Origin of the sequence: Amphritea pacifica (assembly GCF_016924145.1) — a bacterium.
GTDB lineage: Bacteria > Pseudomonadota > Gammaproteobacteria > Pseudomonadales > Balneatricaceae > Amphritea > Amphritea pacifica.
The window spans coordinates 1-48454 of sequence record NZ_JAFFZO010000038.1; the positions used below are offsets into that span (position 1 = coordinate 1).

The 48454-nt window shown below is 53.2% G+C and carries 40 protein-coding genes; 19 read left to right on the forward strand and 21 right to left on the reverse strand.

Annotation, left to right across the window (positions count from 1 at the left end; all coding sequences use genetic code 11):
* Positions 1–224: 224 nt before the first annotated feature.
* From JW499_RS18390 to JW499_RS18410, 5 genes are all read right to left on the reverse strand, one after another.
* Complete coding sequence (locus JW499_RS18390; protein WP_205211958.1) at positions 225–410, reverse strand: hypothetical protein; 186 nt, start codon at positions 408–410, stop codon at positions 225–227.
* A gap of 45 nt (positions 411–455) precedes the next feature.
* A complete protein-coding gene (locus JW499_RS18395) occupies positions 456–734 on the reverse strand; it encodes a peptidylprolyl isomerase (protein ID WP_205211959.1) in 279 nt (92 codons plus the stop codon).
* 34 nt (positions 735–768) lie between these two features.
* A complete protein-coding gene (dbpA, locus tag JW499_RS18400) occupies positions 769–2151 on the reverse strand; it encodes an ATP-dependent RNA helicase DbpA (RefSeq protein ID WP_332873958.1) in 1383 nt (460 codons plus the stop codon).
* A gap of 119 nt (positions 2152–2270) precedes the next feature.
* The gene (locus tag JW499_RS18405) at positions 2271–3095 is read right to left on the reverse strand and encodes an NAD-dependent protein deacetylase (protein WP_232846513.1); all 825 of its coding nucleotides are present in this window, start codon (positions 3093–3095) and stop codon (positions 2271–2273) included.
* A 59-nt stretch (positions 3096–3154) separates the two neighbouring features.
* Complete coding sequence (locus JW499_RS18410) at positions 3155–4489, reverse strand: aminotransferase-like domain-containing protein (protein ID WP_205211962.1); 1335 nt, start codon at positions 4487–4489, stop codon at positions 3155–3157.
* Positions 4490–4582: 93 nt separating this feature from the next.
* Between JW499_RS18410 and JW499_RS18415 the strand changes: the two genes are divergently transcribed.
* A complete protein-coding gene (locus tag JW499_RS18415; protein ID WP_205211963.1) occupies positions 4583–5185 on the forward strand; it encodes a DJ-1/PfpI family protein in 603 nt (200 codons plus the stop codon).
* Between the two features lie 427 nt (positions 5186–5612).
* Here JW499_RS18415 and JW499_RS18420 read toward each other — a convergent pair whose 3' ends face one another.
* From JW499_RS18420 to JW499_RS18435, 4 genes are all read right to left on the reverse strand, one after another.
* The gene (locus tag JW499_RS18420) at positions 5613–7790 is read right to left on the reverse strand and encodes a malate synthase G (RefSeq protein WP_205211964.1); all 2178 of its coding nucleotides are present in this window, start codon (positions 7788–7790) and stop codon (positions 5613–5615) included.
* A 309-nt stretch (positions 7791–8099) separates the two neighbouring features.
* On the reverse strand, positions 8100–8450 hold the full coding sequence (locus JW499_RS18425) for a DUF4870 family protein (RefSeq protein WP_205211965.1): 351 nt from the start codon (positions 8448–8450) through the stop codon (positions 8100–8102).
* A gap of 24 nt (positions 8451–8474) precedes the next feature.
* Entirely contained in the window at positions 8475–8888 is a 414-nt protein-coding gene (locus tag JW499_RS18430; protein WP_205211966.1) for an acyl-CoA thioesterase, read from the reverse strand.
* Positions 8889–8926: 38 nt separating this feature from the next.
* Complete coding sequence (locus JW499_RS18435) at positions 8927–12115, reverse strand: mechanosensitive ion channel domain-containing protein (protein ID WP_205211967.1); 3189 nt, start codon at positions 12113–12115, stop codon at positions 8927–8929.
* A gap of 145 nt (positions 12116–12260) precedes the next feature.
* Here JW499_RS18435 and JW499_RS18440 point away from each other — a divergent pair, with 145 nt between their 5' ends.
* Positions 12261–13214, forward strand: a complete 954-nt coding sequence (locus tag JW499_RS18440) for an alpha/beta hydrolase (protein WP_205211968.1) — start codon at positions 12261–12263, stop codon at positions 13212–13214.
* Positions 13215–13273: 59 nt separating this feature from the next.
* Here JW499_RS18440 and serA read toward each other — a convergent pair whose 3' ends face one another.
* The 3 genes from serA to JW499_RS18455 all read right to left on the reverse strand — a co-directional run bounded on the left by serA (position 13274) and on the right by JW499_RS18455 (position 15962).
* On the reverse strand, positions 13274–14506 hold the full coding sequence (serA, locus tag JW499_RS18445) for a phosphoglycerate dehydrogenase (protein WP_205211969.1): 1233 nt from the start codon (positions 14504–14506) through the stop codon (positions 13274–13276).
* Positions 14507–14728: 222 nt separating this feature from the next.
* Entirely contained in the window at positions 14729–15010 is a 282-nt protein-coding gene (gene ppnP / locus JW499_RS18450; protein ID WP_205211970.1) for a pyrimidine/purine nucleoside phosphorylase, read from the reverse strand.
* A 52-nt stretch (positions 15011–15062) separates the two neighbouring features.
* Positions 15063–15962 (reverse strand): LysR family transcriptional regulator, encoded by a 900-nt coding sequence (locus JW499_RS18455; RefSeq protein WP_205211971.1) that lies wholly within the window; start codon positions 15960–15962, stop codon positions 15063–15065.
* Between the two features lie 164 nt (positions 15963–16126).
* Between JW499_RS18455 and JW499_RS18460 the strand changes: the two genes are divergently transcribed.
* The 3 genes from JW499_RS18460 to JW499_RS18470 all read left to right on the forward strand — a co-directional run bounded on the left by JW499_RS18460 (position 16127) and on the right by JW499_RS18470 (position 18481).
* Entirely contained in the window at positions 16127–17323 is a 1197-nt protein-coding gene (locus JW499_RS18460) for an MFS transporter (protein ID WP_205211972.1), read from the forward strand.
* Positions 17324–17385: 62 nt separating this feature from the next.
* Positions 17386–18048 carry a fumarylacetoacetate hydrolase family protein gene (locus JW499_RS18465; protein ID WP_205211973.1) on the forward strand — a complete coding sequence of 221 codons (663 nt, stop codon included), beginning with the start codon at positions 17386–17388 and terminating at the stop codon, positions 18046–18048.
* Between the two features lie 19 nt (positions 18049–18067).
* The gene (locus JW499_RS18470; protein ID WP_205211974.1) at positions 18068–18481 is read left to right on the forward strand and encodes a CopD family protein; all 414 of its coding nucleotides are present in this window, start codon (positions 18068–18070) and stop codon (positions 18479–18481) included.
* 41 nt (positions 18482–18522) lie between these two features.
* Here the strand turns inward: JW499_RS18470 and JW499_RS18475 are convergent, their stop codons facing one another.
* From JW499_RS18475 to JW499_RS18510, 8 genes are all read right to left on the reverse strand, one after another.
* Positions 18523–19149 (reverse strand): ubiquinone biosynthesis accessory factor UbiJ, encoded by a 627-nt coding sequence (locus tag JW499_RS18475; RefSeq protein WP_205211975.1) that lies wholly within the window; start codon positions 19147–19149, stop codon positions 18523–18525.
* 2 nt (positions 19150–19151) lie between these two features.
* On the reverse strand, positions 19152–19913 hold the full coding sequence (gene ubiE / locus JW499_RS18480) for a bifunctional demethylmenaquinone methyltransferase/2-methoxy-6-polyprenyl-1,4-benzoquinol methylase UbiE (protein WP_091354885.1): 762 nt from the start codon (positions 19911–19913) through the stop codon (positions 19152–19154).
* Positions 19914–20044: 131 nt separating this feature from the next.
* Positions 20045–20422 (reverse strand): gamma-butyrobetaine hydroxylase family protein, encoded by a 378-nt coding sequence (locus tag JW499_RS18485; protein ID WP_205211976.1) that lies wholly within the window; start codon positions 20420–20422, stop codon positions 20045–20047.
* A 46-nt stretch (positions 20423–20468) separates the two neighbouring features.
* Positions 20469–21803: an ATP-dependent protease ATPase subunit HslU gene (gene hslU / locus JW499_RS18490; protein WP_205211977.1), complete on the reverse strand. Its 1335-nt coding sequence runs from the start codon at positions 21801–21803 to the stop codon at positions 20469–20471.
* Positions 21804–21832: 29 nt separating this feature from the next.
* Positions 21833–22366, reverse strand: coding sequence for an ATP-dependent protease subunit HslV (gene hslV, locus JW499_RS18495; RefSeq protein ID WP_091354894.1), 534 nt, complete (start codon positions 22364–22366; stop codon positions 21833–21835).
* A 100-nt stretch (positions 22367–22466) separates the two neighbouring features.
* Positions 22467–23165: an SPOR domain-containing protein gene (locus tag JW499_RS18500; RefSeq protein ID WP_205211978.1), complete on the reverse strand. Its 699-nt coding sequence runs from the start codon at positions 23163–23165 to the stop codon at positions 22467–22469.
* Between the two features lie 13 nt (positions 23166–23178).
* Complete coding sequence (argS, locus tag JW499_RS18505) at positions 23179–24864, reverse strand: arginine--tRNA ligase (RefSeq protein WP_205211979.1); 1686 nt, start codon at positions 24862–24864, stop codon at positions 23179–23181.
* Between the two features lie 175 nt (positions 24865–25039).
* The gene (locus tag JW499_RS18510) at positions 25040–27241 is read right to left on the reverse strand and encodes a primosomal protein N' (RefSeq protein WP_205211980.1); all 2202 of its coding nucleotides are present in this window, start codon (positions 27239–27241) and stop codon (positions 25040–25042) included.
* A 216-nt stretch (positions 27242–27457) separates the two neighbouring features.
* Here JW499_RS18510 and rpmE point away from each other — a divergent pair, with 216 nt between their 5' ends.
* Both rpmE and JW499_RS18520 read left to right on the forward strand, forming a co-directional pair.
* A complete protein-coding gene (rpmE, locus tag JW499_RS18515) occupies positions 27458–27673 on the forward strand; it encodes a 50S ribosomal protein L31 (RefSeq protein WP_091354906.1) in 216 nt (71 codons plus the stop codon).
* Between the two features lie 279 nt (positions 27674–27952).
* A complete protein-coding gene (locus JW499_RS18520; RefSeq protein WP_205211981.1) occupies positions 27953–29224 on the forward strand; it encodes a malic enzyme-like NAD(P)-binding protein in 1272 nt (423 codons plus the stop codon).
* Between the two features lie 130 nt (positions 29225–29354).
* Here JW499_RS18520 and JW499_RS18525 read toward each other — a convergent pair whose 3' ends face one another.
* Positions 29355–31874, reverse strand: a complete 2520-nt coding sequence (locus tag JW499_RS18525; protein ID WP_205211982.1) for a penicillin-binding protein 1A — start codon at positions 31872–31874, stop codon at positions 29355–29357.
* Between the two features lie 153 nt (positions 31875–32027).
* Between JW499_RS18525 and pilM the strand changes: the two genes are divergently transcribed.
* The 12 genes from pilM to can all read left to right on the forward strand — a co-directional run bounded on the left by pilM (position 32028) and on the right by can (position 48269).
* Entirely contained in the window at positions 32028–33089 is a 1062-nt protein-coding gene (pilM, locus tag JW499_RS18530; protein ID WP_205211983.1) for a type IV pilus assembly protein PilM, read from the forward strand.
* A 5-nt stretch (positions 33090–33094) separates the two neighbouring features.
* Entirely contained in the window at positions 33095–33643 is a 549-nt protein-coding gene (locus JW499_RS18535; protein ID WP_205211984.1) for a PilN domain-containing protein, read from the forward strand.
* A gap of 1 nt (position 33644) precedes the next feature.
* The gene (locus JW499_RS18540) at positions 33645–34247 is read left to right on the forward strand and encodes a type IV pilus inner membrane component PilO (RefSeq protein WP_091354919.1); all 603 of its coding nucleotides are present in this window, start codon (positions 33645–33647) and stop codon (positions 34245–34247) included.
* Entirely contained in the window at positions 34231–34779 is a 549-nt protein-coding gene (locus JW499_RS18545; RefSeq protein ID WP_205211985.1) for a pilus assembly protein PilP, read from the forward strand. The genes JW499_RS18540 and JW499_RS18545 overlap by 17 nt, the downstream gene beginning before the upstream one ends.
* A gap of 5 nt (positions 34780–34784) precedes the next feature.
* Complete coding sequence (locus JW499_RS18550) at positions 34785–36890, forward strand: type IV pilus secretin PilQ (protein ID WP_205211986.1); 2106 nt, start codon at positions 34785–34787, stop codon at positions 36888–36890.
* A gap of 10 nt (positions 36891–36900) precedes the next feature.
* Positions 36901–37419 carry a shikimate kinase AroK gene (gene aroK / locus JW499_RS18555; protein ID WP_269814590.1) on the forward strand — a complete coding sequence of 173 codons (519 nt, stop codon included), beginning with the start codon at positions 36901–36903 and terminating at the stop codon, positions 37417–37419.
* Positions 37420–37432: 13 nt separating this feature from the next.
* Entirely contained in the window at positions 37433–38509 is a 1077-nt protein-coding gene (aroB, locus tag JW499_RS18560; RefSeq protein ID WP_205211987.1) for a 3-dehydroquinate synthase, read from the forward strand.
* Between the two features lie 12 nt (positions 38510–38521).
* A complete protein-coding gene (locus JW499_RS18565; RefSeq protein ID WP_205211988.1) occupies positions 38522–40153 on the forward strand; it encodes an SPOR domain-containing protein in 1632 nt (543 codons plus the stop codon).
* A 174-nt stretch (positions 40154–40327) separates the two neighbouring features.
* Positions 40328–44782, forward strand: coding sequence for a glutamate synthase large subunit (gene gltB / locus JW499_RS18570; protein ID WP_205211989.1), 4455 nt, complete (start codon positions 40328–40330; stop codon positions 44780–44782).
* Between the two features lie 72 nt (positions 44783–44854).
* A complete protein-coding gene (locus JW499_RS18575) occupies positions 44855–46276 on the forward strand; it encodes an FAD-dependent oxidoreductase (RefSeq protein WP_205211990.1) in 1422 nt (473 codons plus the stop codon).
* 144 nt (positions 46277–46420) lie between these two features.
* Positions 46421–47485, forward strand: coding sequence for a uroporphyrinogen decarboxylase (gene hemE / locus JW499_RS18580; protein WP_205211991.1), 1065 nt, complete (start codon positions 46421–46423; stop codon positions 47483–47485).
* A gap of 58 nt (positions 47486–47543) precedes the next feature.
* Positions 47544–48269: a carbonate dehydratase gene (gene can, locus JW499_RS18585; protein WP_205211992.1), complete on the forward strand. Its 726-nt coding sequence runs from the start codon at positions 47544–47546 to the stop codon at positions 48267–48269.
* Positions 48270–48454 lie beyond the last annotated feature (185 nt).

Consider the following 48454-nt stretch of genomic DNA (forward strand, 5'->3'; position numbering starts at 1 on the left):
GGTCTTGAGGAACAAGTTCATCGATGCAAACAAACTCAAGGGCGGACTGGGTTGGGGGGCGTTCTCTTAGCATGAGCCTATTATAAAAAATCCTCGTCATTTGACGAGGACTTTATCAACAGCCTGAGAGAGCCCTTCGGCTCTCTTTAATCTTTTGATCTTAAGCTTTTTCTAGCGACTAACCACTAGCAAGGGCGAAGCCCGTTCTAGCCACGTCTCAGCTCTTAATGCAATTCATCATACTTCCGTTGAATAGCCATCAACGCCGGTTGCGCTTCCAGCGGCGCGTAGGCGATGGCCTGATCAAACAGTTCTTTGTTCTCGTCGGAGAGGCGTTCATCTTCATTCATAGCAGAGAGTTTCTGCATCGCTTCAATAAACTTGGGGTGTTGTTTCTTGGCCGGTTTCATAGGAACCACCTCCTTAAGTTGGCGACTTTTATCGCGGCACTGGGCCTAGGTGCGATAGAGGGTCTGAATAAGATGAAAACCAAACTTCGTTTTCACCGGTCCGTGGATCTCCAGCACTTTCTTGCGGAAAACCACATCGTCGAACGCTTTCACCATAGTGCCGGGTCGGAACTCACCCAGATCACCACCCCGTTTGGCAGAGTTACACAGAGAGTGTTTTTTTGCCAGACGGGCAAAGTCCTCCCCTTTCTCCAGTTGTTGCTTCAGCTTGTCGGCCTCCGCTTTGGTTTTAACCAGAATATGCCGGGCCGATGCTACAGCCATATTAAAATACCTTTGCTCACACAGTAAAACTTTTTTATAACATTCTGACTTTAAAACGGCGCCCTTTGATCTTGCCGTCAACCAGTCTGCTGTGGGCTTTACGGGCTTCTTCCCGCTTTACCGCCACATAGGCGGCATAGTCATAGATATCGATCTTACCCACGGCACTGCCATCAATGCCCGCTTCACCGGTCAGGGCACCGAGGATATCGCCCGGGCGGATCTTATCTTTTCGACCACCGGCGATGCAGAGCGTTCGCATCACCGGTTTAACGGGCTCCCCTGAACTGGTTTTTTTCAGGCTGCTGAGGGATTTTGTTTCCAGCGTCTGCGACAGATATTCACTGATGGTTTCCAGTTTATACTCTTCGGAGTCGCGGTAGAGACTGATCGCCATGCCCTCTTTTCCTGCGCGGCCGGTACGCCCGATACGGTGGACGTAGATCTCCGGATCACGGGGCAGGTCGTAATTGATCACCATCGACAGATCGCTGATATCCAGACCGCGGGCGGCGACATCGGTGGCGATGAGGATGGTGTTGCTGCGGTTGGCAAACTGCACCAGCACCTGATCCCGGTCGCGCTGTTCCAGATCACCGTGCAGGGCGGCGGCAAAATAGCCCAGGTTGCGCAGGTAGTCTGACACTTCGCGGCACTGATCTTTGGTGTTGCAGAAGATTACCGTGGATTCAGGGCAGAAGTGACTCAGTATCCGTGCCAGTGCTTCCGGTTTTTTGGTTTGTTCCAGGGCATAGAACGATTGCTCGATCTGACTGGTGCTGTGCACCGCCTCTACGGTCACTTCAACCGGATCCTGTTGCAGGTCGGCGCTGAGTTTTTTAATGCCATCGGGATAGGTGGCGGAAAACAGCAGGGTCTGGCGCTGTTTTGGTGTGTTGCTGATCACCCCTTCGATCTGCTCATAAAAGCCCATATCCAGCATCCGGTCGGCTTCATCCAGCACCACGGTGCTGCAGCGGGACAGATCCAGTTTGCCTTTGCGGATCAGATCCTGAATCCGGCCGGGAGTGCCCACGACAATGTGTGCGCCGTGTTCCAGCGAACCGATCTGCGGCCCGACGGATTGTCCGCCGCAGAGAATCACCAGTTTGATATTGTCTTTAAAGCGCGCCAGACGGCGGATCTCCTGAGCCACCTGAGTGCTGAGTTCCCGGGTGGGGCAGAGTACCAGTGCCTGAGTACCAAAATCCCGCTGATTGATCTGTAACAGCAGGCCGATAGCAAAGGCAGCGGTTTTGCCGCTACCGGTTTTCGCCTTGGCGATCAGATCTTTACCGGCCAGTGCATGGGGCAGACTGCCCGCCTGGATCGGGGTCATCTCGTTGTAGCCAAGATCAGCCAGGTTGCTGAGCATCGCTGGAGGGAGATTCAGGGAGGAGAAAGAGGTATCAGACACGGTGTACTCGGGATAAGAATTGAATTGGCCGCCAGTATACCCGATCCGGGACATTATCGCTGCCCCGAAAGGCTGTTCTATGGCCAGAGACGCCTCCGTCTGTCTTTATATCAGTTTCGTTAAGCTAGAGGGGTGAGTGCAGCAGCAGCGGGGATAAGAAACGCGCTGATATCGCCATCCAGTTTAAGGGTCAGCAGATCGTCGGCGCGGGTCCTGCCGTGGGTGATCGCTACAATCGGGATATTTTGCTTAACCGCTTGTTTACAAAACCGGAATCCTGAATAGACCATCAGTGATGAACCGACCACCAGCAGGGCATCCGCTTGCTGCAGGCTCTCCAGTGCACTGAATACCCGCTCTTTGGGGACATTATCGCCGAAGAACACCACATTGGGCTTGAGCATGCCCCCACAGGCGGGACAGTTGGAGACCCTGAATTGGCTGAAGTCGATCCCTTCCAGGTCGGCATCGCCATCGGGAGCTGCGTTGGCGGTGTAGTGGGCGTACTCCGGGTTCTCAGCGGTCATCTGCTGGTGGATAGTGTTGCGCTCATGGAGTCTGTTGCACGTCATACAGATCACCTGATCCGAGCGGCCATGCAGATCGATCACCTGCTGCTGTCCCGCTAACTGATGCAGCCGGTCAACATTCTGGGTGACCAACTGGCGACAGTAGCCCTTCTCTTCTAACAGCTTAAGGCTGTTATGCACGCCGTTGGGGCGGGCATTGGCCATCAGTGGCCAGCCCACCAGACTGCGCGCCCAGAACCGCTGCCGGGTGGCGTGGCTGGTGAGAAAATCACGGTGCTGCACCGGTGGCTGGCGTTTCCACTGGCCGTTATGGTCGCGGTAATCGGGTATCCCGGACTGGGTGCTGCAGCCTGCGCCGGTGAGGATAAACAGCCGGGGGTGCTGTTGGATAAAATCAGTGAGTTGCTGTGTCATGGCGTTTGGCGTCATAGCTATAGTGTAATCGGTGAATACGCTGTGACCAACGAAAAGGTTCAGTAAAGATAGCGACCGATTATCTCCCGCACCTGCTGCAGGGCGGTTGTCAGGGTATCTGTATCGACCGAGCCCAGTGCCAGCCGGATCGCGTGAGGGGGATTATCTGTGACTGCAAAGGGTTCGGCGCCGGACAGCGAAATGCGGGCGTTGATCAGAGCCATGACGATCAGGTCGGTGCGGGCGTCTTCTGGCAGGCGCAGCCAGATAAAGTAGGATGCCGGGTGGGACACGTAATCCAGCCCCGCTAACGCCATGCGGGCTATTGCTTGCCGGGCGGAGGCATCTCGGCGTTTTTCTGACTCAAGCTGGGCAACGGTGCCATCTGCGATCCAGCCGCAGGCGATGGCGGTCATCAGCGCCGGGGTGTTCCAGGTAGTGGCACGAATGGTGCGCTCAAGCAGGGGGATGTAATGCACCGGTGCAACGATACAACCGATGCGCAAACCTGTGGCAACACTTTTGGATAGCCCGGAGATATAGACGGTCCGTTCGGGGGCCAGGGTGAACAGGGGCGGCGGAGGTGTCTCAGCGAGAAACGCGTAGGCGGCATCTTCGATGATCAGCAGGTTATGCTGGCGGGCAATGGCGATCAGTTGCTGTCGCTGCCCGCTATTCATCACCCAGCCTAACGGGTTGTGCAGTGTGGGCATGCTGTACACCGCCTTTACTCGCCGTTGCTGGCACCGTTGTGCCAATGACTGCAGATCGGGACCGTCGTCGCTGACGGGTATTGGCAGCAGCTCCAGCCGTTGCACTTCGGCCAGCACCTTGAAACCGGGATAGGTCAGTGCATCCACCGCCACGACATCTCCGGGTTGCAGCAGCGACATGGCAGTGGCCGCCAGGCCCTGCTGTGCGCCACTAACGATCAGCAACTGATCGGCATCGATGTTCAGCCCCCGGGCCTCAAGATGGCGGGCCAGCAGCGCGCGTTCATGCCGGCGTCCGCCGTGGGGCTGATAGTGCAGCAGGGACTCCAGATCTCCGGAGATCGATAGTTGTCGCAGCGCCTGACGCAGCAGGTTGCTCTGACCGGGTATCGATGGCGAGTTGAAGTTGAGATCGACCATCCCCTCCGTTGCCGGGGGCTGATCGATACCGTGACCGGGCGGCAGGGCGGTCTCCCTGACAAAGGTTCCCCGGCCGGTTTCGCCACTGACCAGTCCCATCTGTTCCAGCTCAGAATAGACCCGGGTGGCGGTGACCAGTGCAATCCGCTGTTCGGCTGCCAGTTGTCGGTGGGTGGGTAGCTGCGTACCGGGCGGCAGTTGGCCTGAACGGATCTCGTCGGCAAACCGGTCGACCAGCTGTTTATAGCGTGCGCGGGGCATAACTGATATGTATCCATGACAATTATTTTATTGTCATGAATTTAGGTCATAAAATGGGTTATATCAAACTCTGACTGCACGGGGACGCGTACTATGCATATCGCCATACTGACCTTTGATGGTTTCAATGAACTGGATTCGCTGATCGCGCTGGGCATTCTTAACCGGGTGAAACGACCCGGCTGGCGGGTGTCCATTGCCAGCCCGACACCGCGGGTTGCGTCGATGAATGGCGTGGTGATTGATCGGCATATTCCGCTCCGTGAGGCTAATAATGTGGATGCGGTGTTACTTGGCAGTGGCATGAAAACCCGCGACATCGTGGCGGACAGGTCGATTATGTCTCAGCTTAGCCTGAATCCTGAACGACAGTTGATCGGCGCGCAGTGCTCGGGGGCGTTGATGCTGGCTGAGCTGGGGCTGCTGAGGGGTCTGCCGGTGTGCACCGATCTGACCACTAAACCCTGGGTGCAGGAGGCCGGTGCCGAGGTACTGAATCAGGCCTTTTTTGCCCGGGGAGATGTCGCCAGTGCGGGTGGTTGTCTGGCTTCACAGTATCTGGCTGCCTGGGTATTGGCGCGACTGGAGGGTATTGAAGTGGCTGAAGCGGCGATCCACTATGTTGCTCCGGTGGGGGAGAAAGATGCGTACGTTGAGCGGATGATGGCGACGATTGCTCCCTATCTGGTCGCTTAGCCGGGTCCTGTTTGAAGCACAAAAAAAGGTTCTTCGCGTGTTATGGGGAAGGATATAGAAACATCGATATCTTCATGGTTAAGCACCTGTTGGCGCGCTCTCCAGGCGGAGCGATCTTTCATTGGGGATGCCCTCTCGTTGCAGGATGCCGTGCCAAAACCAACTGGCGGAGGTCTGAATGCTTGACGCTAAAAAGCGCTTTACCACAGTACCCAAAGGGCATGCTAAGTGCACAGAGGGCACGGAGAAACACTATTAATCAGGTTTTCTCTGTGCTCTCTGTGTCCTCTGTGGTGAGTCTGTTCAGGCTTTAAGGGCCCCTGCAATATATAGCTCCGCTACTATCTACCACGATGGAATCCTTACCCGGTAAAAAGCGATGAATCAAAAAAAACCGCGCAGTGCGCGGTTTTTTTTCGGTTAAAGCTTAACCTGCAAATCTGGCTTTGGCTTCAAGGCGACGACGGTGCAGCACCGGTTCGGTATAGCCGTTTGGCTGGATACGGCCCTGAATCACCAGTTCCAGTGCCGCCTGGAAGGCAACGCTGTCATCAAAGTTGGGGGCCATCGGATGGTACAGGCGATCGCCGGCATTTTGCTGGTCGACCACCGCCGCCATCCGCTGCATGGTTTCCATCACCTGGGCTTCAGAGCAGATACCGTGGTGCAGCCAGTTGGCGATATGCTGGCTGGAGATCCGCAGGGTGGCGCGGTCTTCCATCAGGCCAACATTGTTGATGTCAGGCACTTTAGAGCACCCCACACCCTGATCGATCCAGCGCACCACATAGCCCAGAATGCCCTGGGCATTGTTGTCCAGTTCGTTCTGAATCTCTTCAGCCGACCAGTTGGGATCGCTCGCCACCGGAATCGTGAGAATGTCATCCAGATTCGCGCGTGTTCGGCTCTTCAGCTCATCCTGACGGGCGAAGACATCAACCTTGTGATAGTGCAGTGCGTGCAGTGCTGCCGCGGTAGGGGATGGCACCCATGCGGTGTTCGCGCCCGACAGTGGGTGACCGATCTTGGCGTCCAGCATGTTAGCCATCTGATCCGGGATCGCCCACATACCTTTACCGATCTGTGCCCGACCCTGCAGCCCGCAAGCGAGACCGTTATCCACGTTCCAGTCTTCATAGGCAGCGATCCAGGCAGCGGCTTTCATCTCACCTTTGCGGATCATCGGGCCGGCTTCCATGGAGGTGTGGATCTCGTCGCCGGTGCGGTCCAGGAAGCCTGTGTTGATAAAGACCACCCGGTCTTTCGCCGCGCGGATACACTCTTTCAGGTTGACCGTGGTGCGCCGCTCTTCATCCATAATACCCATCTTCAGGGTAAAACGGTCCAGACCCAGGGCATCTTCGATGCGACCAAAAAGTTCGTTGGCGAAAGCCACTTCTTCAGGGCCGTGCATCTTCGGTTTAACGATATACATAGAGCCGGTGGTGGTGTTGCTGAACTGACCGTTGCCTTTGACATCGTGGATAGAGATCAGGCTGGTGACCATGCCATCGAGGATGCCCTCAGGGATCTCGTTACCCTCTTTATCGAGAATCGCGTTGTTGGTCATGAGATGGCCCACGTTACGCACAAACATCAGGCTGCGGCCTTTCAGGCGGACTTCAGAGCCATCAACGCCGGTATACTGTCGATCTGGGTTCATGCGGCGGGTAAAGGTCTTACCGCCTTTGGTCACCTCTTCGGTGAGGTCGCCCTTCATCAACCCCAGCCAGTTTTTGTAGGCAACCACTTTATCGTCAGCATCGACGGCGGCAACGGAATCTTCACAATCCATAATCGCAGTCAGCGCCGCTTCAACGATGATATCGCTGATACCGGCGGCATCGGTAGAGCCTATCTGGCTATTACGATCGATTTTTACATCCAGATGCAGGCCGTTGTGCTTCAGCAGGATTGAGCCGGGTGCTTCGGCATCACCGTTGTAACCGATCAGTTGTGCTTCATCCTGCAGACCGGTTTCAGCACCGTTGGTCAGGGTCACCACCAGTTTGCCGTCGCGGATACTGTAACGCACGGAGTCTTTATGGCAGCCAGTCGCCAGCGGTGCCGCTTCGTTCAGCACGTTACGGGCAAACTCAATGACTTTCGCGCCACGAACCGGGTTATAGCTACCTGAGATCTCCGCGCCATCCGCTTCTGAGATCGCATCGGTGCCGTAGAGGGCATCGTAGAGGCTACCCCAGCGGGCATTGGCAGCGTTCAGGGCGAAACGGGCGTTCATCACCGGCACCACCAGTTGCGGGCCAGCCATGGTGGCCATTTCCGGGTCAACATTGCTGGTGGTGGCAGAGAAATCTTCGCCTTCTGGTAACAGGTAGCCGATCTCCTGAAGGAATGATTTATAGGCGCTAAAATCAAAACCGTTAGTCCGGTTTTCGCGATGCCAGCTGTCGATCTGCTCCTGAATGGCATCACGCTTTGCCAGCAGAGCGCGGTTTTTCGGTGCCAGATCGTGAACAATCGCGTCCAGACCTGACCAGAACTGCTCTTCAGTGACACCGGTGCCTGGAATGACCTGTTGGTTGACAAAGTTGTACAGCGCTTCAGCAACCTGCAGGCCGCCCGTTTGTATCCGTTGACTCATAATTTACTGCCTCATTGTAATCGTCCCGAATCCGGTGCGAGGCAACCGGACCAGATCTATTTTGTATGCCGCAATCGCAGTGGCTCCTATCAGCGCTACCGCTATTGTGGCTTGTGCGTTGCAACAATATCGCAATTTGCAAACTCTGTCGCCCCTGAGCACTGCTAAAGTATGAAGCATATACCCCCTTTGAGGCAGGTATTCATTTCACATTGTGGAAAGGTGGCTCAGGGCGGTCAGGGGGCGGTTTTCATCTGACAAAAAGCTGCCGGATGGCAGCTTTAATGTGACGTTACCCTGGCTGAGTAGTCAGAACAGCCAGTTGGTGGGTTCTGGCAGGGGTTGTCTTTTTTCCACTGCGCTCAGTCCTTTGATACAGCGAACGATAAACCAGAGGACGGTAAATAACAGGATAAGATAGCCGATCAGAATAAACGTGGTAATCGCACCGATAAAGGCATACAGAAATCCTATCCAGAAGGTTCGGATCTGCCACTGATAGTGGGTCTTCAGCCAGTCCGGGGCATCCGCTTTATAGACATAGGCCATCACCAGCCCAACGATTCCGGTGACACCGATCACGATACTGATCAGATAGAGGATATACACAATTTTGGCGTTGCTGCCATTATCCTTTTGCGTTTCTGCAACTTCATTCATACGCGTTAAGCTCCTTTTTACGATTTAAGAAATATTTTCACGGATTGTATCGGGCAGAGCGACGGAGCGCCCAGTGTTATGATCCATCCACACCACCTTGGAGTAGCCTTCGCTGCAGAGCTGGTCGGGATTGTCGGTGGTGCTCAGTTCATACCAGACCATAAAGCTGCTGCGGCCGATCTCGCCAACATAACTTTTGACAATGATGGTGGCCGGATAGCTCACCGGTCTGAGGAAGGTGCAGCCAACACTGATAATCACCGGATCGGTGCCGTTACCGTTCATCGTTGCGCCGATACTGGCGAGAAACTGCACCCGGGCCTCTTCCAGATAGCGCATGTAGAGAGCATTATTGACGTGGCCGTAGGCGTCCATATCGCCCCAGCGCACCGCCAACTGGCACTGGTGCAATAATTTCCGCTTTGGCGGTTCACTCATGGTCCATCTCCTCTTCCGGTATCCCTGTATATAGGCGTTCAGCCGTCATCATCTTTATCCGGGGGCTGCCCGGTATCATTACTGCGCAGATGCAGGTCCATCTGCGGGAACGCGATCTCGATATTGTGCTCCCGGAATAGCCGGTCAATGGCGCTGTGCAGCTCATGCACCGTCTGGTTGCGGATATCCATAGAGCTGATATGGGCGCGCAGTTCAAAGTCCAGTGTACTGTTGCCAAATGCCAGGAAAAAGGCCAGCGGTGCTGGTTCAGTGAGGACATGTTTATTATCCGCGGCAGCCTGTAGCAATAGCTTTGTTACCAACGGGGTATCTGAACCATAGGCGACCCCGACGGGGATCACGATCCGGGTGATGGCGTCGGTCAGTGACCAGTTGATCAACTGATCAGTGATAAAGGTTTTATTGGGGATGATGACCTCTTTGCGGTCCCAGTCGGTGATGGTGGTCGCGCGGATCTGAATCCGGCTGACATTGCCGGAGACACCACCAATGGTTACGGTATCGCCAATGCGTACCGGTTTTTCAAACAGAATAATCAGGCCGGAGACGAAGTTAGCAACAATCTCCTGCAGGCCGAAGCCCAGGCCGACACCCAGGGCAGCAACCAGCCACTGTAGTTTGCTCCACTCCAGACCGAGAAAGTTAAGAAAACTGATCAGACCGATGATGTACAGGCTGTATTTCAGCAGGGTGGAGACGGCAAAACTGGTGCCGGGGGCCAGCGGCAGGTAGTTCAGTACCAGCAATTCGAACAGACCGGGGAGGTTGCGTGCAGCGATAAAGGTCACTGTCAGGGCGGCCAGGGCAAAAATAATCTGCTTCAGGGTGATAAAACTGAGCACTCCGCTGTCGTTGCTGCCGGTGCTCCAGAGAGTCACCGAGTCCAGCGCTTCCAGCGCTGGCAGGGTCCAGCCGAGGGTGAACCAGGCCAGGGTGAGAAAGATCAGTGCAGTGACGGTTTTGAGCAGCATATTGCCCTGCTCAGATATGGTTTGCAGATCAACGAAATTCTCTTTCAGTGGCGGCGGTGTCTCTTTCTGTTCCTCCCGCGCGGACAGAATTTCCGCCCGACGGGCCAGGGTCTGAGCGAACAGCAGCTTGCGCTCTTCGATCAGTAACCAGCGTCGTCCCAGATGAAAGATCAGGTAGGCCAGAATAGCGATACAGACCAGCAGGAACATCAGGCCGATCAGAATGCCCGCCGAGAGTATATAGCCCCATAGAATCATCCCTGCCATCGTGACATTAAAGGCGATGACAGCGCCGATCCAGACGCTGATATTGTTCCACAACTTACCATCAGTCGTGTGTTGTGCATGCGGGGTCGCTCGCCACAGGCTGATCCAGAACAGGGTGAAACCGATGGTAATCAATAACAGGATTAAACGGGTCGGGCCTGCAATAACGGTCTCATTGGTACTCAGGTCCAGCAGCATCAGGAAGGCGATCAGTGGTGTGTTGATCCAGAAGAGCCAGCTCAGTCGTTTTCGCAGTGTCGCGGTGGTGTGCTCCGGCAGGCTGAACTGCCCCTGCAGTAAGCCGTGAGGCTGCTGTAACCAAAGCATTATGGTCAGGTACAGCCAACTGATCGAGGCGAGCATATAGAGCAGATTTCTGACCGCGGCCTCATCCCCGCCGATTTTTCTGCCTAACACATAGAGAAACAGAGGGATGGGCAGTGTGGCTAATGGGCCATACAGCAGAGGGCGCAGGGTATGGCTGATATGATCCTGACTGACATTGCCGATCTGTGAGCACCATTTTGGCTGACGTTTGTTCAGATAACGCCGGCAGAACAGCGCGAAGGGCAGCACAGCCAGAAACAACCCTGATGGCAGTGTTACTTTATCCATCAACAGCGCCCGGTAGGGTTTCAGCAGGGCGGGTAGTTCAGCACTCAGATCGATAAATCCGTTAATAATCTGCGCGGGCCATCCGGCCGAGACCGGCTCGGTGCTGGGTAGCCAGAGCAGGTGTTTATTAAACAGCGCCCGGCTGGCGGTGATCTGGGCGTTAAACTGTTCCTGAATCAACAATAGTTGTGACAGCTCACTGATCAGTTTCTGTTGCAGCGTGCGCTGTTCGGAGATCAGCTCGTTGAGGCTCTGTTGCAACTGAGAAAGCTTTGTTTTTTGCGCGTCGGTCAGCCCCTCGGTCTGTGCCTCCACCGGGGGCTGGCTCAGGGTCAGTTGGTTGAGGCGCAGCTCTTTAAGCCGGGTTCGGGTGATGTCCGATTTCAGGGGCTTTGGCAATTGTTGAATATGTTTGCGAATCTCTGAACCGGTATAGCCGATTCCCAGCTCCAGCTGCAACTGGATCGCCTGGTAGGTCTGACGAATAATCTGCAGTTGCTGTTCCAGTTGTTTACGCCGTTGCGCTGTCTGCTCGGTTTCTGCGAGTCCCTGACGGATAATATCGGCCGTTTCATTATTGCGTGTCAGGGCCTGTTGCAACACCGGGTTGTTATCGGTGTCAGCTGATTCCAGCTGGCTCAGGGTTTTTTCTGCCGAGGCCCGGCTCTGCTGCTGCAGGCGCTCTTCGGCTGTGTTAATCCAGACCTTGTAGTCCTGAATCTGGTTTTGCAGACTTTTCAGATTCAGTGATGCCAGCTCTGTGCGGCCGGGCAGGGCGAGAATCTCAAGCTCGGTAACCTCCAGAGCCGACTCGGTGGCCATTTGCTGATAGATGCGCAGTTGCTCTCTGGCTTTCTGCAGCTCGGTTGTCGGTGGAATCGCTGGAGCTGAGCTGAGAGGGCTGTTAAGTTGTTGTTGCAGTGAGGATTGTTTTTCCCGTTTGCTCAGCAGTAATTTGTCACTATCGCGGATAGTCTGTTGCAGTTCATCCTGATACTTTTCCAGATCGATCAGGCCCGCTTTGGTTTTGATCAGCAGAGGTTGCAGCTCGGTGGCTGGCGGCAGGGTTTCGGGCAGCTCTGCACCGCTATGAGGAGGGCGGTTGCGGGCTTGCTGAAGCTGTTGAGGCTGAGCCTCAATCTCAACCCGCAGATCTTTCGCCTGTTGTCGCTGGCTGATGATCTCCTGAATATGCTGCGCTGTTTGCTGGTAGATCGTATTGAGAGGGTTTTCAGGGTCTTTTTCAAACTGCTGCAGCTGACTCTGAAGACGCGTCAGGTCAGCGTTGAGGTCGGGCGATTCGGCCAGCCCGTTAAGACTGAACAGCAGCAGAAAAATAGATAACAGTCGCATAGATCGTGCCTTAAGGTGATGCAGTTTACTATATACGCCAATGACCTGTGCACAAGGAATAAGTTGCAAATCTGGCCTAAATTATAAGGTAGCCCCGGTTTTTTTGATCGCCCCTGTTGACGGTGAACTTAAGGAATAGTTGATTATGCAGATGTTAGATGCCAAATGCTTACGCAATAATCTTCCGGTATATAACCAAGAGGATGGTATCAGCAGCAGCGAGATGCTGGAGGAGTATCTCAGCTGTTATCAGCTGCATCCGATTCTGCATGCCGGGCATAAGCTGTTTGCTACCCGGCAAACGGTGCTGGGGTGTACCCTGTTTGTACAGCATTACTGTTGCCGCGAGCAGAGCCGGGGAACGGTAGTGGTGTTACATGGCTATTTTGATCACAGTGGGCTGTATGGCCATCTGATCTCCTATCTGCTGGAGATCGGTTGGGATGTTCTCATCTATGATCTGCCGGGGCATGGGCTTTCCCAGGGCACACCACTGTCGATTGACTGCTTCACCACCTACGCCAGACAACTGACCGAACTGTTGAACAGTCGTCAGGATAGACTCACGCCTCCCTGGACTGTACTGGGGCAGAGTACCGGGGCGGCAATACTGATAGAGCAGCAGCTGCAGTTTGGTTATCGGGACTGGCCGGTTAGGCATCAGGTGTTTCTGGCACCCCTGGTGCGTCCCTGTGGCTGGGAACAGATCGCCAGTAAGTATCGCTGGTTAAGGTTTCTGTTGCGCTCAGTGCCCAGAAGTTATGGTCCGAGCTCCGGGGATCAGCGGTTTCTGGACTTTGTTCGTTACCAGGATCCGCTCCAGCATCACCGCATTCCGGTGCGCTGGATCGGCGCGATGTTGCACTGGATAGATGAGGTGGAACAGTCCGGCAGTCTGGCGACTCAGCCCCTGTGTATTCAGGGGGTGGAAGATGAGACGGTGGAGTGGCGGCATAACCTTGGCGTGATCGGACGTCTCTATCCGGGGCTGGAAATTAAGCTGTTACAGAAAGCCAGACATCATCTGGTGAATGAAGAAGCGGCTATCAGGTTGCAGGTGTTTAATCTGATAGAGCAGAAACTCAATCGACACAGCTGAAGACGCCAATAAAAAAGGCAGCCTGCCAAGCAGACTGCCTCTGTGGGTACCAGGCTAACTCAGAACAAGCGGCGGCAGCGGATAGTACCCTTAATCTGTTTCAGTTTTTCCAGGGCAACTTCTGATGTATCAGCATTCACATCGATAACCACATAACCCACTTTCTCATTGGTTTGCAGGTACTGGCCGGCGATGTTGATGTTATTTTCAGAGAATATGCTGTTGATTGAGCTCATCACCCCAGGGATGTTCTCATGCACATGCAGCAGGCGGTGAACATCCGGATGCTCTGGCAGGGCTACTTCAGGGAAGTTGACGGAACTGATAGAGGAGCCATTATCGCTGTACTTGATCAGCTTCTCTGATACTTCATAACCGATATTTTCCTGCGCTTCCAGCGTTGATCCGCCAACATGCGGGGTCAGGATAACATTGTCGAACTCGCGCAGTGGCGAGATAAACTCATCATCATTGCTGCGCGGTTCAACCGGGAACACATCAATGGCCGCTCCCAGCAGACGATTCTCAGCCAGTGCTTTGCACAGATCATCGATGACGACGACAGTACCGCGGGCGGCGTTGATAAAGATCGAGTCCTGTTTCATCTCTGCAAACTGTGCTGCTCCCATCATATCTTTAGTTGAGGCAGTCTCAGGAACATGCAGTGTGACGATATCGCAGGTGTTCAGCAACTCTTTCAGTGAACCCAGCTGGGTCGCGTTCCCCAGTGGCAGCTTGGTGACGATATCGTAGAAGAAGACATGCATCCCCAGGGATTCGGCAATAACACTCAACTGTGAACCGATGCTGCCGTAACCCACGATACCCAGTTTCTTGCCGCGAATCTCATAGGAACTCTTGGCCGATTTCTGCCATTCGCCGCGATGCGCCTTGGCATTTTTTTCGGCCACGCCCCGTAGCAGTAGAATGGCTTCTGCGATCACCAGTTCAGCCACTGAGCGGGTGTTGGAGTAAGGCGCGTTGAAAACGGCAACACCACGCATGGTTGCTGCGCGCAGATCCACCTGATTGGTGCCGATACAGAAACAACCGACGGCGACCAGTTTGTCCGCCGCTTCAAAGACTTCTTCGGTCAGTTGGGTGCGGGAGCGAATGCCGATAAAGTGCACATCTTTGACGCGCTCAAGCAGTTCATCTTCAGGCAGAGAGCCGGTCAGATACTCGATATTGGTATAGCCGTGCGCATTCAGGGTATCCAGTGCAGACTGGTGCACGCCCTCCAGCAGCAGAATCTTGATCTTGCTTTTTTCCAGAGAGGTATTTTGGCTCATGGTATGGATCTCTTTTTAATGTGGCGATGTACCTGTGTGTGGCAGGCATCCCCGGATTAGCCGGTAAAAGAAAGGGCGCTATGTTAACACAGTGTCAGGGGAAAAGGGGTGGCCCCGATGGGGGGATTTGGTGGATTTTTATTCACTTAAAGATGAATCCAGATCAATTAATAAAAATAATAAGTGATTTGGATTCATGTTTTAGGTGGTTAACAGTGCTGTTCAGCTATAGAAACAGAGGTAGGCTGTTGGTTGGGCAACCTGTAGCTGGAAGGTCTGATTGGCTGCAACCCGGAACTCGGTGCCTGTTGGGAATGCCTGCCATTCATCACTGCCGGGCAGTTTGACAATCAGTTCACCACTGACAACTTTCATCAGTTCGTTTTCAGAGGTGCCAAACTCATAGTCTCCTGCAGCCATAACGCCGGAAGTTACTTTACCTTCCGCATTTTCAAAGCCGATAGATTTTACCGCACCATCAAAGTATTCGTTTACGGTCAGCATGTTCTTACTCCTATAAATGGGAGCGCTATAGTAGATATCTTTGCCTGTTTTGTCACCTGTTTGAGGTGTGGGCGACGGTGGCCGGGGAGTGCTCCAGCAGGTAATCGACAAAGGCTTTGTTTGCCTGGGAAAGGTAGCTCTGTTGTCGCCAGGCGATGCTCAGGTTGAACAGTAGTGGTTCATCAAAGGGGATGCCGATCAGGTCACGGGCATCATCGATGGCGGGTTTGAGCAGGGCTGAGATGCCAAAACCGTGTCGTACCACCGACTGAATCAATGGGATCAGGTTGGTTTCAAAGGATATTTTCGGAGAGACATGGTACTGCTTGGCGAGCTGCTCGGTAACCTGACGGTGGAAAAAGCCCTCCTTAAACAGCACCAGCTCTTCGTCCAGAAACGCCGGGTAGCTGACACGGGTCTGGCTGGCGAAGGGATGGTCCGGACTGACGCAGACGAGGGTTTCCACCTGCATCAGATGCACCCTTTCCAGCTCATCGGTCTCGCCCTGATCGACGACTATACCGATATCCAGGGTGCCCTGCTCGATCTGGCGGCGGATATGGGTGGTTCCCCCTTCGACGACCGATAGCTGCAGTGCGGGAAAGCTGTGGCGAAAGCCCATTAGCAGTTCGGGCAGATAGTAGGAACCCAGCATACTGGGAATGCCCACTCTCACCTGTCCCCGGGTCAGGCCGGTCAGCTCCTGCATCTCCAGCTCTGCATCGGCAACCGCCTGAACTATCTTGTCCGCATGCAGCAGCAGTCGCTCACCCTCATCGGTGAGGCTGATGCGGCGTTCATTACGATGGAACAGGGTCAGCCCCAACTCACTCTCCAGCCGTTTGATGGACATGCTGACAGCGGGTTGTGCCAGGTGGAGCTTTTCTGCTGCGCGGGTGAAGTTGGCTTCCCGGGCAACCATCTGGAAGCAGCGTAGCGAACGGATATCCATCGGTTTACCTGAATATTGATCTGCGGAAATTCCCGTTGATGCTCAGTGAGCGGTGTGACATTTACTATATCATCACAAATATTTATTAATATTATCATTTATATATATTTCTGTGATTTTAACTCGGCTGTTAGGCTTACAGCATCTAATTGGAGTGTGCTGTAATGATTGAATCGGGTAGTAAGCCTTTCTGGCGGGCAACCATCGCCCTGTGTATCGGTTCGTTTATGATTTTTGCCAACGTCTATGTCACGCAGCCTATTCTGCCGGAGTTACAGCGGGAGTTTGCACTCACTACTCTTGAGGTTAGCTGGTCGTTTACCGTGACCACCCTGATGCTGGGCCTGTCACTGCTGTTTTATGGGCCTTTGTCGGATGCGGTAGGTCGCCGCCCGCTGATGCTGATCAGTATGGCGGGTGTATGTCTCTGTACCCTGTTGTTATCCCAGTCGGAAAGCTTTGCTGCTCTGGTCTTGCTGCGCGGATTGCAGGGGCTGTTTCTGGGGGGGCTGCCGGCCATTGCCATCGCCTACATGGGGGATGAATATTCACGTAAGGCGCTGCTGCTGGCGGTGGGGCTGTACATCAGTGGCAACTCTCTGGGGGGGATCTCCGGGCGTTTGATTGGTGGTTTTGTGGGGGAATGGCTGGGCTGGGCCGATCTGTTTCTGGTGATGGGCCTGGTCAGCTGTGTCTGCCTGCTGCTGTTCTGGTGGTTGTTGCCAGTATCCCGGCAGTTTTCACCGCAACCCCTTAACCTGTCTGCGATGCTGTCCCGTTTATGGGATCACCTGAGCAATCCGCTACTGTTGCTGGTCTATCTGGTGGGTGGACTGAATTTCTTTATCTTTATCAATCAGTACAGTTATATCACCTTCGTGTTGTCGGAGGCGCCCTACTCTCTGAGTCCGGTATGGATCGGCCTGTTGTTTCTGACCTATCTGAGCGGGACCGTTGGTTCGACGCTATCGGGGCGTTTAGCGCAGCAGTATGGACAGCTTAACTGTATTAAAGCGGGTATTCTGATTCTGATCAGCGGCAGTCTGCTGACCCTGAGCAGCGCTTTGCCGCTGATTGTCACTGGTTTCTTTATCAATAGTTTCGGTTTCTTTTTCGCCCACTCCAGCGCCAGTAGCTGGGTAAGTCATCAGGCAACCCATGCCCGCGCCAGCGCCTCCTCGCTCTATCTGGTGTTTTATTATCTGGGGGCGAGTAGTGGCGGTTTTTATCTTGATCCATTCTGGCACTGGCTGGGCTGGGAAGGGGTTGTGCTGGGCTCGGTCATGGTACTGCTGATCACCCTCAGCCTGACGCTGTCATTGAGCTCACTGAGCGCCAGGGGTATGATCAGAGCCCATTAAGCGAACAACGGTTCCCGGTTTTAAAGACAGTTGCGGGCGCTCAATCGGTAGGGAGCATGATTATGCAGTATAAACATCAGTATGTAGACGGAACTGACGCTAACCTTCCCGTGGGGAAGGTGGTCTGTGTGGGGAGAAATTATGCCGACCATGCGGCGGAGCTGAATAACCCGGTTCCGACAACACCGATGCTGTTTATAAAACCTTCAACCGCTATTGTGCCGCTGTCCAGGCCGTTTGAGGTGCCGGTGGATTTTGGCTCGGTCCATTTTGAAACGGAGATGGCGGTTCTGATCGGTCAGCCACTGAAAAATGCGACCCATGCTGAGGTAGACGAGGCGATTGTGGGCGTGGGGATAGCGCTTGATCTGACTCTGCGGGATCTGCAGAGCAAGTTAAAGCAGCAGGGACATCCCTGGGAGAAAGCCAAAGGCTTTGATGGCTCCTGTCCGTTATCCGCATTTCTTGAGCCGGTGGCGGTGGGGGATCTGCAGGATCAGCAGATCCGCCTGACGGTCAATGGCCAGGTGCGTCAGAACGGTAATAGCAGCCATATGTTGAATAAAGTGCACCCACTGATCGCATACATGAGCCACTACTTCACCCTGTTGCCCGGCGATGTGGTGCTGACCGGTACTCCGGCTGGGGTTGGCGCCGTTAATCCCGGTGATAAGTTGTTGCTGGAATTAGGCAGTCAGCTGCGGGTAGAAACTCAGGCTATCTGAGCACAGAGGACGCGACACGATGCTATGGGTAAAGGTGTTTCATATACTGGCAATGACCAGTTGGATGGCGGGTATTTTCTATCTGCCGCGTATTTTTGTGCACTATGTCGAGGGGCGTGCAGCGGGACAGGATGTTGCCCGGCTGGAGATTATGGCCGGCAAGCTGTTTGGCTTTATGTCGATTATGGCGCTGTTTACTCTTGGGTTTGGCTTATGGCTCTGGCTGGGCTTCGGGATTTCGGGGGGCTGGTTGCATGCCAAGTTGCTGTTTGTGGCGCTGTTGATCGGTTATCACTTCTGGTGTTTCAGTTATCTGAAAAAACTGCGGGCCGGAACGCTGGATAACAGTGGACGATATTTCCGTCTGTTCAATGAGTTGCCGCTGCTGATCTTTATACCGATTCTGATCTTTGTGGTGGTGAAGCCTTTTTAACAGGCCAGGTTATTAACAAGCAGGTTATTAACAGGAAAGGTTTAAGCGCGTTCGATCTTACTGCGTAGCCGTTCAATGCGGGCCGCAGCCCGTTCGGTCTCCTGCCGCAGACTATCCACATCAGAATAGAAACGTTTCAGCTGTGGCCGGCTCGGCAGCAGCTGCAACTCCTCTTTAATATACTCTTGCATATTTAGCATCAGGCTGTGACCCGCCTGCCGATAAAACTGCGATTTCCATTTCACTAACCGGGCCAGTTCGTGGGCCGGCAGATCACCTGTAATCTGTGCCAGAATCCCCTCCCAGTCCAGTGCGGCATCGATCATCACCTGACTGAACCGGGTTGCCAGGGCACTATCGCCAGAAACCTGAATGGTTTTGCCAAACATCGCTTCGCTGTTGTCTGTGGCGCTCAGTAGCTTGAGAAAGTCTGCCGCTGAGCCGCTCAGGGTGACATCGGCATCATTGCGTTCAATCTGGTCTATCTGCAGGCCGGCGGCGCTGGGCTGCAGTGACAGGGAGAGTCTGGGGGCGCTGAGCTGAATGGCGATGACTTTGCCATCCAACTGACTGAGCCGATCAACGGTTGCCGGACTGCTCAGCAGTAACCGGTTAATGGTGCCTTCCGCGAGGGTTAGCAGGGCTGCGCTGATCGATTCGATAGTCATGGTCAGGGTTTGATGCCGGTATGCAGGGCGACAACGCCACCGGTCATATTCTGATATTTACACTGGGTCAGGCCTGCTTCCTCCATCATCCCTTTCAGGGTTTCCTGATCGGGGTGCATGCGGATCGATTCTGCCAGATAACGGTAACTGTCCTCATCGCCCGCAATCAGCTTGCCGATTTTGGGTAGCAGGTTGAATGAGTATAGATCATAGGCTTTGGTCAGCAGTGGATTTTCGGTTTTGGAAAACTCCAGCACCATTACCTTACCGCCGGGTTTCAGTACCCGGGCCATTGACGCCAGCGCTTTCTCTTTGAAGGTGACGTTTCGCAGGCCAAATGCGATGGTGATGCAGTCAAAGGTGTTGTCTGGGAAGGGTAGCGCTTCAGCATTGGCCTGGACAAACTCGACATTGCCAGTGATGCCCCGATCCATCAACCGGTCGCGGCCAACCTTAAGCATTGAATCATTGATATCCGCCAGAACCACTTTGCCCTCTGAACCCACCAGACGAGAGAAACGCATCGTCAGGTCGCCCGTACCGCCGGCAATATCCAGCACTTTATGGCCACGACGGACACCGCTCTGTTCGATGGTCAGCCGTTTCCAGATGCGATGGATACCGCCGGACATCAGATCGTTCATGATGTCATACTTGCTGGCAACCGAGTGAAAAACGTCAGCTACTTTCGCCTGTTTTTCATCGACTTTGACCTGTTCGAAGCCGAAATGGGTTTTGTCCTGAGATTGTTTCTGGTCAGTCATAGAAAACCTGTAATCTGCATAGTTCGCGTTGCAGCATTCTACCTTTGCCACAGGCAATTGTCTTTACTCTTCCATCATCAACTGATCTGGGTAAATAAAAAACCGGTTCAGTCAGCGAGAGGCTGTGCTGCCTAACCCCGGGCGATCATGTTGCCGTGGCGTGTGGCTCCGGCCTCTTGCAGGGCTGCGAGATAACGGTTCCAGTAGGTATCATGATGTAGACACAGGTCGTAGAGGTATTCCCAGGTGTACAGGCCGCTGTCGTGGCCATCATCAAAGATAATCTTGAGTGCATAGTTGCCAGCGGATTCAAGCCCTTTGATTCCCACCAGTTGTTTGCCTGTCTGCAGCACGCCGTTGCCGATACCGTGACCGCGTACCTCGGCTGAGGGTGAGTGAACCCGCAGGTATTCGGCGGTCAGTTCGTAATGCTCCTGATCACTGTAAATCAGCTCAAGGGTTCTGGATTTTGCGTGAAGCTTAATGTCTTTTGGAAGTGGTGCTGCCATGACTGACTCCGATGGCGGAGCCTGAGGCTCCGCCACATGGATGGGGTTAAAGGATATAGTGGCTCAGGTCTTCATTCTGGCTCAGCTCTGCCAGATGCTGATCCACATAAGCACGATCGACATTGATGGTCTGACCTGAGTTGTCGGCGGCGGTGAAAGAGATCTCTTCCAGTAATCGCTCCATCATTGTATGCAGGCGACGGGCACCGATGTTTTCGGTTTTCTCATTGACCTGATACGCCAGCTCAGCAATCCGGTCGATGCCATCCTGAGTATACTCAACGGTGACTCCCTCCGTCGCCAGCAGGGCGCGGTATTGCTCCGTCAGTGAGGCATTTGGTTCGGTGAGGATGCGGCGGAAATCATCCGGTGTCAGAGCCTTTAGTTCAACCCGGATCGGCAGACGCCCCTGCAGTTCGGGAATCAGATCGGATGGTTTGGACAGATGAAACGCGCCGGAGGCGATAAACAGAATGTGGTCCGTTTTGATCATGCCGTATTTGGTGGTTACGGTGCTGCCTTCGATCAGCGGCAGCAGATCGCGCTGAACCCCTTCGCGTGACACATCAGCCCCGGTGCCCTCACGTTTGCACACTTTGTCGATCTCGTCGAGGAAGACGATGCCGTTTTGCTCCACGGCGTCGATGGCCTGCTGTTTCAGCTCATCATCATTGACCATTTTGGCCGCTTCTTCGTCGATCACCTGTTTCAGCGCATCTTTAACCTTCATCCGTTTACTTTTGGTTTTGTTGTTGCCCAGGTTGGAGAACATGCTCTGCAGCTGACTGGTCATCTCCTCCATTCCCGGGGGAGCCATGATCTCAACCCCGACCGGTGTCTGGCTCAGATCGATATCGATCTCTTTATCATCCAGCTTGCCTTCACGCAGTTGCTTGCGCAGCAGTTGCCGGGTCGCACTGTCCTGTTTCGGTTCTGCCGGTTGCTCATCAAAACTGGTGGGGCGGGCAGGTGGCAACAGAGCATCAAGAATGCGATCTTCGGCGGAATCTTCGGCGCGGAATTTAACTTTATCCATCGCCTGTTCGCGCAACATTTTGATCGCCATATCCATCAGGTCGCGGATAATGGTTTCGACATCGCGGCCGACATAGCCCACTTCGGTAAACTTGGTGGCTTCAACCTTAATAAAAGGGGCGTTAGCCAGTTTCGCCAGGCGGCGGGCAATTTCGGTTTTACCGACCCCGGTAGGGCCAATCATCAGAATATTCTTGGGTGAAACTTCGGCGCGCAGTTCAGGCTCCAGCTGCATCCGGCGCCAGCGGTTTCGCAGTGCGATGGCGACTGAACGTTTGGCGTTGGCCTGACCGACGATGTGTCGGTCAAGTTCAGAAACTATTTCGCGGGGTGTCATATTGGACATCAGTAATTCTCTCTGGCTATTCTTCAGGCTCAGGCTGCGGTGGACTGCAGCTGTTCTATGGTGAGGTTGGCGTTGGTAAAGACACAGATATCGGCAGCGATCTGCAGGCTCTTTTCAACAATATCCCGGGCGGACAGATCACTGTTAGCAACCAGTGCGCGGGCTGCAGCCAGGGCGTAGTTGCCACCGGAGCCGATGGCGATGACGCCGTCTTCGGGTTCAATAATGTCGCCGCTGCCAGAGATAAGGTAGGTTTTATCTTTATTGGCAACCAGCATCAGTGCTTCCAGTTTTCGCAGCACCCGGTCACCACGCCACTCCCGGGCCAGGCTGACCACGGCATTGAAAATATTGCCCTGATGTTTCTCCAGTTGCTGTTCGAACAGATCCAGCAGGGTGATGGCGTCTGCAGTGCTGCCGGCGAAGCCGGTGATGACATCGTGCTTTGGCAGGCGACGGACTTTGCGGGCGGTACCTTTCATTACGGTGTTGCCAAGCGAAACCTGGCCGTCACCGCCGACAACGACCTGATCGTTGCGGCGTACTGAAACAATTGTGGTCATGGGTGCGTTTTCCCGAATAGATATACTCAGTTTTCAATGAGTATAGATATGGGAGCGCAGGACGTTATTTCAAGGTTATGAATATCCGATGACCGATCGATTAGTCGATTTGTCGGACTAATGGCTGAATACTCATCCTGACCAGGCGGTCTTCAGCTTTATTCAGCAGCGAGCGGTTTTCGAACGGGCCGGACAGTACCTGATACCAGATGCTGCCATTGCTATTGGTCACCCGGTGCGTTTTGACATTGGGCAGCCCTTCCAGAATAAGGCGTGCCCGCAGTTGTTCAGCATCGCTCTGATTTTTGAAAGAGCCGGCCTGAATCACATAGGTGTGTGCCGATTTAGCGTCTTTCGGGGTCGATTTGTAGGGCTCAACATTGGCGGTATCGACTTCGCTCTCTGGCAGAATCTGATAGAAATCAAACCGTTCAGACTGCTCCTCAACCGGTATTGCCGGTTTGGCGGCTTTGCTTTCCGGTTGTTTTGTTTTGGATTCAGCAGGTTGTGCTTTTGGTGCGGCTTTAGCCACCGGTTTACTAACCTTGTCAGCCGCTTTGGCAGCGGGCTTTGACGTGGCTGGCTGTGTAGTGGTGCCGGTAGTGCTGTTATCGGGTTTTACGGTCGTCAGTTGCCAGAGCGCGAAGCCAAAGCCGGCCAGCACTACCAGACTGATAACAGAGCGTACCAGCGGGAAGGGCTTTTTCACCGGCGCGCTTTTGGTTTTTGCATTGCTTCGCGTTGCCCGGCTGGCGGCCGTTCCACTGTTGCGTTTCTTTGCGTAATCTTTGCGCGCCATCAGTTTCGCCTGCTTACATAAGGTCCGGAGCATTGACGCCCAGCAGGTCCAGGCCGTTTGCCAGTACCTGTCTGACGGCAACCGCCAGGGTTAGCCGGGCGTTGCGCAGGTCAGTATCGTCAACCAGAGTTTTTTCTGAGTTGTAATAGGTGTGGAAATCGCTGGCCAGCTCATAGAGGTAGGTGGCGATCAGATGAGGTTCGCGGACATCGGCAGCGCGTTTCACCACTTCCGGATAACGTCCCAGCTTAATCGTCAGGTGTTTCTCCGATTCAAGGGTCAGCCGGTCGAGGGCGTTCTGACCGGTTTGCTCATCCCACTGCTGGTTGTTTTCAACCAGTTTACGGAAGATTGAGCAGACCCGTGCATGGGCATACTGAATGTAATAGACCGGATTATCCGCAGACTCTGAGCGCGCCAGATCGATATCAAAATTCAGATGGCTGTCTGATTTACGGGCTGCCAGAAAGTAGCGGGTGGCATCACGGCCTACCTCGTCGATCAGGTCTCGCAGGGTCAGATAACTGCCCGCGCGTTTGGAAATCTTGACCTCTTCACCACCGCGCATAACGGTGGCCATCTGGTGCAGTACATAATCTGGCCAGCCCTTAGGGATCCCTGCATTGAGTGCCTGCAGACCCGCGCGAACGCGGGTGATGGTGCTGTGGTGATCAGCGCCCTGTTCGTTAATAACTGTGTCAAAGCCGCGCTGCCACTTATTCATATGGTAGGCAACATCAGGCACAAAGTAGGTATAACCGCCATCGGTTTTGCGCATTACCCGATCTTTATCATCACCAAAGTCGGTGGTTCGCAGCCACAGCGCGCCACCATCCTCGTAGGTATAGCCATTGTTAATCAGGGTTTGTACAGTTTCCTCAACTTTGCCTTCGCTATAGAGAGAGGACTCAAGGAAATAGACATCGAAGTCGACGCCGAACGCTTTCAGGTCCAGATCCTGCTCATGGCGCAGATAGGCCACAGCAAAATGGCGGATCGCTTCCAGATCATCGGCATCCTGAGTGCCGGTAAAACTCTGATCTTCAGAGCTGACCGTATCTCCGCGCATAAAGCTTTCCGCCAGTTCAGTAATATAAGCACCGCGGTAGCCATCCTCAGGCCAGCTTGGGTCTTCTGGGGTTAGTCCTTTGCAGCGTGCCTGTACAGAGAGTGCCAGATTGTTAATCTGGGCACCGGCATCATTGTAATAAAACTCGCGGGTGACCTCCCAGCCAGTCGCCTCCATCAGGCGGCTGAGGCAGTCGCCGACCGCTGCGCCCCGGCCGTGACCAATGTGCAGAGGGCCGGTTGGGTTGGCAGAGACAAACTCAATCTGCACCTTTTTGCCGGCACCATCGTTGTTGCGGCCGTAATCACTTTTCTGCTGCAGGATGGTTTTGATCAGGTTGCCGGTTGAGGCATCGCTGACAAAGAAGTTGATAAAACCGGGGCCGGCGATCTCGGTTTTTTCGACATTATCAGAACCGGGCAGGGCTGCGCAGATCTTTTGAGACAGTTCCCGGGGGTTGCATCTGGCAGCCTTGGCCAGGGTCAGAGCGATGTTGGAGGCAAAGTCTCCATGAGACTTGTCGCGGGTGTTCTCTACCATGATGTTGGGCTGAGTGTCAGCTGGCAGGGTGCCATTTTCAATCAGCGAGGTCAGGGCAGTATTAATCAGATCCGCAATGTGTTGTTTCATGCTCAAAAGATACCGGGTTGAATTCAGGGGCCAGATTCAGCGCCGCAGGTTTTTCGCCTTATGAAGAGTAAAGGAGAGTATCAAAACTAAGGCGGTTGCGCGTTGTCTGTAAAAAAGACCGCGTATTATCCCTTTTCGTCCGCCCTTTGTTAACCCCTGATGGGGTTATTTGTGGCTAAAACATATCCACCGGATCGACATCCACGGACCAGCGGACTTTGCGGGTATCCGGGTCATCTTCTGCTTCTCTGATAATATTGTGTAGCTGTTGGTGCAGGTTTTTGCGATCGCGGCACTGTAACACCAGCTGGGCGCGAAACAGTCCGGCCCGCTTTTCCATTGGCGAGGGCAGAGGGCCCAGCCACTGAATTCCCTGGGGCTGGAGAATATCCGACTCCAGCCGATTCCTGAGTGTGCCGAGGAAGCGCTCAGCCACTCCCGGATGGCTGGCCTCAGCCCGGAACATGGCGCAATGTATTGAGGGCGGCAGGTAGGCTGCGATACGCTGCCCCAGTTCCTGTTCAGCAAATGCCTGGTAGCCTTCAGTGACCAGGCTGGTAATGGTCGGATGGTCTGCATGGTGGGTTTGCATCACGACTTTCCCCGGATGGTCGGCTCTGCCCGCTCTGCCCGCAACCTGTAGTATCAGCTGAGCGGTGCGCTCCATCCCCCTGAAATCGGCGCTGAACAGGCCGCTATCGGCATTCAGAATGGCCACCAGAGTCACTTTAGGAAAGTGATGTCCCTTTGCCAGCATCTGGGTGCCAATCAGAATGCAGGGCAGGCCCTGATGAACCCGGTCCATAATCTGCTGCATGGCGTTTTTGCGCTGTGTCGTGTCACGGTCAACCCGGATTACAGGGACGCTGGGGAAGAGTTTCTGCAGGGCCTCCTCGGTGCGCTCAGTGCCGGCGCCGACGGGTTTCAGTTCGGTGCTGCCACAGCTGTCGCATTTGATCGGCACGGGGCGCTGGCTATCGCAGTGGTGGCAGTGCAGATGGAATGGTTTTCTGTGCAGGGTCATATGCGCATCACAGCGCTTGCAGTCTGCCAGCCAGCCGCAGTCGTGGCACATCAGGGTGGGCGCGAAACCACGACGGTTAAGAAAGATCAGCACCTGAGTGCCCTGCTGCAGGTGGTGTCTGATCTGCGCAACCAGCGGTGCCGATAACCCATCCTGCAGCGGCTGCTGACGGATATCCAGTAGTTCAAACTCAGGTGCGCGAGCATTACCGGCGCGCTGATTCAGCTTTAGCCAGTGATAGCGCCCCTGTTGCGCGTTATAGAGGCTCTCTATTGCGGGAGTTGCTGTGCCCAGTACAACCGGAATCTGTTCAACGTTAGCGCGCATAACAGCCAGATCCCGGGCGTTATAGCGAAACCCATCCTGTTGCTTGAATGAGGTGTCATGCTCTTCGTCGATAAAGATCACCCCGGGGCTTTTAAGGGGGGTGAAGATGGCCGAGCGGGTACCAATAATAATGCGGGCCGTGCCTTCACGGGCCTGAAGCCAGGCATCGAGTCGCTGACGATCGGTCAGGTTGGAGTGCAACACCACCACTGGCAGGTTAAAACGAGCCTTGAAGCGGGCTACGGTCTGCGGCGTCAGGCCGATCTCGGGTACCAGAATCAGCGCCTGTTTGCCCTGACGGATAAAATGTTCTATCGCCTGCAGGTAAACTTCGGTTTTGCCTGATCCGGTCACTCCCTGTAACAGAAAGGATTTAAAGCCTGGGGTGGCGGTGATGGCGTTAACCGCCTGCTGTTGTTCTGTGTTTAGTGTTAGTGGTGCTTCATGGAGTGGCTGATCGCTGTGGTGGTGATGGTCGGTGTTGTGAATAAAAGACTCGGCCAGGCCTTTGTCGGCCAGTTTCTTCAGTAGTGGGGTTTGCCCGCCTTCAGCCCGTATGGCATCTTCGCTGATGCCGTTGGGGTGTTCCAGTAGCAGGAGCAACAGCTCCCGCTGCCGTGCCGCAGTTTTACCCAGTTGAGCGATATCTGCGCCTGGTGTTGATCGCCACAGATGCTGGTGGGCATATTCACAGGGGTCTCCTTTACGTAGCAGCACCGGCAGAGCCTGGCTCAGAGCGTCGCCCAGCGGGTGTTGATAGTAGTTAGCCGCCCAGCGTGCCAGTTTTAGTATCGATTCTGGCATCGGTGGGGTTGTATCGAGCACGGCAATCGCGGGCTTGAGCTTATCCGGTGGGACTTCGCTGTGTTGTGTCACATTGATCAGAATCCCGGTGACTTCCCGCCGCCCGAACGGCACTTTTACCCGCACGCCGGGGCTGAGCTGCTCTGGCGAGCACCCGGCTGGTGGCCGATAATCAAATAGTCGGCGCAGAGGGGAGGGAATGGCGAGCTGCAGATAAGACATTAAAGGGAAGATCCACATCAGGAACAGATGTGACAGTGTATGTCTTTTTGTTTTCGCTGTTAACCTGTGGCTGTTTTCGTCTTGGTCTTGCGAAATGCTTGCTGGGGGTAAAAACTGTGCGTATAATGCCCGGCCTTAATCCTATAGGCTTTATTGCCTGCATGCGGTGCCCGGCAAAAGATCGGGTGGCGGCATACAAAACAACTGAGGTTTCAGATGAAAAAAGATATCCATCCAGAATACTCCGAGATCAGCGCAAGCTGTTCTTGTGGCAACGTTGTTAAGACGCGTTCAACTGTTTGTAAAGACATCCACATCGATGTTTGCAGCCAGTGCCACCCGTTCTATACCGGCAAGCAGAAAGATGCGACTACCGGTGGTCGTGTTGATCGCTTCAACAAGCGTTTTGGCGGACGTGGTCTTAAGAAGTAAACGATTCCGTATTGTGAAAAAAGGCACCCTTTGGGGTGCCTTTTTTGTCTCTGGTCAATTCAGACTGATTTATATAAAACTTTAGCATAACTGGTTAGATCCTCTGGTTTTGCAGAGTAATTCTTTTGTAAATTCTGCTTACTCCCTCAAAAGTAGTAGAAAATACACTGAATATCGTGAAAATTTCAGAGATATGGGCTGTTTTTGCGGTTGAGCGCGAAGGATCTTTTCTATATGATTCGAGCTCCGAATTTTTATAACTAAGTTGGAACCGCGACCATGTCTGAAGATATGAAACAAGCTGCACTCGATTATCACGAGTTTCCTCGCCCGGGTAAGATCAGTGTTGAGCTGACTACTTCTGCTGAGTCTGCCCGCGATCTGGCGCTGGCTTACAGCCCGGGTGTTGCTGAGCCTGTACGTGCCATTGCAGAAAACCCTGATAACGCTTATCGCTATACTGCTAAAGGCAACCTGGTAGCCGTCATCAGTAACGGTACTGCTATTCTGGGTCTTGGCGATCTGGGGCCTTTGGCGTCCAAGCCTGTTATGGAAGGTAAAGCGCTGCTGTTTAAGCGGTTCGCCGGAATTGATTCTGTCGATATCGAAGTTGATTCTGAAAGCCCTCAGGCTCTGATCGACACCGTTGCCCGTATCGCAGATACCTTTGGTGGTATCAATCTGGAAGATATCAAGGCGCCGGAGTGTTTTGAAGTAGAACGCGCCCTGATTGAACGTTGCAATATCCCGGTATTCCATGATGATCAGCACGGCACCGCGATCGTAACGGCTGCTGGTATGATCAACGCTCTGGAGATCGCCGGTAAGACGCTTGAAGAAGCGCAGATTGTTTGTCTTGGTGCAGGTGCTGCGGCGCATGCTTGTATGAAGCTGTTGGTGAATATGGGTGCCAAGGTCGAGAATATCTTTATGATTGACCGTACCGGTGTTATCCACTCTGGTCGTGAAAACCTGACCCCGGAGAAAGCGGCATTCGCTTCAGAGACCGATAAGCGTACGCTGGATGATGCGATTGATGGCGCCGATGTGTTTGTTGGTCTGTCTGGTCCCAACCTGCTGAGTGCTGAGCAATTGGCGAAAATGGCGCCAACACCGGTTGTGTTTGCCTGTGCTAACCCTGATCCGGAAATCAAGCCTGAGCTGGCTCACTCTGTTCGTGATGATGTCATCATGGCAACCGGTCGTTCAGATTACCCTAACCAGGTCAATAACGTACTGGGCTTCCCTTTCATCTTCCGTGGCGCACTGGATGTTCGTGCTTCTGCTATCAATGAAGAGATGAAAGCTGCCGCTGTACGTGCTCTGGCGGATCTGGCTAAAGAGCCTGTTCCTCAGGAAGTTCTGGATGCATACGAGCTGGGTTCTCTGGAGTTCGGCCCTCAGTATATTATTCCTAAACCAACCGACTCCCGTCTGCTGGGTGTTGTGTCTCAGGCGGTTGCTCAGGCGGCTATCGATTCAGGCGTTGCCCGTCTGCCGTTGCCTGCTCACTACCCGCTGACAACCGTTGCGGCTTTGCTGAATCGGTAAGTCGATACGATAATTAAAAAAAACCAAACCCGGCATGCCGGGTTTTTTTGTGTCTGACGACTGGGATTTTTATTCAGGAAAAGGAAGAACCGTTGCCTGGCTGGAGCCAGGGCGGCTGCGGTTTCTTGACTCAGAATATTTCTTCGGTTCGGGTTGTGCCCGTGGCATTTGTGAGTGCTGGATTGTGGGCAATCTCTTTCGGTACGCTGTCCTCGGGAAATATTTCGAAAATGGCATCTTCCTGGCCGGGGTATGCCAGCAGGCCTGTTTTGGGGTCGATTCTGATGCTGACCAGTCCCTCAGGCTGAGCGATGGGCAGATCAGGGCTGTTGGCCAGGGCCGTTTCCATAAATTCAATCCAGACTGGTAATGCTGCGGTTCCGCCGAATTCGCTACGCCCCAGGGTTGATGGCTGATCAAAACCGACCCAGGCGGTTGCCACCACATCTTTGTTAAAGCCTGAAAACCATGCATCTTTCTGATCGTTAGTGGTTCCGGTTTTGCCTGCCAGATCTGAGCGTTGCAGCACCCGGGCACGGCGTCCGGTACCCCGGGCGATAACATCCTGCATGATGCTGTAGATCATGTAGGCGGTCTGCGGCTGCATAATCCGGTTTGCCACCGGTAGACTGGTAGTCTGTTGTCCGGCTGGCTGGCTGGTGGGAAGCTCCTCCTGGTTGGTCTGCGGGGGGGTGTCCGGGGTTGATGCCGGGGTGATGATGGCGTTGCCTGTGGTGGCTGCCTGCTGCTCTATACGTTTTAACACCGCTGGCGGAGCGGAAGGGTTAGCGATGTAGGTGCATTCCGGGCAGACGGTTGCTGGTTGTGCCTGATAAAGAATATTGCCTTCTGAATCTTCCACTCTGTCGATAAAGTAGGGGCTGACTTTAAAGCCCTGGTTGGCCAGACCGGCATAGCCTGTCACCAGTTCGAGTGGGGTTATGTCTGCACTACCCAGTGATAGGGAAAGATTGTTGGGTAGTCGGTCTTTATCAAAGCCAAAGCGGCTGAGAAATTCAGTCGCAGTATCGATGCCGATTGAACGAAGGATGCGGATAGATACCAGGTTTCTGGATTTGTAGAGCGCTTCGCGCAAACGGGTTGGGCCGTAGAACTTTTTGCTGTAGTTTTCCGGTCTCCAGTTTGATTCCAGGTTGTTGTCATGGAACACTACGGGAGCATCATTGATAAGGGTCGCGGGTGTGTAGCCCTGTTCCAGCGCTGAGGCGTAAATGAAAGGCTTGAAGTTTGAGCCAGGCTGGCGTCTTGCCTGGGTAGCCCGGTTGAACTTGTTGTGGTTAAAGTTGAATCCGCCAACCAGTGCTCTGATGGCGCCATTTTGGGGTGACAGGGCGGTCAGCGCGCCCTCTACCCGTGGGATCTGGGTCAGGCGCCAGTTGTTTTCGCTGTCTAATCGTACTCTGATCAGGTCGCCGGGGGAGAATAGATCCGCTGCCTGTTCAGGTTTTCGTCCCCGGCTGTTGGGGCCTTTATAGGGCTGCGCCCACTCCATATTGTCCCAGCTTAGGGTGGCGGGGCCGTGATCTTTGATGAAGAGTCGTGCCTGTTGCTGATCTGTGCTGATCACAATAGCCGGCTGCAGAGAGCCGTAGGTGCGCTGCTGTTCCAGGAATGCGGTGATGTTTTCTTCAGTGAGTGGAGTGACTGCTGCCGGTTTTTCCGGGCCAAAATAACCGTGTCGCTCAGTGTAGGCGATCAGACCATCCTCTACGGATTGATTGGCTGCCGCCTGCATGGTGCTGTTTAGCGTGGTGTAAACTCTGAAGCCGTTGGTGTATAAACTCTCGTCAAAGTATTGATATAGCTCATTGCGAACCATTTCAGCAACATAGGGAGCGTATAGTTCAATCTGGGTGCCATGATATTCTGCGCTGATGGGTTCATTTCTGGCGGTTTCATAGTCCTCGTCGTTAATAAAGCTGAGGCTGTGCATCCGTTTCAGGATCCAGTTGCGGCGTTCCAGTGCGCGGCTGGGATTGGTGATCGGGTTGTATGCAGACGGTGCTTTGGGGAGGCCGGCAATCATGGCGACCTGGGCCAGACTGAGTTGATCGATATCTTTGCCGTAGTAGATGTTGGCAGCAGCCTGGATGCCGTAGGAGCGGTGTCCCAGGTAGATCTTGTTGATGTATAACTCAAAAATCTCCTCTTTGGTCAGCTCCTGTTCGATCCGGAGTGAGAGTAGTATCTCATTGAATTTACGAACAAAAGAGCGTTCCCGGGTGAGAAAGTAGTTTTTCGCAACCTGCATGGTGATGGTGCTGCCACCGCTCTGGATATGGCCGGTACTTGCCAGCTGAAAGACAGCGCGGAACAGGCCTTTGATGTCGATGCCGATGTGTTCGAAAAAGTTCCGGTCTTCGGCAGCCAGCAGGGCATTGATGTAGTTCTGGGGGATCTGATTAAAACTGATCGGTGTACGGCGCTTTTCGCCAAATTCAGAGATCAGCTTATCGTCCTCAGAGTAGATTCTGAGGGGGGTTTGCAGCTGAACGTCTCGCAGGGTTTCGACATCGGGAAGTTTGGGCGCATAGTAAAAATACGCCGCGGCCAATGCCAGGCAGCCAACAAAGCAGCCCAGTATGGTGAGTTTTAGGCCGATCTTGAGTAACGATGTCAATATTTTCATGTTAAGTTATTTAAAGTTAAGTTTTTTGTTGCCGAGTTATTATATCTGTAAGAAAGTGTCAGCCACTAGTGAAACAGTGGTTTAATTTTTGATGAAACCGCGCTAGAGTCAATAACGCTCGGTTTATGCGGGATTTTTTAAGGATAATTTACTGTGCTTAGCTTTCTTAGCAAACAGGAAAAAGGATGGGTCGGCATAGATATCGGCTCCTCTTCAATTAAAATGGTGGCACTTTCAAAGCGCGGGAAGGGACTTCGTCTTGACTCATACGCGATTGTGCCTTTGCCTTCATCTGCCGTTATAGAGAGCAGTATTCAGGATATCGGTCAGGTATCTGAGGCTGTTGAGAAGGGGTTGAAAATATGTGGCGGCGGGCTGACGACCTGTGTTGCTGCAGTGCCCTCTTCCGCTGTAATTGCTAAGACCATCCAACTGAGTAACGCGTTCACCGAGTTTGAACTTGAAGAACAGGTTAAGCTTGAAGCGGATCGCTTTATTCCCTATCCCCTGAATGAGATAGCCCTCGATTTTGAGGTGCTTGGTCCATCGGAGAGCAGTCCGGAGCTCAATGATATTCTGCTGGTTGCCTGTCGTCGTGATGATGTGGAAATGCGTGAAGACGCGATTAACAGCAGCGGGTTGAAGTGTGAAGTTGTTGATGTCGACCGTTTTGCCACTGAGCGGGTTGTGGGGTTGCTGGATAATGCGGCGGATACAACCGATCAGCTTATCGGGCTGGTTGATATCGGCGCATCTACCCTTACTCTCAATGTATTCAAAAACGGTAAGATCGTTTATGACCGTGAACAGGCGTTTGGTGGTAACGATCTGAGCAATATTATTCATCAGCAGTCGGGACTGGAAGCGGGAGAGGTTGAACATCTCCTGCGTAGCGGGGAACTGTCTGAGGAGCTGAAACAGAGTGTGGTGCTGCCCTTCCGAAGCACTGTTTCGCAGCAGGTTTCACGGTCGTTGCAGTTTTTCTACTCCTCTGGTCCGCACAATGAACTGAGTAAACTCTATATTCTCGGGGGGACCGCGGCGATTGATGGGTTGGCTGAACAGATGCAGGCCGAGGTCGGTGTGGCTGTTGAGGTTGCTAATCCATTTGTGGGTATGGATCTGGACTCGAAAATCAATGCAGGCCGGCTGAGTCAGGATGCTCCAACCCTGGTAAAAGCCTGTGGTCTGGCGTTACGAAGCTTTGAAGGGTAGCGACTATGGCAAAGATAAATTTAAGGGCCTGGCGCGAAGAGCTGTCTGCTGAGAGGCAAAAACAGTTTATTGTGAATCTGGTGGCCGCTGCATTTCTTGCTGCCATGGTGGTATTTCTGATCGGTTTTTATATCGATATGCAAACAGACCGGCAAAAAACGCGGAATAACTTTTTGCGCAGCGAAATTGCACAGCTGGACAAGCAGTTGGCGGACATTAAAGAGCTAAAACAGCAACGTGCCCGTCTCATCGCCCGTCTGAATGCGATTCAGGAGCTTCAGGGGACCCGTCCCCTGATTGTCAGAAGCTTTGATGAGATGGTTCGGGTGCTGCCTGATGGTGTCTATTATCAGTCCCTGAGCCGTAAAGGCGATACCATTAATCTGGCTGGGCGGGCTGAGAAAAGTGACGATGTTTCGAGTCTGATGCGGCATATTTATGCCAGTATCTGGTTTGGTGAGCCGAACCTGTCTACCGTGGCGAATGATGGCAATATGAAGAAATTCAACCTGACTGTTCCGGTATTGAAACCCTCGCTGGAAGAGGTGAACTGATATGGCAATGGATGCATTGAAAAACAGTTTTAAAGGGTTTGATGCCGATAACCTTGACTTCAATATGGCGGGCAACTGGCCAATAGGGGTGAAAGTGATCACCTATCTGCTGGTTTTTTCGCTGGTCGTTGGCGCTGGTGTCTATTTATACATCACTGATAAAGAGAAAAATCTGGCCCGTGAAGTTAGCCAGGAGAGCGGTCTTAAGCAGCAGATCTCGGTGAAGACAACTCAGGTAGCCAGCCTGGATCAGCTCCGCGAACAGATGAAAGATGTTCAGGGGCGTTTTTCCGAACTGCTAAAACAGCTGCCGACCGAGAAAGAGGTACCTGGTCTGCTGGAGGATATCACCGAAATTGGTCGTTCAAGCGGTCTGAATATCCAGTCGATCACACTGGGTGGGGAGATAAGAAATGAGATATTTATTGAGCTTCCGATCAACATAAAGGTGAGTGGTACCTATCACCAGATGGGTCAGTTTGTCAGCGGCGTTGCCGCAATCCCCCGGATTGTGACCCTGCATGACTACAGTATAACTCCTGCTGGAGGCCAGCTGGATATGACAATTAGTGCAAAGACTTATCGCTATGATGATACCAAGTAAACTTTTGCGTTTCCTGATTCTTACTCCCTTTTTTCTCGGCGGTTGCGTCTGGATTGAGGATGTCAGTGATCTGCGCAGCTTTGTTGCGCAGGAGAAGCAGAAAAAGATTATAAAGGTGGAGCCGCTGCCGGAATTTAAGCCCTATCATAGCTTTGTCTATGAGGGTGCCAGTATGCGGAGCCCTTTCAAACCGCTGGTTTCTATCGCTGCACTGGATACCGGAGATGAGGTTGCTACGCCAGGCGATAACGGCATAAAACCCGATATGGATCGGGAGAAGAGCTATCTCGAAACCTTTTCGCTGGATAATCTTTCCATGGTTGGCACCATTAATATGAGTGCGGATGGCTCACGCTGGGCGCTGATTAAGGATAAGAAGGGCGAAGTGCACCGGGTTTCTGTCGGTGATTATATGGGGCTGGATTACGGCAAAGTGGTTGCTGTTAACAGTGATAATGTTGAGCTTATTGAGATTGTTACAAACGGCCGGGGTGGTTGGATGCGACGGCCCCGTAGCGTGGTGATGGATTGATGACGATGATGGTGAATACTGTGAATAAGAATATTCAGGCGGGTAAACTGACGTACTCCGCACTCGCTAAGATGGCGGGAATAGTCATCGGGCTGTGGATGCTGGCTTTCAATGCGATCGCTGCAGATGCAAAGCTTATGGCGTCCTCCTTTGTTGCGCTTCCCGATAATAAGCTTGAGGTTCGCTTCGATTTTGACGTGCCCCCCTCGCTGCCTAAATCCTATATGACTAACAGTCCGGCGCGCCTGGTGCTGGATATGTGGGGCGTTGAAAATACACAGGATACCCGGTTGCTGACCGTTGAGAGTGGTAATGTCGATAAGATCAACTTCGCTCAGGTTGACGGCCGGCTGCGGGTTGTTGTCGATCTGTTTGAAGCATCTGCCTTTGAAACCCGCACCGATGGCAACAGTCTGTTTCTGACGGTAGGTGACCGCGGAATGGCTAAACAGGAAGTGGCCAAAGTCAGCAAGAGCGTCACTGCAGACTCTAGTGCTAAGCCCGTTGTATCGGATAAGACCCGGGTTAAAGGTGTTGATTTTGAACGGACTCCGGAAGGGGCCGGACGGGTGGTTGTTTCTCTGTCAGACGACCGGGCTGGTGTGGATGTTATCGAGGAAGGCAATAACGTTGTTGTCAACCTGTTAGGGGTTGACCTCTCTGCCAGTATGCAGAATCGCATCGATGTTCAGGATTTTGCCACCCCGGTGATGTTTATCGACTCGATGGCCAGTGGTGAGAATGTCTCCATTCTGATTAAGCCATCTCCCGAACCCTATGATTATATGGTGTATCAGACCAACAATCAGTTGGTTGTGGATTTGAAACCTATCACTCAGGCTGAGCTGGATAAGATTGAAGAGACCCGTTTCCCCTATCAGGGAGAGCGGATCGATCTGGACTTCCAGAATGTCGAGGTACGTTCCGTACTGCAGATTCTTGCCGAAGTCGCGGAAATGAATCTGGTTGTCAGCGACAACGTGAATGGTAACATCACGCTACGGTTGAAGAATGTCCCCTGGGATCAGGCGTTGGATCTGATTCTGAATACCAATAAGCTGGATAAGCGTGAAATGGGCAATGTGCTGCTGATCGGTACAGCAGAAGAGATTGCTGAACGCGAGCGGGTTGAATTGGAAAGCAGCAAACAGGTTGAAGAGCTTGCTCCCCTGCGCACCGAGTTTATTCAGGTGGATTTCCGGAAAGCCTCCGATATGGTGTCCCGCCTGAATGAGGCGAAGCTTATCTCTGAGCGGGGTTTCCTGCTCGCGGATGATGAAACCAATGTGCTGATGGTGCGTGAAACGGAAAAACGGATAGAAGAGATCCGCTCAACCCTGCGCCGCTTTGATACCGAGGTTGCGCAGGTGCTGATTGAAGCGCGTCTGGTAACCGCGAATACCACTGTGTCGAAAGATCTGGGTATTAAGTGGGGGCTGGGGTATGGTGATGCTGATTCGTCGGGCAATGCGATCTCTATCGGTAGTTCAATATCAGGTGTCTCCTCTCCCGGTGCGGTGCCAAGTGGTCTGATGGTTGATCTTGGTGCCAATGTTTCCTCGCCCGCTTCCGTTGCCATCGGGCTTGCTTCTAACAGTGCGCTGTTACAGCTAGAGTTATCCGCCTTGGAATCTGATGGTCGGATTGAGGTGATCTCCCAGCCCAAGGTTGTCACCACCAATGGTAAAGCTGCACTCATTGAATCTGGTAGAGAGATTCCTTACCAGACGGTTGAGGACGGCGATGTCAAGGTTGAGTTTAAAGATGTGGTGCTCTCACTGGAGGTAACGCCGCGGATCAACCCGGGCGATCGGATCGCTATGGATCTGGTCATTAAGAAAGACTCCGTTGGTGAGACCCTGTCGAACGGAGATATCAGTATTATCAAAAACCTGTTAGAAACCTCGGTTGTGGTGCCTGATGGGCAGACAATTGTGCTCGGTGGTGTGTTTGAAAATGAAACACAGAATACCGTTAATAAAACACCGCTGCTGGGTGATCTGCCGGTGCTTGGTGGATTGTTCCGAAATAAATCGGAGTCTAATATCAAGTCTGAACTGCTGATTTTTATCACGCCTAAGCTGGTACGCGAGTCTCTGTCAAAGCAGTAAGGTTGTTGTATTGAACATATTTTTAATTGGCCCTATGGGTGCTGGAAAGAGCACCATAGGGCGTCTTCTTTCTCATGAGCTGAAACTGAGGTTTGTCGATTCAGATAAAGTTATTGAAGAGCGGGCAGGTGCCGATATTCCCTGGATCTTTGATGTTGAGGGTGAAGTGGGGTTTCGCGACCGGGAAGCGCATATTATCGATCAGCTGAGTGCGGAGGATAATCTGGTGCTGGCGACCGGAGGCGGAGCTGTATTGCGCCCGGAAAATCGTTCAAATCTGCAAGGTAGAGGTACGGTAGTCTATCTGCAAGCATCTGTCGCACAACAGCTGGAGCGTACCGCGCGGGATAAAAACCGGCCTTTGCTGCAAACCCCCGATCCTGAGGCGGTGCTGAATACGCTGATGGAACAGCGTCACCCTCTCTATCTGCAAGTGGCCGATATTGTTATTGATACCGAACGCCGTAACCCTAAAGCTGTGGTTACTGATATAATGACGGAGCTTCGCGCACAGCAAATAGTTAAATAGAGATAAGCCCGCCATGCAAATCCTGAATGTCGATCTTGGTGATCGTTCCTACCCTATCTTTATCGGAACCGACCTGTTTCACCCGGACAACCTGACCCCATATGTCAAGGGAAATCAGGTGTTAATCGTTAGTAATGAAACGGTCGCTCCTCTTTATCTGGAACCATTAAAAGCTGTTTTGCCCGCGGTGCAGATCGATGATGTGATTCTGCCGGATGGGGAGAAGTTTAAAACGCTGGCGCAGCTGAATGCGGTGTTTGATCGTCTGCTGGAATGCCGCCATAACCGCACTACTACGCTGATCGCCTTAGGCGGCGGGGTCATTGGTGATATGACCGGTTTTGCCGCAGCTTGTTACCAGCGAGGGGTTAACTTCATCCAGATTCCCACTACTCTGCTTTCCCAGGTTGACTCTTCAGTGGGAGGGAAAACCGGAGTGAACCACCCCTTAGGAAAAAATATGATTGGCGCGTTTCATCAGCCGCAGGTGGTTCTGGCCAGCGTTGATGTACTGCAAACGCTTCCTGATCGTGAGTTGTCGGCCGGACTGGCCGAAGTGATCAAGTATGGCCTGGTTTATGATGAGGGTTTTCTTGGCTGGCTTGAATCGAATATGTCAGGCCTGATCGGGCGAGATGCATCACTGCTGAGTTATGCAATCTATCGCTCCTGTGAATTGAAGGCGGAGGTTGTCGCTCAGGATGAGAAAGAGTCCGGTGTGCGGGCGTTACTCAATCTTGGGCATACGTTTGGGCACGCAATTGAGTCATGTCAGGGCTATGGGAACTGGCTTCATGGTGAAGCTGTGGCAGTTGGAACGGTGATGGCTGCAGACCTGTCTCAGCGACTGGGATGGATCAGTAGCGATGATTATCAGCGGGTTGTACAGATCATGCAGGCAGCAAAGCTTCCGGTGGCCGCGCCGCAGGGAATGACACCGGAAGAATTCATGGCGCTGATGTCTGTTGATAAAAAGGTTGTCGACGGGCAGTTGCGTTTGATTTTGTTAAAAGCGCTGGGGAAGGCTGTGGTGACTGACCAGTTTGATCCGGCAGCATTGCAGCAAACCTTAACCCGCTTCGCAGCATAAAGGGGCTTACCGATGGCAGATCTTAAAGGGAATGGTGTTGACGCGCTGGCAGATGCGTTTGCCAGTGCAGAGCAGCGTAAGAGTTTCTTTTTTGAGCCATCTTCCCGATTGCAGCTGTTGGAAAAGCTTGAGCACCTGAGTCGCTTCAGTGATTTTCTGCTGCTGGTCACCGGCCCGGAGGGTGCCGGAAAAACAACCCTGATTCGACAACTGCAGGCGGCGGAGAGTGATCGAACGCTACGGCTTTGTTCCCTGGATGGCAGCAAAACCCCAGGTTTGAATGGTGTGCTGGTCGCCCTGAGCGAACAGCTGAGCCCCGAGCTGGATACTCAGGCTGATAACCAGCAGATGTTGAATGCCATTTACCGCTTTGCTCAGGTGATGGCCGTTGAGCATATTCAATGGGTTATCATTATAGATAATGCTGATCAGCTGGAAAATCCGGTTGTTCAGCTATTGCTTCAGATGCTCAGCGAGGCGCAGGGACTTCCGGTTAAACCGCACCTGTTAATGGCCGCCGGAGATGGTTTTCATGGACGCCTGCAGGGGTTTGATGAGTATGAACTGCTCGAGTCTCAGGTGCATCAACTGGTGCTGGAGCCGTTGACTACAACAGAAGCTAAAAGTTATCTGCTACAACGATATAGTGCAGCGGCTTCCCTGACTGAAAAACAGCTAGAGGCCGTTTATGATGCTTCCGGTGGCTACCCGGGCTCGCTCAATCAACAGGCGGAGCTACTGTTCCGCTCTGGTTCAGTCAAGAAGACTACCGAATCAACAGGGTTCTCCCGCGTGCACCTTGTCAGTGTTGCCGCCATTTTACTGCTCGTACTACTGGGTGGGTTGTGGCAGTACTGGCCAGAAAGTGACGCCGGAACGACCCGTACGCAGGTACAGATTCAGGTGCCGATAGAGTCGGGGCCGGTGATTGCTGCAAATGAAAGTCCGGTCGCTGAGGTTAAGGTCAATCAGACTGATAATAACCAATCACCTGGCTCTGATTCATTACCCCTTTTAGCGCAAAGTGATTCACGGGAGAAGATGTCACCCGTCCCGCAAACCGCTGATCGGGATACCGTCGAAACAGCAGAAACCAGTGTACCGTCCGGGGAGCCTGCTGCAGGCAGGGTGTCAGAGAGCGTAAATACCGGGCAGTCCGTGACTAAAACGCCTGGCTCCAGTGCCCCTGAAGCTAAGCCTGTCGATAAGCCGGTTGTTGCTGTCGCGGATAAGCCTGTGGTCGCCCCTATTGCACCTGCAGCAAAAAAGGTTAAAGTAATAGAGCCTGAACCTGTGGTTAAGAAAGCGCCGGTTAAGGCAGCAGTGGCTGACAACAATCAGCTGACTGAAGCGGAGCAAACCCTGATGGGCTGGCCTGCCAGTGGCTATACATTGCAAATGCTGGGCGCTGGAATGCGCAAAAGTGCAGAAGCGTTTATCCGTGAACAGGCAGAACCTCAGAAGTTTTATATGTTTCAGACCCGCTACAAGGGTAACCCCTGGTTTGTGGTTGTCTATGGACAATATAAAGACCGGGATGCCGCCCATGCTGCCAGTGCATCACTACCTTCAGCGCTTGCCAGACTGAAGCCCTGGGCGAGGACAATTCAGGGGATTCAGGCGGATCTGGCAGCCAGAAAATAGTATTTTTTTGTATCGTCTGCGCAAACAAAAAAATTTTCTGTATTGCTTATAATTTGTCCTTCATACCCTCGCTGTGTAAAATACCTGTCCCTTTTTCTCTGCATACACAACTGTGGCTGAAATTTGGTGGATGTAATATATTGATAATTAAGAACTTTTTGGTGGGATTCGTTTATGAGCATAGGTCTGTATCGCCCTGGTGAGTTCAAAGACAACTGTGGTTTTGGCCTGATGGCCCATATGCAAGGTGAACCAAGCCACAATGTATTGTTGAAGGCGATTGAAGCACTTGCATGTATGACCCACCGTGGTGGGATCGCAGCTGATGGCAAAACCGGTGACGGCTGCGGATTACTGATGCAGAAGCCGGATGCATTTCTGCGTGCGGCCGCAAAAAGCGATCTGGGTGTCGAGCTGGGTGACCGTTATGCCGTGGGTATGGTGTTTCTGTCAAAAGAGCCGGCCCTGGCGGCGGCTGCGCGTGAGGTGTTGAATAATGAACTGGTGGCGCAAGGACTGAATGTCGCAGGTTGGCGGGTTGTGCCGACAGATCCGGGTTGTCTTGGACCGATAGCAAAGGATACTCTGCCGCAGATTGAGCAGGTGTTTGTGACAACCGATAAAGCGGATCGTGAATTTGCGGTCAGTCTCTACACTGCCCGTCGCAAGGCCGAGATTGCCCTGAGCACAGATGAGGATTTTTATATCTGCAGTCTGTCGGACAAAGTTATCTCCTATAAGGGACTGACAATGCCGGTGGATCTGCCGGTGTTCTATCAGGATCTGAGCGATGAGCGTCTGGAAACCGCTATCTGTACCTATCATCAACGGTTTTCTACCAATACCGCTCCACGCTGGCCGCTGGCTCAGCCATTCCGGCTTCTGGCGCACAATGGTGAGATCAATACCATTGAGGGCAACCGTAACTGGTCCCGCGCCCGCTCCAGCAAGTTTGCGACTGAACTGCTGCCGAATGTCGATGAGCTTCAGCCGATTGTGAATACCACCGGTTCGGATTCGTCCAGCATGGATAATATGCTGGAGTTCCTGCTGATCGGGGGGATGGACCTGTATCGTGCAGCACGGATGATCGTGCCTCCTGCCTGGCAGAATGTCGATACCATGGATGCTGAACTGCGGGCCTTCTATGACTATAACTCAATGCATATGGAGCCCTGGGATGGCCCTGCCGGGATGGTAATGACCGATGGCCGTTTCGCTGTTTGTATGCTGGACCGGAACGGTCTGCGCCCATCCCGCTGGGTGATGACCAAAGATGGTCTGATCTGTACCGCATCTGAGATCGGTGTATTCGATTATAAGCCCGAGGATGTCGTATCTCAGGGCCGTGTCGGTCCGGGGCAGATTCTGTCTATCGATACCCAGACTGGTGAAGTACTACACACCGCTGATGTTGATGACCGTCTGAAAAAAGCGCAACCCTATAAAAAGTGGATGCGTGAGAATGCCCTGCCTCTTGAGCAGACAATGAATCTCACCGAGGAGTCTCAGTCTTTCTGCGAGATGACCCCGGAAGAGGTCAAAACGCATATGAAGATGTTCCAGGTCACCTATGAAGAGCGTGATCAGGTATTGCGTCCGCTGGGTGAAACTGCCATGGAAGCCGTTGGCTCCATGGGTGACGATAAGCCGATGGCGGTGTTGTCATCAAAAGTGCGTTCGGTTTTTGATTATTTCCGTCAGCAGTTCGCTCAGGTCACCAATCCGCCAATCGACCCGTTACGTGAAGCGATTGTGATGTCGCTGGAAACCTGTATTGGTGCCGAACGTAACGTCTTTGAAGAGACGCCTGAACATGCCCGCCGGGTTATCCTTACCTCACCGGTATTGTCGGCCAGTAAATTTCTGCGGCTGAAAAACAATACTGTTGAAGGTTTTGGCGTTGCCCAGATCGATCTGAATTATGATCCTGCCGTTATGGATCTGAAAGCAGCGATTGAATCGGTGGCTGATCAGGCCGAACAGCTGGTTCGTTCCGGTAAAGTACTTATTATTCTGTCTGATTTCGCGATTGCACCTGGGCGGCTGCCGATTCATGCAGCGATGGCGACGGGTGCAGTGCATCACCGCCTGATCAATACCCGCCTGCGTGCAGATGCCAATATCATTGTCGAATCCGGCACGGTGCGCGATCCTCACCAGTTTGCCGTGCTGTTTGGTTTTGGCGCTACCGCAGTCTATCCATACCTGGCCTACCGGGTGCTGACCGATCTGTGCGCCACCGGCGAAATGCAGATGAACTGGCTCGACAGTCACGAGAACTATCGTAAGGGTATCAAGAAAGGTCTGATGAAGATCCTGTCGAAGATGGGTATCTCTACGATCGCCTCCTATCGTGGTGCACAGCTGTTTGAAGCGGTGGGTATCAGCTCTGATGTGGTTGATCTCTGTTTCCCCGGTGTTGCCAGTCGCATTGAAGGTGCTGACTTCAGTGATTTCCAGAAAGACCAGCAGGCCTTGTCTGAAGAAGCCTGGGTGGCCCGTAAGAAGATTCAGCAGGGGGGCTTGTTAAAGTATATCCATGGCGGTGAGTATCATGCCTACAACCCGGATGTAATTCGTACAATCCATGCTGCTGTTCGTAGTGGTGATCAGGCTGATTATCAGGCGTATGCTGATCTGGTGAATAAGCGCGGCGTGGCAACGCTGCGTGACCTGATGGGGCTGAGAAAAGATATTAAAGCGATCCCGCTGAGCGAAGTCGAGCCGGCAGAGAATCTGTTCCCCCGTTTTGACTCCGCTGCCATGTCGCTGGGGGCTCTGTCGCCTGAAGCGCACGAATGTCTGGCGATGGCGATGAATGAACTCGGTGGTCGCTCAAACTCCGGTGAGGGCGGTGAAGATCCGGCCCGTCACGGCACCAACAAGCGCTCCAAGATCAAGCAGGTGGCTTCCGGTCGTTTCGGGGTAACACCTGAATACCTGATCAATGCCGATGTGATGCAGATTAAGGTCGCTCAGGGGGCTAAGCCGGGCGAGGGTGGTCAGTTGCCCGGGGGTAAGGTGAACAGCCTGATCGCCCGTTTGCGTTACTCCGTACCCGGTGTAACCCTGATCTCACCTCCGCCGCACCATGATATCTATTCGATTGAGGATCTGGCACAGCTGATTTTCGATCTTAAGCAGGTAAACCCTGAAGGTCTGGTGTCGGTGAAACTGGTATCCCGCCCAGGGGTTGGTACGATCGCCTGTGGTGTTGCCAAGGCCTATGCCGACCTGATTACCATATCCGGTTATGATGGCGGTACCGCTGCGAGCCCATTGACGTCGGTGCATTATGCCGGCTCTCCCTGGGAGCTGGGTCTGGCTGATGCCCATCAGTCACTGCGGGGCAACCATCTGCGTGGCAAGATTCGTCTGCAGACTGACGGTGGTCTGAAAACCGGTCTGGATGTGGTTAAAGCAGCGATTCTGGGAGCAGAAAGCTTTGGCTTCGGTACTATGCCGATGGTAGCGGTAGGCTGTAAGTACCTGCGAATCTGTCACCTGAATAACTGCGCCACCGGTGTGGCGACTCAGAACGATGAACTGCGGGATAAGTATTACCGTGGCACCGTTGAGATGGTTAAAAATTACTTCCGTTTCGTTGCAGAAGAGACCCGTCAGTGGATGGCTTCTGTTGGCGTGCGTACGCTGGAAGAGCTGGTGGGGCGGGTTGACCTGCTGGAACTGCTGGACGGTAGTACTGCCAAGCATGGTAAGCTGGATCTGTCGCCGCTGGTGTCTGATGCGGGTATTCCGGCAGAGTATCCACAGACCTGTCAGGTCGCGCATAACGACCCTTATGATACCGGTGCGTTGAATAGCCGGATGCTGGAGCTGGCTAAGCAGGCGATTGCCGAGAAATCGGGTGGTGTCTTTGATCTGCCAATCACCAACTGTGACCGTTCGGTGGGTGCCCGTACTTCGGGGGCCATCGCCAGGGTTTATGGCAATCTGGGGATGTCGGATGCACCGCTTCGCTTTAACTTTAGCGGCCATGCCGGACAGAGCTTTGGTGTCTGGAACGCCGGTGGTCAGGAGCTTTACCTGAAAGGTGATGCCAACGATTACGTAGGTAAGGGTATGGCCGGCGGTAAGATCGTTATCAGCCAGCCGGATGTGGTCACCTATGCCAGTAATGAAACCGCTATTATCGGTAATACCTGTCTCTATGGGGCTACCGGAGGGACGCTGTATGCTGCAGGTTGTGCAGGTGAGCGTTTTGCGGTGCGAAACTCAGGGTGTCACGCTGTTATCGAAGGTGCCGGTGATCACTGTTGTGAATATATGACCGGTGGTCTGATTACCGTACTGGGTCAGACGGGCTACAACTTCGGTGCAGGTATGACCGGCGGCTTCGCTTACGTGCTGGATATGGATAACACCTTTGTTGATAAGTACAACCATGAGCTGGTGGATATCCATCGGGTCGCTCCGCAGCATATGGAAGAGTACAAAAATCACCTGCGCTCTGTAATTATCGGTTTTGTGAAAGAGACCGGTAGTGACTGGGGTCAGCAGATTGTTGAAAACTTCGATGACTATATTGGTCGTTTCTGGCTGGTTAAGCCGAAAGCCGCCAGTCTGGGGGCGCTGCTGACTGATATGCGCTCCCGTCCGGAGTAATGGGTTCATCGAACAGGTGTTTAGTTATAGCTGTGTCTGCCTGCGGGCAGGCACCATTAGGCGGGGTGGAGAATGTCTGAACGTCTGAAGAATGATTTTCAGTTTCTGGAAGTAGAACGTCAGGGACCAAATAAGATAGCAGCAGATATCCGTAAGAAGGAGTTTGCTGAGATCTATGAGCCGTTTAAGTCGGAAGATGCGTCCGAACAGGCGCACCGTTGTCTTGAATGTGGTAATCCATACTGTGAATGGAAGTGTCCGGTACACAACTATATTCCTAACTGGCTTAAGCTGGTGTCTGAAGGCAACATTATTGAAGCGGCAGAGCTGAGCCATCAAACCAATTCATTGCCCGAAGTGTGTGGCCGTGTCTGTCCTCAGGACCGTCTGTGTGAAGGCGCCTGTACACTGAATGACGAGTTTGGCGCGGTCACCATAGGTTCGGTTGAGAAATATATCACCGATACCGCTTTTGCCATGGGCTGGCGTCCGGATATGAGCAAAGTGCCGGTGACGGACAAAAAAGTTGCGGTGATTGGTGCCGGTCCTGCGGGCCTGGCAGCAGCGGATATTCTGGTGCGTAACGGAGTTAAACCGGTAGTCTTTGACCGTCACCCGGAGATTGGCGGCTTGCTGACCTTTGGTATTCCTGAGTTCAAGCTGGATAAAGACGTGATGGTCCGTCGTCGTGAAATATTCACGGAGATGGGGGTTGAGTTCCGTCTGAATACCAACGTCGGTAAAGATATTCAGATGCAGGAACTGCTGGATCAGTATGATGCTGTTTTCCTGGGGATGGGAACCTATACCTATATGAAGGGCGGCTTCCCCGGTGAAGAGCTGGATGGCGTCTACGATGCGCTGCCGTTCCTGATCTCCAACGTCAATCGTTGTCTGGGGTTTGAAAAAGATGTTGCCGATTATATCGGCGTTGAGGGCAAAAACGTTGTAGTGCTGGGTGGTGGTGACACTGCGATGGACTGCAACCGTACCTCAATCCGTCAGGGAGCCAGCAGCGTAACCTGCGCTTATCGCCGGGATGAAGCCAATATGCCGGGATCAAAACGTGAAGTGGAGAACGCCCGTGAAGAGGGCGTGCAGTTCATGTTCAACCGTCAGCCCGTAGAGGTTGTTGGTGATGCCGGTAAGGTGACCGGAGTTAAAGTGGTGACTACACAGATGGGCGAGCCAGATGAAAATGGCCGTCGTCGTCCCGAAGTGGTTGCCGGCAGTGAGGAGGTTTTGCCTGCTGATGCGGTTCTGGTGGCGTTTGGTTTCCGTCCAAGCCCATCGCCCTGGTTTGCTGAGTTTGGAATCGAATTGGAACAGGATGGCCGGATAAAAACCTCAGGCGATAAAACCTTTGCCTTCCAGACCAGCAACGAGAAAGTGTTTGCCGGTGGTGATATGGTAAGAGGGTCTGATCTGGTGGTGACGGCCATTGATGAAGGCCGTAAGGCCGCAGAAGGCATTCTGGATTACCTCAAAGTGTAAACATCTGCATCTCTTGAAAAGGTCGCCTCAGGCGGCCTTTTTTGTTTATGTCATTCAGATCAGTGAAGATGCAGCAGTTGTTCGCTCCCGCCGCTAAAAACCTGTAAAATGCCCCCAGTTTTGAATCTGAGTCGAGAATATGTAATGGCTGAACTGAAGAATGATCGTTTTCTGCGTGCGCTGATGCGTGAGCCTGTCGATGTAACACCGGTATGGATGATGCGTCAGGCGGGCCGTTACCTGCCTGAATACCGCGCTACCCGCGCCCAGGCAGGCGATTTCATGAGCCTGTGTAAGAATAAGGAGCTGGCTTGTGAAGTGACTATTCAGCCACTGGAACGCTACGATCTGGATGCAGCCATTCTGTTTTCCGATATTCTGACCATTCCTGATGCGATGGGGCTGGGGTTATATTTCGAAGCGGGTGAGGGGCCTAAGTTCAAAAAGATTATCCGTACTGAAGCCGATGTCGATGCCCTGCCGGTGCCTGAGTCTGCCAGTGATCTTGATTATGTGATGGATGCGGTAAAAACGATCCGTGCAGAACTGAATGGCCGGGTGCCGCTGATCGGGTTCTCCGGCAGCCCCTGGACGCTGGCAACCTATATGGTTGAGGGCGGTTCCAGTAAAGATTTCCGCCATATCAAACAGATGATGTATGCCACCCCTGAGGTGTTGCATCAGCTACTGGACAAGCTGGCGCAGTCGGTGACCGATTATCTGAATCAGCAGATCCGTAGTGGTGCCCAGGCGGTACAGATCTTTGATACCTGGGGTGGCGCACTAAGCGGCCCGATGTATCAGGAGTTTTCGCTGAAATATATGCAGCAGATTGCTAATGGTCTGATTCGTGAGAATGAAGGGCGGAAGGTTCCACTGATTATGTTTACCAAAAACGGCGGCCAGTGGCTGGAAGCGATGGCTGAGTCCGGAGCCGATGCGCTGGGGCTGGACTGGACCACCAATATTGACGATGCCCGTGCCCGGGTTGGTGATAAAGTTGCCCTGCAGGGGAATATGGACCCTTCTGTGCTCTATGGTACGCCGGAGCGTATCCGTGCTGAGGTGGCCGATATTCTGGCCCGCTATGGTAGCGGTTCGGGACATGTATTCAATCTGGGTCATGGTATTCACCAGTTCGTCGACCCGGCGCAGCCGAAGTTCTTTGTTGATGCGGTACATGAGCTCAGCGCCCAGTACCACGTTTAATCAACATCAACAGTTTATAAAGAGGGCATGACGCCCTCTTTTGCTATGTAACAGAAAAATGAAACGACTGACGCAACTATTAGAAAGTAATCGCCAATGGGCCGATCAGATCAGCCGGGATGACCCGCTGTTTTTTGAAACGCTGGCGCATCAACAGGCTCCTGAATACCTCTGGATTGGCTGTTCCGACAGCCGGGTGCCTGCCAACGAGATTGTCGGGATGTTGCCGGGTGAGCTGTTTGTTCACCGCAATGTATCAAACCTGGTAATCCATACCGACATGAACTGTCTGTCGGTGATCCAGTATGCGGTTCAGGTGTTGGAAGTTAAGCATATTATGGTGGTGGGTCACTACGGCTGTGGCGGCGTTAAAGCGGCTCTGGAAAGTACACCGCATGGTCTGATCGACAACTGGCTGCGACAGATCCGTAAGGTTAATCAGAAGCACCGGGAGCTCCTGTCTGCCTGGGATCACTCCCATCAGCAATTGGACCGTCTGTGCGAGCTGAATGTCATCGAACAGGCCTTTAATGTCTGTGAAACCACTATCGTGCAGGACGCCTGGAGCCGGGGGCAGGACCTGACGGTGCATGGATGGATCTATGGTCTGAATGATGGACTGGTGAATGATCTTGAGTTCAACGCCTCTGATGCCGAAGAGGTGGAAGATCAGTATGCTCTGGCGATCAGTAAGATCGAAACGCTGCGGCAGCTGGCGAAAGCCTCAGAGAAGGGGCATAACGCCAGGACTTTGTGGGACCGTGTGCGTAAGGTTTTCAAATAAGTCTGTGGATCTGCTGCTGAGCAGCCGCTGAAACTAAAAAGCCTCGCAAATGCGAGGCTTCAGGCTGTTGATAAAGTCCTCGTCAAATGACGAGGATTTTTTATAATAGGCTCATGCTAAGAGAACGCCCCCCAACCCAGTCCGCCCTTGAGTTTGTTTGCATCGATGAACTTGTTCCTCAAGAC

Excerpts from the sequence above, each read along its gene's own strand:
- hslU (WP_205211977.1), bottom strand. The coding sequence starts at position 21,803 with ATGTCCAATATGACACCCCGCGAAATAGTTTCTGAACTTGACCGACAC.
- JW499_RS18390 (WP_205211958.1), bottom strand. The coding sequence starts at position 410 with ATGAAACCGGCCAAGAAACAACACCCCAAGTTTATTGAAGCGATGCAG.
- hemE (WP_205211991.1), top strand. The coding sequence starts at position 46,421 with ATGGCTGAACTGAAGAATGATCGTTTTCTGCGTGCGCTGATGCGTGAG.
- gltB (WP_205211989.1), top strand. The coding sequence starts at position 40,328 with ATGAGCATAGGTCTGTATCGCCCTGGTGAGTTCAAAGACAACTGTGGT.
- JW499_RS18510 (WP_205211980.1), bottom strand. The coding sequence starts at position 27,241 with ATGTCTTATCTGCAGCTCGCCATTCCCTCCCCTCTGCGCCGACTATTT.
- JW499_RS18485 (WP_205211976.1), bottom strand. The coding sequence starts at position 20,422 with ATGGCAGCACCACTTCCAAAAGACATTAAGCTTCACGCAAAATCCAGA.
- JW499_RS18465 (WP_205211973.1), top strand. The coding sequence starts at position 17,386 with ATGCAGTATAAACATCAGTATGTAGACGGAACTGACGCTAACCTTCCC.
- ubiE (WP_091354885.1), bottom strand. The coding sequence starts at position 19,913 with ATGACTGACCAGAAACAATCTCAGGACAAAACCCATTTCGGCTTCGAA.
- JW499_RS18435 (WP_205211967.1), bottom strand. The coding sequence starts at position 12,115 with ATGCGACTGTTATCTATTTTTCTGCTGCTGTTCAGTCTTAACGGGCTG.
- JW499_RS18525 (WP_205211982.1), bottom strand. The coding sequence starts at position 31,874 with ATGAAAATATTGACATCGTTACTCAAGATCGGCCTAAAACTCACCATA.
- JW499_RS18415 (WP_205211963.1), top strand. The coding sequence starts at position 4,583 with ATGCATATCGCCATACTGACCTTTGATGGTTTCAATGAACTGGATTCG.
- JW499_RS18550 (WP_205211986.1), top strand. The coding sequence starts at position 34,785 with ATGATGGTGAATACTGTGAATAAGAATATTCAGGCGGGTAAACTGACG.
- hslV (WP_091354894.1), bottom strand. The coding sequence starts at position 22,366 with ATGACCACAATTGTTTCAGTACGCCGCAACGATCAGGTCGTTGTCGGC.
- aroB (WP_205211987.1), top strand. The coding sequence starts at position 37,433 with ATGCAAATCCTGAATGTCGATCTTGGTGATCGTTCCTACCCTATCTTT.
- JW499_RS18425 (WP_205211965.1), bottom strand. The coding sequence starts at position 8,450 with ATGAATGAAGTTGCAGAAACGCAAAAGGATAATGGCAGCAACGCCAAA.
- ppnP (WP_205211970.1), bottom strand. The coding sequence starts at position 15,010 with ATGCTGACCGTAAACGAATACTTTGATGGTGCGGTAAAATCTATCGGC.
- serA (WP_205211969.1), bottom strand. The coding sequence starts at position 14,506 with ATGAGCCAAAATACCTCTCTGGAAAAAAGCAAGATCAAGATTCTGCTG.
- JW499_RS18545 (WP_205211985.1), top strand. The coding sequence starts at position 34,231 with ATGATGATACCAAGTAAACTTTTGCGTTTCCTGATTCTTACTCCCTTT.
- JW499_RS18430 (WP_205211966.1), bottom strand. The coding sequence starts at position 8,888 with ATGAGTGAACCGCCAAAGCGGAAATTATTGCACCAGTGCCAGTTGGCG.
- JW499_RS18540 (WP_091354919.1), top strand. The coding sequence starts at position 33,645 with ATGGCAATGGATGCATTGAAAAACAGTTTTAAAGGGTTTGATGCCGAT.
- JW499_RS18535 (WP_205211984.1), top strand. The coding sequence starts at position 33,095 with ATGGCAAAGATAAATTTAAGGGCCTGGCGCGAAGAGCTGTCTGCTGAG.
- JW499_RS18440 (WP_205211968.1), top strand. The coding sequence starts at position 12,261 with ATGCAGATGTTAGATGCCAAATGCTTACGCAATAATCTTCCGGTATAT.
- JW499_RS18565 (WP_205211988.1), top strand. The coding sequence starts at position 38,522 with ATGGCAGATCTTAAAGGGAATGGTGTTGACGCGCTGGCAGATGCGTTT.
- JW499_RS18405 (WP_232846513.1), bottom strand. The coding sequence starts at position 3,095 with ATGACACAGCAACTCACTGATTTTATCCAACAGCACCCCCGGCTGTTT.
- JW499_RS18420 (WP_205211964.1), bottom strand. The coding sequence starts at position 7,790 with ATGAGTCAACGGATACAAACGGGCGGCCTGCAGGTTGCTGAAGCGCTG.
- rpmE (WP_091354906.1), top strand. The coding sequence starts at position 27,458 with ATGAAAAAAGATATCCATCCAGAATACTCCGAGATCAGCGCAAGCTGT.
- JW499_RS18455 (WP_205211971.1), bottom strand. The coding sequence starts at position 15,962 with ATGGATATCCGTTCGCTACGCTGCTTCCAGATGGTTGCCCGGGAAGCC.
- JW499_RS18520 (WP_205211981.1), top strand. The coding sequence starts at position 27,953 with ATGTCTGAAGATATGAAACAAGCTGCACTCGATTATCACGAGTTTCCT.
- JW499_RS18470 (WP_205211974.1), top strand. The coding sequence starts at position 18,068 with ATGCTATGGGTAAAGGTGTTTCATATACTGGCAATGACCAGTTGGATG.
- JW499_RS18575 (WP_205211990.1), top strand. The coding sequence starts at position 44,855 with ATGTCTGAACGTCTGAAGAATGATTTTCAGTTTCTGGAAGTAGAACGT.
- JW499_RS18475 (WP_205211975.1), bottom strand. The coding sequence starts at position 19,149 with ATGACTATCGAATCGATCAGCGCAGCCCTGCTAACCCTCGCGGAAGGC.
- JW499_RS18460 (WP_205211972.1), top strand. The coding sequence starts at position 16,127 with ATGATTGAATCGGGTAGTAAGCCTTTCTGGCGGGCAACCATCGCCCTG.
- argS (WP_205211979.1), bottom strand. The coding sequence starts at position 24,864 with ATGAAACAACACATTGCGGATCTGATTAATACTGCCCTGACCTCGCTG.
- JW499_RS18410 (WP_205211962.1), bottom strand. The coding sequence starts at position 4,489 with ATGCCCCGCGCACGCTATAAACAGCTGGTCGACCGGTTTGCCGACGAG.
- JW499_RS18395 (WP_205211959.1), bottom strand. The coding sequence starts at position 734 with ATGGCTGTAGCATCGGCCCGGCATATTCTGGTTAAAACCAAAGCGGAG.
- JW499_RS18500 (WP_205211978.1), bottom strand. The coding sequence starts at position 23,165 with ATGGCGCGCAAAGATTACGCAAAGAAACGCAACAGTGGAACGGCCGCC.
- can (WP_205211992.1), top strand. The coding sequence starts at position 47,544 with ATGAAACGACTGACGCAACTATTAGAAAGTAATCGCCAATGGGCCGAT.